At 37.4% G+C, this 56,438-nt stretch carries 71 protein-coding genes (1 of these 71 running past the window's edge); 56 read left to right on the top strand and 15 right to left on the bottom strand.

From position 1 onward, the window contains the following. From AC3IRK_RS15735 to AC3IRK_RS15905, 35 genes are all read left to right on the top strand, one after another. Positions 1-2,166, top strand: coding sequence for a type IA DNA topoisomerase (locus AC3IRK_RS15735; protein WP_489170772.1), 2,166 nt, complete (start codon positions 1-3; stop codon positions 2,164-2,166). Continuing rightward, positions 2,166-2,405 (top strand): hypothetical protein, encoded by a 240-nt coding sequence (locus tag AC3IRK_RS15740; protein ID WP_489170773.1) that lies wholly within the window; start codon positions 2,166-2,168, stop codon positions 2,403-2,405. Before AC3IRK_RS15735 ends, AC3IRK_RS15740 begins: the two co-directional genes overlap by 1 nt. A 71-nt stretch (positions 2,406-2,476) precedes the next feature. Beyond that, positions 2,477-4,258 (top strand): ArdC family protein, encoded by a 1,782-nt coding sequence (locus AC3IRK_RS15745; protein WP_489170774.1) that lies wholly within the window; start codon positions 2,477-2,479, stop codon positions 4,256-4,258. A 162-nt stretch (positions 4,259-4,420) separates the two neighbouring features. Further along, positions 4,421-5,524 carry a DUF262 domain-containing protein gene (locus tag AC3IRK_RS15750; RefSeq protein WP_489170775.1) on the top strand — a complete coding sequence of 368 codons (1,104 nt, stop codon included), beginning with the start codon at positions 4,421-4,423 and terminating at the stop codon, positions 5,522-5,524. 96 nt (positions 5,525-5,620) lie between these two features. Continuing rightward, entirely contained in the window at positions 5,621-6,121 is a 501-nt protein-coding gene (locus AC3IRK_RS15755; protein ID WP_489170776.1) for a hypothetical protein, read from the top strand. 16 nt (positions 6,122-6,137) lie between these two features. Then, positions 6,138-6,380, top strand: coding sequence for a hypothetical protein (locus AC3IRK_RS15760; protein ID WP_489170777.1), 243 nt, complete (start codon positions 6,138-6,140; stop codon positions 6,378-6,380). 30 nt (positions 6,381-6,410) lie between these two features. Then, positions 6,411-6,923, top strand: a complete 513-nt coding sequence (locus AC3IRK_RS15765; protein ID WP_489170778.1) for a hypothetical protein — start codon at positions 6,411-6,413, stop codon at positions 6,921-6,923. Then, entirely contained in the window at positions 6,920-7,432 is a 513-nt protein-coding gene (locus tag AC3IRK_RS15770; protein ID WP_489170779.1) for a hypothetical protein, read from the top strand. Before AC3IRK_RS15765 ends, AC3IRK_RS15770 begins: the two co-directional genes overlap by 4 nt. Positions 7,433-7,448: 16 nt before the next feature. Next, the gene (locus AC3IRK_RS15775; protein ID WP_489170780.1) at positions 7,449-7,682 is read left to right on the top strand and encodes a hypothetical protein; all 234 of its coding nucleotides are present in this window, start codon (positions 7,449-7,451) and stop codon (positions 7,680-7,682) included. Positions 7,683-8,048: 366 nt separating this feature from the next. Further along, a complete protein-coding gene (locus AC3IRK_RS15780; protein WP_489170781.1) occupies positions 8,049-8,849 on the top strand; it encodes a hypothetical protein in 801 nt (266 codons plus the stop codon). Between the two features lie 490 nt (positions 8,850-9,339). Continuing rightward, positions 9,340-10,077, top strand: coding sequence for a JAB domain-containing protein (locus AC3IRK_RS15785; protein ID WP_489170782.1), 738 nt, complete (start codon positions 9,340-9,342; stop codon positions 10,075-10,077). A 372-nt stretch (positions 10,078-10,449) separates the two neighbouring features. Further along, positions 10,450-10,998, top strand: a complete 549-nt coding sequence (locus tag AC3IRK_RS15790; protein ID WP_489170783.1) for a hypothetical protein — start codon at positions 10,450-10,452, stop codon at positions 10,996-10,998. Positions 10,999-11,619: 621 nt separating this feature from the next. Further along, on the top strand, positions 11,620-12,318 hold the full coding sequence (locus AC3IRK_RS15795; RefSeq protein WP_489170784.1) for a hypothetical protein: 699 nt from the start codon (positions 11,620-11,622) through the stop codon (positions 12,316-12,318). 1,077 nt (positions 12,319-13,395) lie between these two features. Then, complete coding sequence (locus tag AC3IRK_RS15800) at positions 13,396-13,662, top strand: hypothetical protein (RefSeq protein WP_489170785.1); 267 nt, start codon at positions 13,396-13,398, stop codon at positions 13,660-13,662. A 152-nt stretch (positions 13,663-13,814) separates the two neighbouring features. Continuing rightward, positions 13,815-14,291 (top strand): hypothetical protein, encoded by a 477-nt coding sequence (locus AC3IRK_RS15805; protein ID WP_489170786.1) that lies wholly within the window; start codon positions 13,815-13,817, stop codon positions 14,289-14,291. Positions 14,292-14,376: 85 nt separating this feature from the next. Beyond that, positions 14,377-14,916 (top strand): hypothetical protein, encoded by a 540-nt coding sequence (locus tag AC3IRK_RS15810; RefSeq protein WP_489170787.1) that lies wholly within the window; start codon positions 14,377-14,379, stop codon positions 14,914-14,916. Next, on the top strand, positions 14,876-15,202 hold the full coding sequence (locus tag AC3IRK_RS15815; RefSeq protein WP_489170788.1) for a single-stranded DNA-binding protein: 327 nt from the start codon (positions 14,876-14,878) through the stop codon (positions 15,200-15,202). The genes AC3IRK_RS15810 and AC3IRK_RS15815 overlap by 41 nt, the downstream gene beginning before the upstream one ends. 13 nt (positions 15,203-15,215) lie before the next feature. Beyond that, positions 15,216-15,551, top strand: a complete 336-nt coding sequence (locus AC3IRK_RS15820; protein WP_489170789.1) for a hypothetical protein — start codon at positions 15,216-15,218, stop codon at positions 15,549-15,551. Beyond that, complete coding sequence (locus AC3IRK_RS15825; protein WP_489170790.1) at positions 15,551-16,765, top strand: CpaE/TadZ family protein; 1,215 nt, start codon at positions 15,551-15,553, stop codon at positions 16,763-16,765. The genes AC3IRK_RS15820 and AC3IRK_RS15825 overlap by 1 nt, the downstream gene beginning before the upstream one ends. A gap of 284 nt (positions 16,766-17,049) precedes the next feature. Continuing rightward, the gene (locus AC3IRK_RS15830) at positions 17,050-17,265 is read left to right on the top strand and encodes a hypothetical protein (protein ID WP_489170791.1); all 216 of its coding nucleotides are present in this window, start codon (positions 17,050-17,052) and stop codon (positions 17,263-17,265) included. Between the two features lie 14 nt (positions 17,266-17,279). Continuing rightward, positions 17,280-18,326, top strand: a complete 1,047-nt coding sequence (locus AC3IRK_RS15835; RefSeq protein WP_489170792.1) for an SH3 domain-containing protein — start codon at positions 17,280-17,282, stop codon at positions 18,324-18,326. A gap of 122 nt (positions 18,327-18,448) precedes the next feature. Then, positions 18,449-18,625 (top strand): hypothetical protein, encoded by a 177-nt coding sequence (locus AC3IRK_RS15840; RefSeq protein WP_489170793.1) that lies wholly within the window; start codon positions 18,449-18,451, stop codon positions 18,623-18,625. 142 nt (positions 18,626-18,767) lie between these two features. After that, positions 18,768-21,167 (top strand): PspA/IM30 family protein, encoded by a 2,400-nt coding sequence (locus AC3IRK_RS15845; protein ID WP_489170809.1) that lies wholly within the window; start codon positions 18,768-18,770, stop codon positions 21,165-21,167. A gap of 15 nt (positions 21,168-21,182) precedes the next feature. Then, positions 21,183-21,602, top strand: a complete 420-nt coding sequence (locus AC3IRK_RS15850; protein ID WP_489170794.1) for a hypothetical protein — start codon at positions 21,183-21,185, stop codon at positions 21,600-21,602. A gap of 12 nt (positions 21,603-21,614) precedes the next feature. After that, positions 21,615-22,466: a Flp pilus assembly protein CpaB gene (gene cpaB, locus AC3IRK_RS15855; protein WP_489170795.1), complete on the top strand. Its 852-nt coding sequence runs from the start codon at positions 21,615-21,617 to the stop codon at positions 22,464-22,466. A gap of 2 nt (positions 22,467-22,468) precedes the next feature. Further along, on the top strand, positions 22,469-23,335 hold the full coding sequence (locus AC3IRK_RS15860) for a CpaE/TadZ family protein (protein WP_489170796.1): 867 nt from the start codon (positions 22,469-22,471) through the stop codon (positions 23,333-23,335). A gap of 15 nt (positions 23,336-23,350) precedes the next feature. Next, positions 23,351-24,769 (top strand): ATPase, T2SS/T4P/T4SS family, encoded by a 1,419-nt coding sequence (locus AC3IRK_RS15865; protein WP_489170797.1) that lies wholly within the window; start codon positions 23,351-23,353, stop codon positions 24,767-24,769. Continuing rightward, positions 24,766-25,734: a hypothetical protein gene (locus tag AC3IRK_RS15870; RefSeq protein WP_489170798.1), complete on the top strand. Its 969-nt coding sequence runs from the start codon at positions 24,766-24,768 to the stop codon at positions 25,732-25,734. Before AC3IRK_RS15865 ends, AC3IRK_RS15870 begins: the two co-directional genes overlap by 4 nt. A gap of 30 nt (positions 25,735-25,764) precedes the next feature. Continuing rightward, the gene (locus AC3IRK_RS15875) at positions 25,765-26,019 is read left to right on the top strand and encodes a hypothetical protein (protein WP_489170799.1); all 255 of its coding nucleotides are present in this window, start codon (positions 25,765-25,767) and stop codon (positions 26,017-26,019) included. Positions 26,020-26,035: 16 nt separating this feature from the next. Further along, positions 26,036-26,932, top strand: coding sequence for a hypothetical protein (locus tag AC3IRK_RS15880; RefSeq protein WP_489170800.1), 897 nt, complete (start codon positions 26,036-26,038; stop codon positions 26,930-26,932). Between the two features lie 25 nt (positions 26,933-26,957). Continuing rightward, positions 26,958-27,215, top strand: a complete 258-nt coding sequence (locus tag AC3IRK_RS15885; RefSeq protein ID WP_489170801.1) for a hypothetical protein — start codon at positions 26,958-26,960, stop codon at positions 27,213-27,215. Between the two features lie 85 nt (positions 27,216-27,300). Further along, complete coding sequence (locus AC3IRK_RS15890; RefSeq protein ID WP_489170802.1) at positions 27,301-27,690, top strand: DUF4320 family protein; 390 nt, start codon at positions 27,301-27,303, stop codon at positions 27,688-27,690. 97 nt (positions 27,691-27,787) lie between these two features. Continuing rightward, positions 27,788-28,285, top strand: a complete 498-nt coding sequence (locus tag AC3IRK_RS15895; RefSeq protein ID WP_489170803.1) for a hypothetical protein — start codon at positions 27,788-27,790, stop codon at positions 28,283-28,285. 15 nt (positions 28,286-28,300) lie between these two features. Then, positions 28,301-28,519: a hypothetical protein gene (locus AC3IRK_RS15900; RefSeq protein WP_489170804.1), complete on the top strand. Its 219-nt coding sequence runs from the start codon at positions 28,301-28,303 to the stop codon at positions 28,517-28,519. Further along, a complete protein-coding gene (locus AC3IRK_RS15905) occupies positions 28,516-29,007 on the top strand; it encodes a hypothetical protein (protein WP_489170805.1) in 492 nt (163 codons plus the stop codon). The genes AC3IRK_RS15900 and AC3IRK_RS15905 overlap by 4 nt, the downstream gene beginning before the upstream one ends. 40 nt (positions 29,008-29,047) lie before the next feature. On the opposite strand, the gene AC3IRK_RS15910 is transcribed toward AC3IRK_RS15905, so the two are convergent. Beyond that, positions 29,048-29,917: a S1 family peptidase gene (locus AC3IRK_RS15910; protein WP_489170806.1), complete on the bottom strand. Its 870-nt coding sequence runs from the start codon at positions 29,915-29,917 to the stop codon at positions 29,048-29,050. 651 nt (positions 29,918-30,568) lie between these two features. Here AC3IRK_RS15910 and AC3IRK_RS15915 point away from each other — a divergent pair. From AC3IRK_RS15915 to AC3IRK_RS15980, 14 genes are all read left to right on the top strand, one after another. Next, positions 30,569-31,129, top strand: a complete 561-nt coding sequence (locus tag AC3IRK_RS15915) for a hypothetical protein (protein ID WP_489170807.1) — start codon at positions 30,569-30,571, stop codon at positions 31,127-31,129. Positions 31,130-31,210: 81 nt separating this feature from the next. Next, positions 31,211-31,507 carry a hypothetical protein gene (locus AC3IRK_RS15920; RefSeq protein WP_489170808.1) on the top strand — a complete coding sequence of 99 codons (297 nt, stop codon included), beginning with the start codon at positions 31,211-31,213 and terminating at the stop codon, positions 31,505-31,507. Between the two features lie 68 nt (positions 31,508-31,575). Beyond that, complete coding sequence (locus AC3IRK_RS15925; RefSeq protein WP_489170737.1) at positions 31,576-32,181, top strand: hypothetical protein; 606 nt, start codon at positions 31,576-31,578, stop codon at positions 32,179-32,181. 143 nt (positions 32,182-32,324) lie between these two features. Further along, positions 32,325-32,621 (top strand): hypothetical protein, encoded by a 297-nt coding sequence (locus AC3IRK_RS15930; protein WP_489170738.1) that lies wholly within the window; start codon positions 32,325-32,327, stop codon positions 32,619-32,621. An 810-nt stretch (positions 32,622-33,431) separates the two neighbouring features. After that, positions 33,432-34,283, top strand: a complete 852-nt coding sequence (locus AC3IRK_RS15935; RefSeq protein ID WP_489170739.1) for a hypothetical protein — start codon at positions 33,432-33,434, stop codon at positions 34,281-34,283. Between the two features lie 19 nt (positions 34,284-34,302). Beyond that, on the top strand, positions 34,303-34,644 hold the full coding sequence (locus tag AC3IRK_RS15940) for a hypothetical protein (RefSeq protein WP_489170740.1): 342 nt from the start codon (positions 34,303-34,305) through the stop codon (positions 34,642-34,644). Next, positions 34,641-35,018 (top strand): hypothetical protein, encoded by a 378-nt coding sequence (locus AC3IRK_RS15945; RefSeq protein ID WP_489170741.1) that lies wholly within the window; start codon positions 34,641-34,643, stop codon positions 35,016-35,018. The genes AC3IRK_RS15940 and AC3IRK_RS15945 overlap by 4 nt, the downstream gene beginning before the upstream one ends. 39 nt (positions 35,019-35,057) lie before the next feature. Then, positions 35,058-35,423 (top strand): hypothetical protein, encoded by a 366-nt coding sequence (locus AC3IRK_RS15950; protein WP_489170742.1) that lies wholly within the window; start codon positions 35,058-35,060, stop codon positions 35,421-35,423. A 227-nt stretch (positions 35,424-35,650) separates the two neighbouring features. Next, entirely contained in the window at positions 35,651-36,049 is a 399-nt protein-coding gene (locus AC3IRK_RS15955) for a hypothetical protein (protein ID WP_489170743.1), read from the top strand. Between the two features lie 60 nt (positions 36,050-36,109). Beyond that, entirely contained in the window at positions 36,110-36,511 is a 402-nt protein-coding gene (locus AC3IRK_RS15960) for a hypothetical protein (RefSeq protein WP_489170744.1), read from the top strand. 73 nt (positions 36,512-36,584) lie between these two features. Then, positions 36,585-36,848: a hypothetical protein gene (locus AC3IRK_RS15965; protein WP_489170745.1), complete on the top strand. Its 264-nt coding sequence runs from the start codon at positions 36,585-36,587 to the stop codon at positions 36,846-36,848. A 53-nt stretch (positions 36,849-36,901) separates the two neighbouring features. Further along, positions 36,902-37,120 (top strand): hypothetical protein, encoded by a 219-nt coding sequence (locus tag AC3IRK_RS15970; RefSeq protein WP_489170746.1) that lies wholly within the window; start codon positions 36,902-36,904, stop codon positions 37,118-37,120. 243 nt (positions 37,121-37,363) lie between these two features. After that, positions 37,364-37,951: a recombinase family protein gene (locus AC3IRK_RS15975; protein WP_489170747.1), complete on the top strand. Its 588-nt coding sequence runs from the start codon at positions 37,364-37,366 to the stop codon at positions 37,949-37,951. After that, positions 37,951-38,622: a hypothetical protein gene (locus AC3IRK_RS15980; protein ID WP_489170748.1), complete on the top strand. Its 672-nt coding sequence runs from the start codon at positions 37,951-37,953 to the stop codon at positions 38,620-38,622. The genes AC3IRK_RS15975 and AC3IRK_RS15980 overlap by 1 nt, the downstream gene beginning before the upstream one ends. A gap of 45 nt (positions 38,623-38,667) precedes the next feature. Here the strand turns inward: AC3IRK_RS15980 and AC3IRK_RS15985 are convergent, their stop codons facing one another. Continuing rightward, positions 38,668-39,105, bottom strand: coding sequence for a hypothetical protein (locus AC3IRK_RS15985; protein ID WP_489170749.1), 438 nt, complete (start codon positions 39,103-39,105; stop codon positions 38,668-38,670). A 164-nt stretch (positions 39,106-39,269) separates the two neighbouring features. On the opposite strand from AC3IRK_RS15985, the gene AC3IRK_RS15990 reads away from it, so the two are divergent. The 6 genes from AC3IRK_RS15990 (at position 39,270) to AC3IRK_RS16015 (ending at position 44,579) form a co-directional block, all read left to right on the top strand. Next, complete coding sequence (locus tag AC3IRK_RS15990) at positions 39,270-39,779, top strand: hypothetical protein (RefSeq protein WP_489170750.1); 510 nt, start codon at positions 39,270-39,272, stop codon at positions 39,777-39,779. 511 nt (positions 39,780-40,290) lie between these two features. Beyond that, positions 40,291-41,814 (top strand): primase C-terminal domain-containing protein, encoded by a 1,524-nt coding sequence (locus AC3IRK_RS15995; protein ID WP_489170751.1) that lies wholly within the window; start codon positions 40,291-40,293, stop codon positions 41,812-41,814. Between the two features lie 415 nt (positions 41,815-42,229). After that, on the top strand, positions 42,230-42,685 hold the full coding sequence (locus tag AC3IRK_RS16000) for a hypothetical protein (RefSeq protein ID WP_489170752.1): 456 nt from the start codon (positions 42,230-42,232) through the stop codon (positions 42,683-42,685). A 79-nt stretch (positions 42,686-42,764) separates the two neighbouring features. After that, positions 42,765-43,208: a DUF5348 domain-containing protein gene (locus AC3IRK_RS16005; RefSeq protein ID WP_489170753.1), complete on the top strand. Its 444-nt coding sequence runs from the start codon at positions 42,765-42,767 to the stop codon at positions 43,206-43,208. A gap of 13 nt (positions 43,209-43,221) precedes the next feature. Beyond that, on the top strand, positions 43,222-43,629 hold the full coding sequence (locus AC3IRK_RS16010) for a hypothetical protein (RefSeq protein ID WP_489170754.1): 408 nt from the start codon (positions 43,222-43,224) through the stop codon (positions 43,627-43,629). A gap of 599 nt (positions 43,630-44,228) precedes the next feature. Then, positions 44,229-44,579 (top strand): hypothetical protein, encoded by a 351-nt coding sequence (locus AC3IRK_RS16015; RefSeq protein WP_489170755.1) that lies wholly within the window; start codon positions 44,229-44,231, stop codon positions 44,577-44,579. A 58-nt stretch (positions 44,580-44,637) separates the two neighbouring features. Here AC3IRK_RS16015 and AC3IRK_RS16020 read toward each other — a convergent pair whose 3' ends face one another. The 11 genes from AC3IRK_RS16020 to AC3IRK_RS16070 form a co-directional block, all read right to left on the bottom strand. Continuing rightward, entirely contained in the window at positions 44,638-44,907 is a 270-nt protein-coding gene (locus AC3IRK_RS16020; protein WP_489170756.1) for an AbrB/MazE/SpoVT family DNA-binding domain-containing protein, read from the bottom strand. A 13-nt stretch (positions 44,908-44,920) separates the two neighbouring features. Next, entirely contained in the window at positions 44,921-46,387 is a 1,467-nt protein-coding gene (locus AC3IRK_RS16025) for a hypothetical protein (RefSeq protein WP_489170757.1), read from the bottom strand. Positions 46,388-46,408: 21 nt separating this feature from the next. After that, positions 46,409-47,428 carry a conjugal transfer protein TrbL family protein gene (locus tag AC3IRK_RS16030; RefSeq protein ID WP_489170810.1) on the bottom strand — a complete coding sequence of 340 codons (1,020 nt, stop codon included), beginning with the start codon at positions 47,426-47,428 and terminating at the stop codon, positions 46,409-46,411. A 22-nt stretch (positions 47,429-47,450) separates the two neighbouring features. Further along, positions 47,451-47,672, bottom strand: coding sequence for a hypothetical protein (locus tag AC3IRK_RS16035; RefSeq protein ID WP_489170758.1), 222 nt, complete (start codon positions 47,670-47,672; stop codon positions 47,451-47,453). Beyond that, positions 47,669-48,223 (bottom strand): hypothetical protein, encoded by a 555-nt coding sequence (locus tag AC3IRK_RS16040; protein WP_489170759.1) that lies wholly within the window; start codon positions 48,221-48,223, stop codon positions 47,669-47,671. The genes AC3IRK_RS16035 and AC3IRK_RS16040 overlap by 4 nt, the downstream gene beginning before the upstream one ends. Further along, positions 48,220-49,284, bottom strand: coding sequence for a peptidoglycan DD-metalloendopeptidase family protein (locus AC3IRK_RS16045; protein WP_489170760.1), 1,065 nt, complete (start codon positions 49,282-49,284; stop codon positions 48,220-48,222). Before AC3IRK_RS16045 ends, AC3IRK_RS16040 begins: the two co-directional genes overlap by 4 nt. 17 nt (positions 49,285-49,301) lie before the next feature. Further along, complete coding sequence (locus AC3IRK_RS16050) at positions 49,302-51,206, bottom strand: VirB4 family type IV secretion system protein (protein WP_489170761.1); 1,905 nt, start codon at positions 51,204-51,206, stop codon at positions 49,302-49,304. Positions 51,207-51,219: 13 nt separating this feature from the next. Further along, positions 51,220-52,278, bottom strand: coding sequence for a hypothetical protein (locus AC3IRK_RS16055; RefSeq protein WP_489170762.1), 1,059 nt, complete (start codon positions 52,276-52,278; stop codon positions 51,220-51,222). Between the two features lie 22 nt (positions 52,279-52,300). Further along, entirely contained in the window at positions 52,301-52,534 is a 234-nt protein-coding gene (locus AC3IRK_RS16060; RefSeq protein ID WP_489170763.1) for a TrbC/VirB2 family protein, read from the bottom strand. 222 nt (positions 52,535-52,756) lie between these two features. Beyond that, positions 52,757-53,533: a hypothetical protein gene (locus tag AC3IRK_RS16065; protein ID WP_489170764.1), complete on the bottom strand. Its 777-nt coding sequence runs from the start codon at positions 53,531-53,533 to the stop codon at positions 52,757-52,759. Between the two features lie 69 nt (positions 53,534-53,602). Next, positions 53,603-54,760, bottom strand: a complete 1,158-nt coding sequence (locus AC3IRK_RS16070; RefSeq protein WP_489170765.1) for a ParM/StbA family protein — start codon at positions 54,758-54,760, stop codon at positions 53,603-53,605. A 544-nt stretch (positions 54,761-55,304) separates the two neighbouring features. Between AC3IRK_RS16070 and AC3IRK_RS16075 the strand changes: the two genes are divergently transcribed. Continuing rightward, a complete protein-coding gene (locus AC3IRK_RS16075) occupies positions 55,305-56,075 on the top strand; it encodes a hypothetical protein (protein WP_489170766.1) in 771 nt (256 codons plus the stop codon). A 46-nt stretch (positions 56,076-56,121) separates the two neighbouring features. Here the strand turns inward: AC3IRK_RS16075 and AC3IRK_RS16080 are convergent, their stop codons facing one another. After that, entirely contained in the window at positions 56,122-56,394 is a 273-nt protein-coding gene (locus AC3IRK_RS16080) for a hypothetical protein (protein ID WP_489170767.1), read from the bottom strand. Continuing rightward, positions 56,391-56,438: the end of a hypothetical protein gene (locus tag AC3IRK_RS16085; protein WP_489170768.1), read on the bottom strand. 216 nt of this gene lie beyond the right edge of the window; only the last 48 of its 264 coding nucleotides appear in the window; its start codon lies off the right edge, out of view — the gene reads right to left on this strand; its stop codon occupies positions 56,391-56,393. The genes AC3IRK_RS16080 and AC3IRK_RS16085 overlap by 4 nt, the downstream gene beginning before the upstream one ends.

Consider the following 56,438-nt stretch of genomic DNA (forward strand, 5'->3'; position numbering starts at 1 on the left):
ATGGGAAAACCATTGATTTTAGCAGAAAAGCCAAAACAAGCGATGAAATATGCAGAAGCTATCGGATCTTTCACACGCAAACAAGGGTATATCGAGTTTCGATCAAACACATTTTTTCCGAATGGAGCGTATCTTAGTTGGGGAATCGGTCATTTAGTGGAACTGGTTGAACCTTCTCGATACCAAAAAGAATGGGGAGATTGGAACAAAGAAGCTCTAGCTTCTTTTCCAATCAGTCCAAAAGAATTTAAGTTCGAGGTGGCGAAGGGGAAAGAAGAACAGTTCGGAGTTATCGAGACGCTGCTACGTGAAGTGGATGAAGTCATTATCGCAACGGACTGTGATCGTGAGGGAGAAAATATTGCTTGGAGCATCTTGAAGCAAGCTAATGCGACGAATAAAACAATGAAACGATTATGGATTAATTCGTTAGAAGAAGATGCAGTAAGAGAAGGGTTCAAGAATCTTCGTGATGGAAATGACTACTATCCGATGTATCTTGAAGCACAGACGAGACAGTTTTCGGATTGGCTTGTGGGAATGAACTTGACGAAATTGTATACGATATTTTTAAAAGAAAAAGGGATGCAAGGAACGTTTTCGGTAGGCAGAGTTCAGACACCCACTCTTTACATGGTTTATGAACAAGAAGAGAAGATCCGTCAATTTGTATCAAAACCATTTTTTGAACTAAACGGATTAGCCGAACATACCAATGGCAACTTCCAAATGAAAACGTCGGTAAAATCGGACTCGAAAGAGGAAATCGAAAAAATAATCAAAAGTAAAAATTTAGCGAAAGTTGACACGACCATTACGAAACTTGAAGAAAAGCAAGAAAAAGAATCAGCACCGAAATTGTACACGATGTCAGGTATTCAAGTGAAAGCAAACAAGTTATGGAAGTACAGTCCACAACGAACATTAGAAATCGTGCAAGGATTATACGAGAAGAAACTTCTCACCTATCCGAGAACAGATACACCGTACATTACTGAAAACGAATTTTCCTATCTCTTGGCTAATTTAGAGCATTATGAAGACTTGCTAGGTCAAAGCCTTCCAATAGCCTTTAAAGAGCCTAGAAAGGGCTATGTAGACGCAAGCAAGGTACAAGAACACTACGCTATTGTTCCAACAAAAGAAAAGGCAACAAAAAAGACGCTCGATTCCTTAACGAAGGACGAGCAAAATATATATATAGAGGTAATCAAGAATACCGTAAGTATGTTCTGTAAGGATGCGATTTATGCCAAAACTAATATTGAAATCCATGTAGATGACATAGTTTTTAAAACGTCAGGAAAAGTCGAAGTGGATGAAGGTTGGAAAGTCTTGTTTGCTAAGGATGATACAAAAAAGAAGAGTAAAGAAACCGTCCTACCATTGATGAAACAAGGTGATCCAGTCATTTTGAAAGGAGTGATGAAAGAGGGGAAAACAACACCACCTAAACGATTTACAGAGGGTGATTTAATTCCGTTGATGAAAAATGCAGGTAATCAAGAAGAGGATGAAGATAAAGCCATTTTGAAAGAGACGGAGGGAATCGGTACAGAAGCAACGAGGTCGAATATCATTGAAACATTGAAGAAGAAAGAATATATCAATGTTGATAAAAACTTAGTCTATTGCACACCGAAAGGAGAAATTCTTTCGAAGGTTGTTACAGGCACACTCTTAGCCAGTCCGAAAATGACGGCAGGGTGGGAGAGAGTCTTAAAAAAGATTGGAAAAGGCGAACCAAAACAAACCATGTTTTTATCTAAGATCAATGAGTTCATCGAGCATATGATTGTGGAAGTTCCCAAACTGGTTAGCGAATCGGATGTTTCTTCTTTTGTTGTTAAGCAGCAGGAGGTCGATTCTGTTTCCAAATGTCCGAACTGTCAGGGTGGACTTATTCGAGAACATAAAGCGTTCTACGGATGCTCTAATTTTAAGAATGGGTGTAAACAAACTTTCCCTAAAATTCAAGGGCATAAAAAAGTCAGTCCGACACAAATGAAAAAAATTCTTGAAAAAGGTGAAAGCGACTTAATTAAAGGATTCGCGAATAAGGATAAAACAAAGACTTTTGATGCCAAACTCTTGATGAAACGAGCAAGTGAAAGTGAACCATTCAGACTGCATTATAAATTCCAAGAAAAGAAGGCGAAAAAATAATGATTCGACACTATGAAGAAAACGAAGCAATTGAAAATGTGGAAACGGATTTCGATAAGATTGAAAACATCCAGTTCGAAGGGATGGAGGTTCGTATCTTTGATGAGCGTGATAAGCCGGAAGGTTCAATTACTTTTGAAGCAATTCAATATGTATACGGTGAGCTTGAGGACTATGAATTAATCGGACTATATCGGGATTCCAAAGGGAAATTAGAACGGCTTTACCTTTCGAAATAAGTTTGACCGACCGACTTTAGAAAGTCGGAACGATCAAAACGGCAGCACGAAGAATATTAGGAGGTAGTTACATGGCGACTAAAACGAAACCGAAGAATGTAAACCAATTGACGATAGATGATGCGAACAAAATGTTAGAAGAAAATATCACGAAACTCTTTGAAGAACGAGCGAATAACGTCAACTATCAAGAGTTTTTGAAGATCATGAGTAAAGTTCCGAACTATTCGTCTCGTAATCTACTATTGATTGCAAATCAAAAGCCGGGCGCACAAATGATTATGGGCTATAAGGAATGGCAAAAGTTAGGTCGGAATGTCGTCAAGGGGGAAACAGGGCTGAAAATCCTCGCTCCAGTCACGAAGAAATTTAATGAAGAGGAACATAGTAAACAGACTGGTGAACCGATTAAAAAGCCGAATGGTGAGAGCCAAACAAAAGAGGTACAACGCATCGTCGGTTTCCGAGCCGTTTCCGTTTTCGATATTAGTCAGACTGATGGTAAGCCAATCGTCACACCTCAATCCGTCGTCAGTCGTTCATTGCAGGATAGCGATGAAATTTCAAAGTTGTACCATGATTTCAAGAAATATTTAAACGACAATCGTCTACCTGTTCAAGAAGAACTTATGACTGGCCATGCAGAAGGGGCAGGAGGTTACTACTCACGTAACGACCATCGGATTGCGATTGGGATAGATACGAATGAAAATGATTCGATGAAATTCCGAGTCCTTGTTCACGAATATGCTCATGCAAAATTACATCATGTCGATTCTCCAATGGCTACACTATCGAAAAATCATAAAGAAGCACAAGCCGAATCTGTCACTTATGTGGTCAACAATTATTTTGGTCAAGATACAGGCGATATTTCAGAAGGTTACATCTTAGAATGGTCAAAAGATCCAAAGTTGGCGTTGCAAGCGATTAAAGAAATTCAAGAAGTGGCTGCTGAAATGATCGAAGAGATCAATACACTTCAACGAGATAAAATTCAAGAAGCAAGTAAGAACTTAAAATCAGAATATGAAGAAACGAAATCTTATCTGATGGATGAAATCGGACTGAAAAAAGAAACGTTAGAAAATCCCGTCTCTTATAAATCCGAGTCTCAAACATCGTTGCAACTCATTAATAAAGAACATGGCTATGTCATGAGTGGAACGTTGGAATATGGAGAAAAGAGTGAGTCATGGTATATCCGAACCAACCGGAACATGATAGAGCCGTTGAGTGAACTTCATAAGGAAAACGGGAAATTAGCAATATTGAATGTTGAACAGGAGCAAGGGCAGTTAAGAAGCTATCAATCATTTGATAGAATTGAAAGCACATATGAAGTTGCTCAAGTCAAAGAAGGAATTTTTGTTGTTCAATCATCGGCAGGGAAAGACGTACAAACCGAGCAACCGAAGGTCATTTCAAAAGAATTTGACGACTCCTCAAAAGCAGAAGAATTTGTTCGTCGATCCAGCATGGCTCAAGCCTTGCATGAGAGTACGATTTATTCTCAAATGATGAAGAAGAGTGAATTAAAGCGTGAACTAGAGTCCACGCTTTCGGAAGTGAACTCCGAAGTGAATAAACAGGTGGCGAGTTATATCGGGCATCACTCACAGAAAAATGTTACTTTGAGCGTTGATGCAGGAATCAAGATTGGGTGGACGGTTTTGAGAAATCCAAGCCTGAAAACGATTGATGACCTTCAAGATGAAGCCGAGAAAAAAGGTCATGTGTTATCAGGGAAGAAATTAAAAGAAAGTTTAAATGAAATGGAAGTCAAGGATCTTCAAACGAAGGAATCTCCGGTCAAGAAAAATACCGGAAATGAATTGACGCATGAAAGATGATTAAAGGGAAGGGGAAACCCTTCTTTTTTTGTTGTATATTTATATCATTTTTATTTATTTATTTGTGTTTATTGTTGTTTTATTCAAATCAAAATGATATAATAATTATAGAAAGTTAATTGATACGTCACTTGTATTCATACGATAAAGGAGAGATTACTTATGTTAGAAATGAAAAATAACGCATGGTCAATCAAACAATTAAAAAAGATGGCAGAGAAGGGAACAGTCCGGTTCGATCATCCGATTCAACGGGCAGGCGGACAATGGGATTTGCTTCAACAATCATACTTAATCCATTCGGCAGGATGCAGTTATCCGATTCCTCCGGTCTATGCAGAATCTCAAATTGAAGAAGTTGAAGGTCAAGAAGAAAAAGTACCTGTCCGTTATATTTTAGACGGGAAACAACGTTTGACCACACTGTTCTCTTTCATCAATGACGAATGGAAATTACATGCAATGACACCTGAAATTGTAGTCGAATATCAGGAACATGAAGTCGAAGGAAAAGTATTTAGTGAATTGAGTGAGGATGTTCGAGATATGATTTTATCCCGAATGGTTACTATCTATACGATTGATGGGGCTATCGCTAAGGAAGAAGAAATTGAAGACCTGTTCTTCCGAATGAACAACGGAAAGGCATTGACGCAACAACAAAAATCAAAAGCTAAAATGGGTATTGGTTGGGCTAAGAAATTTGATGAATTAGCAGCACATCCACTAGTAACCGAATTTGCAGCCTTCTCGAAAACTCAAATCAGTGGTGATAAACACGTTACTGCAATTCAACAAGCCATGATGATGATGGACGAATCTTTCGACTACAAAAATGTCAGTGAGAAAGTCATTGCTGAATACGGTACGACATTTAAAGATGACAAAGACAATAAAGAATTTTTGTTCGAACGAGTAAAGGATGGAATCGAATATCTTTTCAAGGCTGTCGAAGAGAAAGAAAAAGTGCTCTTGAAAAAGGTTCACTTCCCGATGGTGGTCATTTCAGCAATTGAAGCCATTGATAAGCACATGACAGTGTATGAGTTCCGTCAATGGATGACACGATTCAAAGCAGAATTTGCGAAGAAAGAGGAAGTTCCAGTCGGTCATGTATCACTCGCTACGAACTATGTTGAATACACTGGAAAAGGTACGACTGATCGCTTTAAAGCAGACGGCCGGATGAAAGAAATGCTTCGTCATCTGAACGCATACCTTCTCCATTATCAAGAGAATGCTCCCGAAGACGACATGATTCTCTAAATTTTTTTAGAGCAAATGATAAAAGAATGCAAAGGAGGGTGTAGCCCTCCTTTTAAAATATCCTCAAAAAATCAAGGGATTGAAGGAGTGGTTGAATTGTATAAACAATTAAAGGTCATGGTTAAAAGAGTCATTCTGTTAAGCGTCTTTGTACTTTTGTATTATGGTTTTTCAACAATCTTAGAACTACAAGATGAAAAAAAACCTGAAATCCAACAAAAAGTATCGGAATATCAAAGCATACTTGAAGATGATATAGTCGATGAAAAAGAAGCAAAATTTGTTGTAAAACAGTTTGACAATAATCGAAGAGGAAATGTTTTGGAAAATGTTACAAATGAAGAAAGAATTTATTGGTACATTGAAGAAATGTCAAATGCAGAAAAGATAACACCATTACAAAAGGAATCATACTTATCCAGTGTAAAACGTTATGAACATGACGAAATGAAAAATTTGAAATGGATCAAGTTTGCTACTTTTTTCTCTTATATTGCTCTTAATATAGTAATAATTATATTCATATTTTTAAGACGAGAAATTCGAAAATCAGAAGAAATGAAAAGGCAGCATAACGATTTACCAGTAGAACAATAAAAGGGGAAAACGTGCCATGAATGAATTGAAGGAATTTATTAAGAAAAAGGACAAGCTGACAGTCAAGTATTACGTCGTTCTAATGGTGATGATTACTATTTTTGGTATGCTACTTTTAGTTTCAGAAGATTACATGCGAGGCACAATGTTAACTGTTACTAGAATTGTATTGATAATCGTAACCCTGACTATTTACTTTATCCAAACAGCTAAATACCGTAACAAGATCGAAGCATTGGAAGACAAGTACAATCTTTAATAAATTAGATTTTTGAAAGAGGGAATCACTATGAATAAATACTGGATTTTACTTCTGACTATTGTACTTTGTACTGTCGGCTTGAACGTATATTTAACGGGAATAATCGAAAGTCCTGAAAGTGATTATCAAAAATCGGTAAGTGAACTTAAAGAACAAGGTATGAACTTCAAAAAAATAATGGATGATAAGATAGTAAATAAGGAAGAAGCAAGGATGGTTACACTATTCGAAAGAGAAGCATGGGAAACGGATTTTACGGAATATCTTCATGACTTAGACGAAACAGATAATCAGGTGACGGAATTAGGTCTGCAAACGTATCGTCAAGATGTTGACCGTTATGTTGAGGATGCAATCGTAACGATGAAATTTACACTGTTGGTCAACTATATCGTAAATGCTTTGCCATTTATCTTGTTGAATCTAACATCTGTCGGTTTAATGTTCTTTGTTGTTCAATCATGGATAGAAAAAAAGAAAAGTGAATCGAGAAAAAAAAATACCAACTTAATTAAAATGGAAGGGAGAATGAGAGAGTGAACCACTTATATCTCTTTGGATTGTTACATGAAACGGGTAAAGAGAAAAATGAGGTATTCATGAATACCGAAAAGGAATTGTTGAAAATTGATACACTTTCTTTGCACTGGATGAAGCACTTGCCAAACTTTTTAAGTCTTGCCGAATATGGATGTTTCAAAAGTAAAGACAAAGACAAAGAAGAAATACCAAACCGGATAACCCGCGATTTATTGATGTTTTCGGATATGCCGATCCATGAAGTGAAATGGATCAGCACATCGGAGCATAGTAAAGTAAAGGAATCCATCGTGCAATTAAATGAGTTAAGTCTACGGATCAATCAATTGATCCGAGACTTAGAATATTGGTTCAATGAGGAAGGTTTTGACTTGAAAAACCCATCCGTCCAAAAAATCATTCATAACGTTCACAGGGGTATTTACAACGGATTTGAGCGACCGATTGAGAAGACGGTCGAGCAAGAGATCGCTTTATTAAAACCAAGTAATTTAATAGGGAACAAGTGAAGGAGAACAAAACAAGTTGAATGAATATTTGAAAACAAAAAGAGCGTTGACTATAATTTATTATGTAAGAGTATTGGCTTGTATTGGTTTTGGTGCAATTGTTTTTGTACAGATAGGTGAAACGATGGAAAACATTGCACTGGTGGCTTGTCGGATTGTTGTTACAGTAGTGACACTTTTCCTTTATTTCATTCAACACTTTATTTACCGAATGAAATTAGATGAACTAGAATTTGAAGGCGAAAAGTGATGTCAGTAAGTCTAAATAGTACAAGAAATTGAATTGATTAAAATAAGGCAGCAGTCCGCTTCATAGTGGCTGCTGTTTTTGCGTTCGGGGATCTCGTTCCGATTTCCTCAACTGTAACTCGCTATTCGTTCATGCAAGAGCCATTCAAAAAAAGACGTATGCCAGTCCTGTTTCTTTTCGGTCTGTCGCATTTCATTGCTCCTGTTGCCCGAAAAGAATCTGTCCTGTCCTACTCTAAAGCTTTTTTTGAAGTTTTCGCTACGCTCACTCTTGCATTTCCTCATTTACGCTCGTTTTGTTGTCGTCAATCGGAACAGTCCTTATGGGGCTTTTCGGATAATTGACCTTACAAGGAGATTGATTTCAATGAACCAACCAATCCAACAAAAAGACATTCAGGATTCACCATTACTACCGACGGGCTATGTGGTCGATGAAATTGCATACTGTTCCGGCTGTTACGATGAAACTCAAAAGGGGATAAGCGTTAGAATTTTTGAGTTTCAACCTTGGGATGAACAACCAACTTGCTATAAGTGTGGCGACTCGATTGAAGTGAAAGTGGTAAAACCTAAATTTGAAGTCCATCACCTCGACACTAAAAAAGTTCTTACTTTTTCTAATGAATGTGCCGTTGAAGAATACATGATGGAGTTGTCATGGGAAGTCAATGCGTGGAGTCCGATGTTTCAGGAATTTGTGACGGAAGATGGAGAATTTACGATGTTCGTCCATAGTGAATCATGGGATGATGAAGTGGACGAAGAAGGATACTGTTTCTATTCAGAAGAGGGAGAAAAAGCATGGGAAGCAAAAGGCTACGACTTGAGTGATGATGAAGAATTTTGGGATTTGTTCCAAAAAGAATTCAAAATCAAAGTCGTTCCAATCGTTGAAAAACATGGATTGTTTTTCAGTTACGATATGCCGATGGCTTTAGATTTGAAACACAAATTCATCACGCCACTGTTAGATAAATTGTTCATTCGTGCTGAAATGGACGGGGATTTAGTTCATGTGTTGACCGGTAGCGAATTAGAATACAATCAACAAGCCATTTTAAATCTCACTTCTTCGATTAATGACTTGTTTGACGTTGCTCTATCACCTGAATTTGTTTTAATAGATTCTCAAGTGATAAGTAACATTGTAGACGAGAGAGAGTGAAAAAAGGAGCAAGGACAAGAGTTAAGTACACTCTTGATCTTGCTCTTTTTTCTTTTACGAACGGTTGAATGAGTCTGTCAAAGACGAGACTCATTCTTTTATGAGAAGGACGATTCATCGAGAATCGTCTTAGAGCAAAGAAACTTTCTTCGTACTGGAGTACGAAAGAAAGTGGATTGAAAGAACAAGGAAACGGTAATCGCAATGTTCCGGTGGCCTGTTCCGATTTCCTCGACTTTAACTCACTATGAGATTTTTCAAGAGCCATTCAAAAAAAAGACGTACTACGGGAGTCACGTTTCTTCTCGAACCTGTCACACTTCGTTGTTCCCGTTGGTTCGATCCGAACCGTTTCCCTTCGTACTCTAAAGCTTTTTTTTGAAGTTTTCGCTATGCTCACTCTTGAAAAATCTCATTGCCGTTCGTTTCGTTTTCGTCAATCGGAACAGTCAATTTCGGCTTTCCGTCAATAATGAAGGGAATGGTGTAAATGTACTTAATCGAAAAGCAACAATACCGAGTATCAGTGGAATTTTTTGAGGTTGAATTTTCTTGTAACCTTCACTTTAAGCAGGAACAACAAGTGACACGCGAACGTCTCATAAATGAAGCGACAGACCGAATCAAAGAAAGCGTTTCGGACTATTGTGGGAAAGAAATTAATCTCGAATCATTTGAAATAGTCATTGAAGTAATTGAACATACAGGACTAGGATTTGAAATTGCAAAACCAATTCACTTCAATGAAATCTACGAGAAGTGGGGTTCGCAATCTACACTTAAAGTCATCCACCAAACAGTCCGAATCAGACAGGAAGTAGCAGATTTAAGATGCCACGTTCCTTCCATTGCGATTACATCGCCTGATGTAGCCGTCAACATCGTATCGCCACTGATTCGAGACGATGACAGAGAGTGCTTGTTGGTACTCATGATGAACACTAAAAATCATGTCATCGGCATCCACCAAACGTCAGTCGGTAGCCTTAATTCTTCCATCGTACACCCGAGGGAAGTCCTAAAATCTTGTATCCTAAATAATGCTAGTTCTGTAATGATTTTCCATCAACACCCAAGTGGCGACCTTCAAGAAAGCGCTCAAGATGTTGAAGTGACAGAGCGATTAAAAGAATGTTGCAAACTCATGGGAATCAGTTTCCTTGACCACATCATCCTTGCTTTCAATAATCCGAACTTTAATAGCTTGCGTCAGAAAGGATACGTTTAAGACGAGGTGATCCACCTTGTCTTTTTTCTTTACGCATGGTGAGGTTCGGCTCTTGAGTGCCGAACCTTTTAGATTGGAAGTGGTCGTTTCATCGAGAAACGACAAAAGAGGATGGTCTTTCATTCGTTTGTCACGAATCAAAGACCTGTATGAAAGAACGGGTACTCTTTTTCTAAAGAAAAAAAGTACCCGATAAAATCAAAAAGCAAAGTCAAAAGAGTCGTCTTCAAAATTCCGTTGACTGCATGAATAGACAAATGATATTTTGTAATTACATGAACTCGCCACGCCTCTTAACAATGCGGACTACGGTGAGTCTTTTTTTTGGATTTTTTCAAACTACCATCCATATGTCACAGAAAGAGAAGTGCTATGAAATTAACAGACGTACATCTTATTCCTGGTCATCTAGCTTTTTTGAAAAATTATCGACCAAATCAAACCTATCTATCACTAAGAACAGGATATGTTCAAATTCTTCAAACAAACGATTCCAATATTCTTTCGGTTCAAGATGTTGATAGTATCAAAAGTGCTTTTGAATTATTGAAAATAAATACTGCTCAACAAATCTGCATCTTGATCACATCCTCTTCCATGCAACTGATTTTATACGATGACATGAATGAAGTTTTAGCAGCACTACTTCCTAAAAAATATTCAACGATTCGACTTCGAAGATCCCAGCTAAACTTTTATTATGAATCTCAATCTAAAAATACAGGTGCATATCGTTTTCCATCGCTAATCTTTCGAGAAGAACAAGATAGTGAATTAAAAAAATATCGAGTACAGCAATTCGCGATTTTCGGAAATGTTCTCGTTTTTCCAAGTGATGAATACGATATATTCCATTTTTTAAAGCGACTAGAAATCGAGCATTTTCAGAAACGTTTTGTCAAAGTCATTCATCATGATTAAGTCCTTCCAAACGGGAGGGCTTTTTTTGTTGGAGAAAACGATTTATGGCTCATGGAGCAGTCTCTAAGGCTTTGACAAGCCAAGAGACTACAATCCACCGCAACGCCCCTGAAACGCCCGATAACGACAGCCTGACGAGGACAAGCACAACGATGAAACGTGTTGTGGCCAGATCCTCTACATATCAGAGATATGTCAGTCTGTACGTTCCTGTTCGCTTCTTAACGGGTCATTCGGAGCGTTCGAGATAAAATCCCTTCAAGACAAGTTCGTGGGCTTGCTAGAGCAAGCGAGGAAGCATCCGGTGAACCGGATGCGAAGGTCATTTTTTCCGTTTTTCCCTTCGGACGATACACCTCTTTGACCCCGAACGGATTCAAACAGGGTAAGCATCTGCTTCGCTTCTTTTCCCTGTTTTCATCTCGTCGGGGCGTTCCCCGTCAAGGGGCAGCAATTTTTTTCTGAACCGTCCATAAAAGGACATGGACGAGAAATAAATGGACTGCTGAAACCCTTGACGACTCTCTTGCAAAGGGTGTCTCGTTCTACGTGTCAAAACGGCAAAAATTCACCCTTTCGGGCAAGCTGTCCGAAGGGACGAAAAAAATGGAGGAAACCAAAATGAAAAAAACAAACATCCTACTCGTACCTTACTTAGAAATCGGTGAATACTTACTAAATCATTGTGGGGGAGACGAAACGAGCATCATCAGTCGTTCAGAAGACGTTATCGTGGCTTTGAAAGTTTCACCTGAATTAAGAGTTGAAGAATACCATTTTGAAGCCTATCTCGACGCTTACCGTTTCTTGAATGGATTCGATGTACAAGGTTACTACGACGGAGAAACAAATGAAGAAGTTTACAATGAAGATACATTCAATGCGTATGACGAACTGAACTTAGCCGTCATCAATCATAGTTCCGGTGTCTTTGAAATCATTGAGTTCGATGATTCTTACGAAACGTTGAAAACATTGTTCCCTGATACAACGTTCGCTTGTTTAGGTGGAATTGTCGGTGAACTTGATGTGTGGCACGATGATGAATTTTTGTTAAGAGGTCTCCATCGTTCAGAATTTTTCACAACGATTTTAAAAAGAGAAGACGTTTCACTCGTCACTAATCGAGACGTTACATTGTACGGAAATTTGTTGTTTGCTTCATCGGATAAAGAAGGAGAAACAATCGGGCTAAACGAAGAAGCCTTTGAAACTTTGTTCATGAGAATGGGAATGATGAACGTTACTAACCCGAATACAAAAGAATCTGTCGAAAGAGCATACTTCGTTTGTTACGGAAAACAGCCTTACTCAATTTGAGTAGGGTTGTTTTTTGGGGAAGATCGTCGTCATGGCAGCACTCGATTTTTTTAAACTGCTTACGCATTGAAACGACTCGTCACTGGAGTGAACGAGTCATTTTGATTAACAGGTCGTTTCATCGAGAAACGACTAAAAGAAGAAGGTTCGATTCTTGATAGAATCGAACCGATTAAATAGGACTCAACAAAATATTTTGTTGAGTCCTTAAAGAACTAAAACCATGAAAGATGAAATCCAAGATTGTTTCTTAAATGTCTTTCAGATACAATAAAAGGAGTTCTTCGTTTAAAATTTTTGATCGTTTTGACAACCTCAATTATTAAAACCGTTTACCACCTATTAACGGTTACAAAACATTCTTAGGAATGGCGAAGAACTTTATGATTATCCTGACAGCATCTTCTTTTATGAGAAGGTGCTTTTTTCGTGTTTAACCTATCACTTTTTTGAACAACCTAAAGGAACAGGATAGAACATAATAAAGAATAAAACGATTTATGGCTCATGGAGCAGTCTCTAAGGCTTTGACAAGCCAAGAGACTACAATCCACCGCAACGCCCCTGAAACGTCCGATAACGACAGCCTGACGAGGACAAGCACAACGATGGAACGTGTTGTGGCCTGATCCTCTACATATCAGAGATATGTCAGTCTGTACGTTCCTGTTCGCTTCTTAACGGAGCGTTCGGAGCGTTCGAGATAAACCCCTTTCGAGACAAGTTCGTGGGCTTGCTAGAGCAAGCGAGGAAGCATCCGGTGAACCGGATGCGAAGGTCATTTTTTCCGTTTTTCCCTTCGGACGATACACCTCTTTGACCCCGACGGGATTCAACCAGGGTAAGCATCTGCTTCGCTTCTTTTCCCTGTTTTCATCTCGTCGGGGCGTTCCCCGTCAAGGGGCAGCAATTTTTTTCTGAACCGTCCATAAAAGGACATGGACGAGAAATAAATGGACTGCTGAAACCCTTGACGACTCTCTTGCAAAGGGTGTCTCGTTCTACGTGTCAAAACGGCAAAAATTCACCCTTTCGGGCAAGCTGTCCGAAGGGACGAAAAAAATGGAGGTAAAACCCATGAAAGTCGAAACACCAATTTTATTAGCGAACAGAAGACTTTTAGCGAAAGTTAATCGTGAAAACCAAAAGGTCAATTACTTTATAAAAGCTGAAACATGGCGTACATGGAATAACCGGAATTGCGTTTTGATTAAAGAAGTTGAATTGAATGGTCGGGATGCGACGGTGAAGGTTCTTAGTCAAGAAGCCGATAAAATCATCGCTGACATTGAATCAGGCGTGATTAATGAAAACGATATTAGAGCACCATATCTTCACGATTGATGTAAGGACGGTCTTGAGACCGTCCATCATCAAAAGGTAGATCTTCATCTTACATAACGATAAAAACATGAAACGGGGAATTTCAAATGACAAAAACGTGTGCGTATTGTGGAACGGAAGTAACGTTCAAAACAAGTGGTGAAGGGTTCGACATGAAAACGGCAGCATCTTGTGATTTCTGCAAAATGGACTTGAATATCGAGACGGAAATTTTCGAAAACGGAAACCGGAATTTAAGAAGTGTACCTCCAGTCGTTGATTTATCTCAAATTCATGAATCAACCAAAGACTTGATGAAGTTATCTGTTTACGAATTACTTTCTTTATTAAAAGAAGTGAACAGAGAACGGACAGATATGTACGCCAATTTGACTCAAGCTAAGAAGTGGAAAGAAGAAACTTCGTCTGATGATCCGGTCACGCTTGAAACGCTCAACACTACTATTGAAACGGTAGTTGAGGAGTACGAGTATTTTTCACGTAAAAAATGGGTGATTGAAAATATCCTCATTTCGAGAATCAATCATATCCCTGCCCGAATTACAGATAAGTTCCTTCATGAATATTGGGAGAAGACATTAAAAACGAACCAACGCCTGAAACCGATGGGCTTCAAAAAAGCCGAATAATTTTTCATAAAATATAAAATAAAAATGTATATTTTATTTAATGTGTGGTATAATGAAGGTACAACAACGAATGGAGGACGTAAAAATGACGATGTTTAAGCGTATGAGTTTTGCAGAGATCAATGAAGAATTACAACAAGCGTCATTGTCTCGACCAAGCGACAAATTCCAAACATTCGATTTTGATTTTGAAAAGGCAGCGTCTTATCATTTTGAGGACGGGCAACTAATCGAAACGCATGAAGGAACAATGACACTCTTTAAAGAGTGGGGCGACACACAATCTTTTCCGATGACAAGAGAAACTTTCTATTCATTAGATCGTGTTCGATTACAACGGATGGAATCAGCCTATGCAGTTCTAAAAGAAGAAAGGTTCGAGGGAACGATTGGTAGAGCAAGCATACTGGATGTGGCGAAAGATGATTTCCGGTTAAGCATGAAGGATGTCAAAACATCATTCGAAAATGAATTGTTGGACTTAAAAGAGAAAGCGAAACCCGACTTTTCATTTACCTTCGACTATCTAACGTTTTTGAAAATGGCTACTTATATGAACTTGCAGGAAGGGGAAAAAAAGTACGATGTTGAATCGAAGTTTCCAATCCATACGTTGGAAGGGTAGACTAGCCGACGATCCTAAACTTGTGATGGGGCAAAGAGGGAAATTCGTTTTGAACTTCACTTTGTTTGTACCGACAAGTCAAGGGAAGGATGCTCCTGCATCTTGTGTAGCTTTTGATAAAGAAGCGAAAGAAATATTTGAAAATGGTCAAAAAGGCGGGCTTGTTGAAGTCGAAGCCGAATTTATTCAAATTACGAAGACCGATAAAGAGACTGGTAAAGTGAGTTACGAAAACAAGTTTCTTGTCTTAAAGGTACTAGGTGTCTTTGAAAAATCCATCAAGTAAAGGTGTGTCGAAGTTGTCAGATACTAATGAAATGATGAATCAAGTCGTTCGAAAAATGAGTTTCGAACAGATTCAGAAAGAAGTGAAACCGATTCAAGAAGAACTGAATAAAGTCATCGAAAGACATAAAGGCATTGGTGGAGGGAAATTAAGTACACAAGAAATCATCTTGAATACATTTTTCCCGAAGAATGAACCGATAGTACGAACCGAAGAAAAGGAAGTTGTTCATTTCAATAATCTCGAAGGATTCATCAATTCGATTCCTGATGATGCAAAGAAAAAGTTGTATGACGATACGATGGCATTGTTCTTAACCAAAATGTCCGAAAGTGAAGGAGAAAAATAATGAAGCTAGTCACGATTATCGGGAGTGAAACCATGTTCAATCTTCTTTCGAAGATGGTTGAAAAAAACAAAGAGTTACCCGATGCTTCAATTAAACGGGTTCAAAGCACGACGGAGTTAGAAGATGCAATTGAGTTTTTCAAAGGAGATATATACGTCCTTGATCCACAGTTGCCCGAAGGTTCAAATCTTCAAAAGGTATTAGAAGCCAATCAAGTGCCGTTCTTGCTCATTGGTGACGATGTAAAAGAAATCGTTCCGAAGCTAGTCGAACGGTTCGGTATTCCACCGGAAGAAATCGACATTAGCGAAGAAGTCGAAAACGAACGTATCATCTACCGTAATAAGATCATTGAAAAAGAAATCATCACGAAACAATATCAAAGTCTTCCTTCCAAAGTAATCATCGTCGGTTCACTTACGAAAGGTTCAGGCTCAACGATTCTAGCAACAAACTTAGCAAGGATGGTAGGAGAACGAAAAATTGACGTAGCGTATATGGAGCATCCATTGATTAAGCCGTATATGTATGACTATCTTCAAATTCATACAAGCGACCATGAATATACAGATGTGACAAGAGCCGTCAAAGTGAAAAACGCGAACTTGAAAGAAGAACCGTTCATCCAAGATAATGTTCGTTGGCACGTAATCGACGCAACAGAATATCCGATGAAAGACTTCGAATATCATCATCTGCTTATGGCTACTCATGCTATTGGGGCAAACGTCTTAATCGTCGATATTTCAGACCGGTGGGAAGATCCTGAAATCCAACAATTCATGCGTCATGCAGATTTAATCTTAATGGCTGCTGAACCGGATATTATAAAATATGAATATGCTCGACTCGAATATCGGGTTAGTCCAAGCGACAGTCACCCAACAAGAGAATATCGCATCATGAAGTATCTTGAAGAGAATCATATCAACAAGTACGAAATCGTTCTTATGAAATACTTCAAGGGCGTACACATGGAGACGATGAATCAAATCTTGCACAGACGACCGATTGCCATGTTGCCTTACATCGAATATCCAGTCATCATCAAAGCAATGCAAAACTTCAAACTTTTGTATGATTTTGATAATAGTTCAAAAGAATTACTGGAAGAGAATTTTTTGAGAATAATTAGTAGATTTATGCCAAATGATTTAGTACAATTGAAAACGGAACGAAAAGGATTGCTCTCAAAGCTAATCATGAAAAAGTAACTTACCTTGAGGTAAGTAAATTTTTTAGAATCGAGGTAATCATGAATACCGAATATTTGTTCTTAATCGTTTTTGCTATCTACATGACTTTAAATGTCATCGACGATTTGAAAACGCACACGACAAGGAACGCATATCACTATCCAATGGCAGCACTCCTGCTGATCGTTGCAAGCGTACAGGGAATGGTAATTAGCACGTTCCTCATTGGACTATACGCCCTTGTTTTCTTCATAATCTTTAGCAAAATTCCGATAGTAAAGTTCGGGGCAGGAGACACGAAGATGTTAGTCAACGTGTATATGTTCTTGAATTTGATTTCACCGTTCGATGCTACAACATTGTTTTTCGTCATTTCAATGGTGTACTTCATTGTCAGTTATGTCGTCGAAATCACACTAAGAATCAAGCGACGTAACTTGAAAGGCGAACAAGTTCATGCCGAAGCACCTTCTATTTTCATTGCTTTTGCCCTGTTAGTATCACTATTCATGATTTAAAAGGAGGAAATACCATGTCGAACAAAATGATTCAAGCTATCGCAAAATCAAAGTTCAGTAAGACACTGACAGCATCCCTCATGGCAGTATCAGTATTCGTTCCAGTTGCTTCAAGTGTTTCTGCTGATGAATCCCAAACAACATGTACGATGACGATTTATGCAAGTAAAAATACCGTCGATAACTTTGCTCATGCAACTGGTGAGTGTGGAAAAGAAATTGATGGTTACTATTCTCCGAATGCAAAGACTTTCCGTACAGCAGGGGCTTACACAGGTGAAGTAAAGAACGGTCAAAAAGAAGAAATTGGTTTAACGAGCGACAAGTACGCTTCGGCTATCATCACGTTCTATACGGTCAATGATCTTGAAGGTGAGACACCTGAAACAAAACCACCGACTACTTCTGAACCGACTGTACCTGCAACCAAACCTGCAACTTCGACATTCGTTGCATTTAAAGGAATTACGACGAAGACAACGACTGTATGGAGTGGCACAACTTCAAAAAGTAAAAAAGTCGGTACTTTAATCGGGTCACAAATTTTGACTCTCAAATCCGAAAAAGCGAATCGTTACTCAATCACGTATAAAGGCAAGAAACGTTGGGTTGATAAGGCAGCCGTCTCAACATTGGTTAATGAGTTCAAAGTACAGACAACAACTGACAAACTCAATGTTCGCACAGGCCCGTCTACAAAATACAAAGTCATCACTCAATTGAAAAAAGGATATAAAATGTACGCTTCTCAACCACCATATAAAGGTTGGTACATGGTTCAGTATGCTCCGACGAAATATGGTTACATTTCATCAAAGTATGCCAAAAAATATGTTGAGTTCAAAAAATTTAACGTGAAAACAAAAGATGTACTCAATGTCCGTACTGGTGGTTCTGTAAAAAATAAAGTCATCGGAAAGTTGAAAAAAGGTTCGACAGTAACGGTGATCGGTTCTAAAAACGGATGGTACACAATTTCGTACACAGCCAAAAAAGGATATAAAACAGGATATATTTCAGCGAAATACACAACTAAAGTTAGTTCGACAAAAAAAAAATAAGCGATAATTCTTCTGAAAATGCTAACGAAATAAAAACTCTCAACTCAAAAAATGACGAAGTTTTAAAAGTAAATGAGTCGGGAGAAGGTGATAAGAACCAAGACTCTACGGAAGAAAATGAAATGGTAATAGAAAAAAGAGAAAAAGAATTATCGGCAAAACAAAGTCAGGAAGAAAACAAAATGCTTTCCAGTGTGAAAGAACCAAAGAATAACTCAACAGTATGGATGTTTGCTGTTTTGTCATTTGGAATGGGAATCATAGCAACTGGATTGTGGTTTTTCTCAAGGAAGAGGTGATTAGGTGAGGAAGGTATTTATAATCCTCATGATTCTGTTAATCAGTATTTCAGAAGTTCCAAGTGTTCATGCTAACCCGTATTTAGCAAGTTCCACCGATAAAAGCCACTGGAATGACATGAGGGGAAACAACTTGTATCCGATGACTTCGGGTAGACGTTTAGCTTTTGATATTTATTCGGATAAATATACGAGTGATGGTTACGGAATTGTCACTGAAAACTTCGGTAAGGGAGATCAAAAATATCTCAAGTTTTTCGGATGGGCTGTTCTTTTTGGCAGACAAACGCATACGGCAACTAATCACGAGACATTTATCATCGTAAAAAAAACAAAAGGTGATAGTAATATCGGAACAACTAAAGTCTACACTACGAAAAACGGAAGTATGGATGCAACAGAAGATTTGGAATACAACAACCAGGGCGCAGGAGTATGGAATGAATGTTCATCAACTACTTTAAATAAAGATAACCTCACTTGTAATATGCGGTATGTTGATGTGAATTTCAGTTCGTATATTCCACTCAAAGATTTATTTCCTGATCCAACAGAAGATGCAACGTGGGATGTATACATCGCAAAACGAGTTGGTAGTTGGTATGTCTATACACCGTTAAAAACACCGTTCTCGTTTGCAGACCGAAAATACAATGGTGGAGAAATTTCGTTCAATTCAGGTATTCAGGATGGTGGCTACTTAGCGACAGAAGACTACCCAGTTATTCGTCGGAGTTATCCGAGACAGACTGCTAAGGACGCACCAAGCAAATATTTCACAACAGGTAAGTCTTACAAGATGATTGACAAAGATGAAGGTGATACAGCGATTTGGTACGGACTTCGAACACCCGAAGATGATAATGCAAAACGTTGGGGAAACAGCGTTTACTTCGGAGTTACTGGATCGAACGCCAATATACGATTTGATGCTCCTGAACCACCACCGGACATTCCTGATAAACCGGATGAACCGGATGGTACATGTAAAGCACCTGTACTACCGAAAGATCGCTATAAGTACGAACTTGACTTAATAGCCCAAACCATTGACGCAAAAGTGACGGATGCGAATAAAGCAACAACAACGAAGGTCACATATCGTCGTGCTAACTATTCAGCAAATCGTCAAAAAGCAAAAGATGCCATCCAAGCTGATATTGATAAACGTAAAACGCTTCGGACGCAGCAACAAACAAAATTGAAATCCGAACAAGCAGATTATGCTCAACAGGAAAAAGAATACGATGCTGCTGATAAAGCAGGAGATGAAGATAAGGCAAAAGCCGTTGTCGCTCGAATGAAAGTGACTCTTCAAAATATTGCTAACCTCGAATGTTCGATTGATACATTGACAGTCGAAATCAATCATTACGAAAAAGAAAAAGATTCAATCGAAGCAAAAGAAGTAGCAACAAAATCTATAACAACATCCACACAATTATTGTTTGGTGAAGACACGATTCTTTCTACAAAAAGCATCACTTTAGAAGAATCAGATAAAGTAACTCTTTCGTACACATGGACGCTAAAAGAAGACGGAGACGTATCGGGTATCATCAATCCCAACGGATCAACGTTTTCAGGAGTAGCAGAAAAATCCATGAAAAATAATACCATCACGACTGAAATCTTGACGACATCGAATGAGACTTCCCTTATGTGTTCACCTCTAGGTGAAACGTCATCACTCGATGGTGTCGTGAGAACAGTGAATGATAGAACAACTGGTGTAATGACTTATAGCGAAAAAGTTACAACACAAGTTCTTATGAGTGAAAAAGATAAAACTCGAAAAGCAGGTTATGGATTCGATTACGAACTGGAATCTGTATACGAAAACGAAGATCCTGAATCAACGGCAACGGGTGTGAAAACAGTACGTTCATATTTCCCTGTCCTTTCAAATTATCTACCATATGTCAAAGCAAGTCGGACTTATGGAACATTAGACTTGAGTGGATATGAGATTGGATTGTTACCGTATACGACGACGTTATGGAGTTTGCCAAATTCATATGTAGAAACGTTCAGTGGAAACATTTTCGACAGCATGACGACCGTACACAGTAAACGTAATCCGAATGACACACTCATATCGGGAGGAACTAAGTTCTACATCCCATTCAACTACCCGAACCAAACGTTGACGTTTGATACGGTAGGTCTCAATGCAGGAGTCAATCACTTGAACACTTGTGTTACAGCAGATGTAAAGGTGGAAGGTACAGCCTTGAATGACAAAGATAAAAAAGATGATTTCTATTCAAGATCCTTATCACCAAAAAATCCATTCCCCGCAGGAATCGGTTGGAACTTCAATACACCAAGTACACAATCACTTTTCGATACAAACTTAAAAAACTGGTATTCGAATTTCGGATATGACGGAAGAAATAAATATCCGTACCAATTTTCATACAAGTTGACGCAAGATACTATCCGAAAAATTCAACAGTACAATGCGACGCATCCAGTCATTAAAAAAGGGGAGTCGGTATTGGATTCGGTCAACGTACCATTCACGACGACTCGTGAGTAACAGGAGGGTAACGGAATGGGAAAGTTGATATTTAGTGGATTCATCGCCTTGTTTTTCATATTAGGCATCACATGGGTGTTTGCTTACGAGAAAGTTTCCATAGTCGATAATGACAACGAAATGGCGTTGGAGAACGCTACGAGGAACGCAGTCAACCAATCAGTCAATCTAGGTGTGTTGAGAACACAGGAGAAGGTCACAATTGATCCTCAGATGGCCAGAGATCTTCTGTTACGACAATATGCTGAATCAGTAGGTTTCTATGAAGGAGAGCGTACCTTAAACGTCTTTAAGAACCCTTCGGGTGGTACGCCCTTCCTAGCAACCGACGCATACGCAACGATTGAACCTACTGGAGCGTTGACGGAAGGTATTCATCAAGAGACTCGTTCTCGTACCGTACAAATCATCGAATCGAGAAATTTGACGAAATAAGGGAGAGACACAATGAAAAAGAAAAAGGCTATTAAAAAACAGGTGATTGCCATTGCAACAGTGGCAGCACTCATATTAGGAATCGTCAGTTACACGCAATATAAAATCAATGCCGAAGTTGATAAAGTACCTGTCATCTTCACGAATAAAGAAATCGCACCAAGAACGGAGATCAAAGAAAGTATGGTATCGGTTCGATACATTCCGAGTCAGGGTGTTCCGCCTAATGCCATTCGTAATCCAAAACAAGTTATTGGGAAGTGGACGGTTTCGGGATTTGGAGTTTCGAAAAACTCAATGATTTATAAAGAAAAAATTTCAAAAAAAGATGATTTACCGGACAGTTCAATTCTTAGTTTGAAAAAAGGAGAAGTTGCTTTTTCGCTCTTAGTGGATTTGGAAACGTCGTTAGGAAACAGTATCATCCCCAACTCGAACGTCGATCTTTACTTCCGTTCGAAAAAACAGGATGGAGCAAGTCAAGAAGGAATGGAAGTCATTTACGGCAAGTTGGCTTCTCAAATTCGCGTAGTAGCTGTTAAAGATGCTCAAGCAACAAACGTATTCCGAAATGAAGGTCTTGATAAAGAAGAGGATAAGGAAGAAACGACAAACGGGCAGCCACAACGAACGCTTGCTTCAATTTACATCTTCGCAGTACCGGAAGAAGTAAACGTGTTATTAAACAAAGCTAAATTAGTCGGTGACGTTGTTCCAGTAGCAACGAGTGAAGCCTACACACCAAGTAAAAAAGACGACCAGTTAAGCGAAAGTGAAGTCGTTCAATTCATTAATGGTGTTTACGATGATCTCGACAAAGAAGAAATCGAAGAAGCCGGAGCGACAGAGGAAGGGAAGGGTTAATCATGAAAACAACTGACAAAAAAATAATTAGTTTTTATTCCCCAACAGCCAATCAGGGATTAAAGACACTATCGTTAGCATATGCGAACCGGTTAGCCAATGAAAGGTATAGAGTTCTATACGTTGAACTTGACACAACGGCTCATGGATTCGCTCAAGCACTACAAATCGACACCGAAAATCAAAACATCCTTGAATATTTGAGTGCTTCATTAAGTGGTGATTTCAACTTTGATAATTTCATCATCACAAAAAAAATGTTGCTTGAAGAAAGCGATAAGAAAAGTCGAGAAATTTATCAGCAACTAGAAGATGATTTGGACTATCTGATTCTACCGATGAAACTTGAACCTGAACTCGTTCCTAACCTCGTGGAGACTGATTCTGAAAGCGTCGACGCTTTCGTTCTCGAATATGTAGATCGAATTGTTGATACGCTTCGTGACAGTATTTACGACCATGTAGTAATCAAGCTGCCGAACGATATTGACCATATATTCACTTATCAAACGATGACAAATAGTGACGTAATTTTATCGGTAATCAGTCCATCGGTAATTCGTTTATTGGAATTAAAGGAACGAAAAGATTTCTTATTCGAACACAATCCGTCCTTGAAAGATAAGTGGACGAACATCGTTAATCTTGCCAGTGACGAACTGACTAAAAAAGATTATGACGAAATGTTGGGGGATGCACATATCATCAACTTTGATCCTCAACGGTTACGTGATGAATGGGCTTTACGGACTGACTCAGACTACATTCGTGAACAGATGGAAGAAATCATCGACGGTAACGGTATTCGCATGACACTTAGCAAATACGTTGAACAAAAAGGACTTAGAAAAATGTTCTCAAGAAGTTGATGGAAGGGAGACTTGATGATGAAAAATATCATACCGAAGTATAGATCGCTTGAATCTCGTACCAAAAACAAAGTCAATATCAGTGACTTATTCTACCTGAACGTACAATCAAAAATTTCATCGACTAATTCGAACGCTGCTCTTTCTGAAAAGCTAATCGAGCAAGTCAAAGAAGCACTTCAAACTGAAACGGAACTCATTCGAAATTCTTTCGGGAATGAAAGACGGAGAGAACGATTAAGAGCGAGAATCCATGACATCGTATCGAAACCTGCATTCGTCGAAAGTCACAAAGCCGATTTAGGGAATCGACGACCCGTTGAGGTAACGAAGATCATTCTTGAAAAATTGGTTGGGCTTGATGTACTCGAAGATTTACGGAAAGACCCGAACATCACAGATATAAAAGTCATCAACTTTGATCACATCCGAGTTGACCATATTCACAAAGGGAAATACCGGACGGAATTATCGTTTGACAGCATGAAATCGTATAACGAATTGCTAAACCGTTTTGCTTTTGCTAGTAGCAAACCATTTTCACAAGGAACACCATCTTACGATGCCATGTTCCCTCAAATGCGTATCAACGTCGTCGGTTATGACTTAGCAAAAACACCTTCACTTCAATTACGAAGTGTTTCTAAAAAACTTCGAATTAGTCAAAAGAACATGATTGAAACAGGTTATCTGAATCAAGAAATGTACAACCTACTCAAACTGACATTCCCTACACATTCGCATTTGTTCAGTGGAGAAACAGGAACAGGGAAAACTGAATTATTCCGGTATTTGGCACGTTACACGAAGCCAAAAACAGATATTGTCATGATCGAAGATACACCGGAATCTTATCTCGATGAACTATACGACATGATTCAATACTCGATAACAATGTGGAAGAACAGAGAAGCAAAAGGGGATTCCAATTCAGACTTCGGGTACAGATACCATCTGAAAAATGCCATGCGTCAAAACTTTGATTACATCTTCATGCAAGAGTCTCGTGGTGCTGAAATGTTAGATATTTTGAAGGCGTTAAGTACAGGACATATCGTAAGTTCAACGATTCATGGTAAGTCGGCATTTGGGGCAATCAACCGAGCCATTGATTTATGTCAAGAAGCCCAAATGTTAACTAATGAGGTTTATGGTAAACGATTAGTCGGAGAAGATGGTTTCCGAATCGGAATCCATGTAGAACGTTTTGGTGAAAAACGAGTACGGAAAATTAATCAAATCGTTGAATATACGGACTACAAAGATGGAACAACCGTCGGTAACGTTTTATTCCAGTACGACGAAATCAAAGGAACTCACGTACAAAAAGATGCTATGTCTGAAAGGTTATGGAATGAACTTCTTTCCTACCATAAAGACTTGAGTGATATTGCAAAACTTGCACCTAAACAAAAGGCGTTGATGTCTGTATGATGACACTTTTTGAATCCATTATTGAAAGTCATTTGATGGACGCTTTAGTTTTATTAATCATCGGCCTGTTAGCCTACATCGTACTGATTCGCTACTTGAGTAAGGAAAAAAAGAATCAAAGGAAACGGATTTCATCTTTGCTAAAAGAACGAGAAGAAAAACCAACTATGAAAACTCGTTATCCGTTCTTGAGATATGCAGATCCATCCTATCTTAAACAAGAAGCGAAGCAATACGAGGTGGATTTTGATAAACGAATGTACCTGACACACTTCATCACTGGTACGACGATAGGAGCGATTTTATTCATCGTTTATCTCAAGCCGTTCATCTTTTTAATCCCACTTGCTTGTTTGGGTGGTGTGGTTGCAACACTCATAAAACTACATGCTATTAAGCGTGATTATATACAGCAAACGGACTTCAAAATCAGTGTCTATATGTCGTCTCTAACAAGTGCTTTTGGTACTTTCGGAAACTTACGACAATCTTTAGAAAATGTAATTCCGATGCTTGAAGATCCGATTCGTACAGATGTAGAAAGAGCATTTACCATCCTAGAGGATGGGAAAAGCGTGAGACAAGCGTTCCATCACATGAATGAAAAATATCCTCAAATGGTGGTTCAACTGTTTCATGAACAATTGGAAGTTCTGAATGAAAGTGGCACTTCTGACATTGCAAAGTTACGGACAGTGGCAAATCAAATGAAAGAAAAAGAAGTATTCAAGCGACAGTTGGCAACCGTTCACCGATCACAGTTTAAAGTATGGCGTTCATTCGCTTTAATGACGTACTCGTTACCGTTCGTATTCATTCTGATCTCTTACGATAACTACGTCACGATCATGGGAAACCCCATTGCGAGTGCGGTATTTGTAGCAGTAACGGCATACACGCTTTATATCTACAAACAGTTGGCTAAAATCGAAATTTACGATCCAACTGAACCATTGAACAACTAAAAAAACAACCAAAAGGGAGATACATGAATCATGAAAAACTTCATCGCAAAATTACAAGCAAAAGCAACAATCAAAGCACTCGACGCAAAAGAAGGAGTCGGAAACTTCGTCACTTCTGAAATTTCTGCTAAAGGAACAATGGAAGAAGGAGTCAACTCTTACGGTGCAGTCGTTTTAGGTGTCATCGTCATTGCAGCAGCCGTCGTCGCATATAAACTTGGCTTCGCTAACATCCTTGATTTCTTCCAAAAAGGAACAACGAAACGTCCGGCTGATTGGGTTTAAGAAAGGGTGAAACAGCTTGTCGCTACCGAACTTTGAAATGCCAACCTTAACGCAAGTGGTGTCGGTAGTGGCTCTCTTAATCATCGGAATCTTAGCTTATCGAGTCATCCTACTCATGAGCGAAGTAAAGTCTCGTAAACGGTTTGTCCTCAAGTCCTTCCTCAAGGAAGGACAAGAGGAACAGCCAAAGACTTATTCGTTGTTAGAGCGAGTCACTTCATTTGAAAAATATAGAACTCACGTTGAAACCAAACTCAACGAAGCAAAAATCAGTCAGTCCTTCACTAATTTTATGACTAAGCGAATTATCAATACTGTTTTATGTGTTGTTTACATGGCAGGAATGGGCTTCTTCTTAAATCTAAGTTTGTTTTATTACTTAGCTATTCCATTCGCCATTCTTGTTTTCTCGATTCCGATGAAACAGTTAAATAAGCGTAAGGATGCTTATTATAAACAACTTCGTTTGGAATTACCGATGTACCTTGCATCGTTCGGAGTGCTTTTGAAAGACCGGACACCGATAGATGCAGTCAGATCCAGTGTCGATTATGCAGGATATTACTTACGTCCTTATGTCGAAACACTCGTCACTGAAATCGAACTTTATCCCACAGATGGGCGACCATATCATAACTTTTCGAAAGGTGTACAAGTCCGAGAAGCACAAGAGTTTATGATTGCCTTTCAACAAATGATGAAAGTGACTTCTGTTAATGGTTCAGCCATTATTGACCATCAAATTGAAGTCATGAATCAAATGCAACAAGAGACGTTTAAAGAAGAATTGGAAGATCGAGCAGACTTGCTTGATAAGTTCATCATGTCTATGATGCTTCCTTTCATCGTCGTGATTATCAGTTTTTTAATCATTATGATGATGTCTCAATTCAGTTCCATCGTTACCCAATAAACCAACTAAAAGGGAGCAATTAATCATGTTAAAAGAAAAAATGGCAGCACTCACAGCAAAGATCGAAATGAAAAAAATGGACGTACAAGATCAAGTGAAAGACTTCGTTACTTCGGAAGTTTCTGCTAAAGGAACAATGGAAGAAGGAGTCAACTCTTACGGTGCTGTTGTATTAGGTGTCATCGTCATTGCACTTGCTGTTCTTGCTTACAAAGCAGGGTTCGCGAACATCTTAGATTTCTTCCAAGATGGAACTACGAAGCGTCCGGTTGATTGGCAGTAAGTATCAATAAGAAATGAATTTTAACGGTCAGAGTCTCTTGACTTTGACCGTTCTTTTTATAAGTTTTGGAAAGGGGAAATTGAAAATGAAGGGACAAATTGGTACGTTGTTTGGAATGTTGATTTTGATTCCGTTGATTGTTTTAGTACCCGAATTAATCGTCTACGGTGTACAGACACAAAAAGTCTCAACTATCGCTTCAAACATTACGAGAGAAGCAGAACGACAAGGAGGAGTACCACAAAGTGTTAAGGACTATGCTTACTCACAATTGGCAGACAACGGGTTAGATACAAAGGGTTATAAAGTCTCTTACAATCGTACTGGTGTTATCAATGCAGGAGAGAAAATTGAAGTGACAGTAAAAGGAACTTATGAATTTAGTATGTTCAATTTTTTAGGTACAGGATTAGGTACATCTAAACTCGATATAATCCAAAAAGAATCAGGTTATTCACAAGTATGGCAACGTTAAATGTGATTATTACATCTATCTTTTGTTGTGTTACACTCAATCTGAATATCATGGTGGTTTCGCCATGCTCTTAGAAAACAGATTGGAGTTTAGGATTATGTCTTATCCCAGTAAGTCGTATAAGGTTCATCCGATGTTCCGAGTGCTGTATAGCAGTATTTTTGAAGTGTTGAATCGAAATAAATCACCTTTTCTTGACTACTATTTGGATAAGGCAGTTGGAGAAAAAGAGCGTCAACGTTTGAGCCAATTTGATTATAATGACCTGATTATTGAAATGGTAAATCAAATGCAGGACGCTCTTTCTAAAACGAATTATGATGATTTTAGTCTGACCATTATTTTGGATAGGCGAACGGAAATGTTGAGAAAAGCGTACAAAAATACGCTAAACACACCAGAGAATCTTACACCAACCAATTTTAGAGTTCCACCTGCTACTATCCGACAAGTGACTGAAATGAAACATGAAACGTTAGGCAACGTAATTGAATTAGCGACACTTTACTATGCAATCCGACTTCCTGAACTTGATTTTGAACTTATGTTTGACGTGTATGTACGCTATTTGGAGTCGGGTAAACTCTTTATGTGAAAGGAGAATCACCTTATGTCAGAACGTGAAACCATCGACCCTTCTGAAATCAAAAATGCGAAGATTACAAATACTGATCCTCGATTTTTAGAAGCGTTGGCTAAACTCAAACGAGTGCAACTGTCCGAAAATCACATGGCAGTTAAAGAAACATTTGAAGTCGATGAAAACGGTACGATTTTGCTCGATCCGAATAATCCCACTCATAGAGAATGGATGGGCGAAGATGAATGAGTGATAAGAAGCATCCTGATGAATCAGAAGAAAATCTTTTTGCCGTCGGTGACGTTTACTACGCCAACGTTCGTTTTAAAGACTTAGAGGGCAATTACAGACCGCAGGGTGAAAAGTGGCGACCTGTCGTTGCCTTGTATGATTTTAACGAAAATGAAGTCGCTTTCTATATGATTACTTCGACCACCACAGGCTATTTAAGTGAACGATTCGGGTGTCAGATTCATGATTTAGAGTCTGCCGGCCTGACGAAGCCATCAATGGTGAGGTTAGGAGTCGGGTTCAGGTATGACCTGAACGAGCCGAATCCATTAGGAGGACGTAAAGGAGAGCTTTCAACGGATGATATGATCCGAATCGTTGATGCGTATGAACGAATCTCAAGGCAAGAAAGAATCCGTACTCAAGAGCAAATGAACAATGCTAAAACATACGAAAATCAAAAAGAGCAGCCACCACCCAAAAAAGATTTTGAGCAAGAACGATAAAACAGCCGATTGAGTAAACTCAATCGGCTGTTTTTTTGTTTTATTGATTCTGTCTTGATTGCAGAATTGAATTGATTTCATCTTGATAGGCTGCTCTAACAAGAGGGATAAAATCGTACAGACGATATGACTTAACAAAAACACCGAGGTTCGCATAAATCGAACCGTCAAGATTTCTTAATGGAGGAATTGACTTTTGAATACCGAGTAGTAAACAACTGTTTTGGTTAAAAACTTCTCCTGAACGAACTACTCTTGTTTCTTGTAGCTTCACTAATGGAGAGCCACTAGAGCCATGATAAGCCGGTATATTGACTAAGAAATCTTGTTGACCTTGATAATCATAAGCAATGTGGGAAGAAGTATCGCCAGTACGCATGATAGGTAAGTTGTTATGCTCATCCGAAAGTCCGGCAGGATAACCGATCATAACGACTTCTTCCAATGCTTTCAAGTCTTGAATGGCTTCTCTTGTAGGCACATCTTCAAAACTAAGTGCTCGCATAAACAAATTCATTCCTGCATCTGAAAAACTCTTGTAAATGTCAGAAATATCTATGATACATAAATCGACGTTAGGATCGGGATGATAGAAAACAAATCGGTTCAAATCCTCTTCACCCATGAAGAGGGAATGTTGAAAGTCAGAACGATGCCCTGATTCGTTCGATTCGTTCATAACAAATTCTAGTTCGATTGCGTCCTCGATCACATGACGGTTGGTGACAATCACTTTCAAATGATGTTCGATTTCATCAATTCCAAAGTCAAAGAAAAAACCAGTACCCTTGTTTTCTTTCTTTTGTTCTTCAATCACACCATTTTTTTTTGTGGTCGTAATCTTTTCTACCGTTGAAACTAATCGTGTTGTAGTGTGTTGCAAATTACCCGTAAATTCGCGAATCTCCAAGTTTTTCCCCTCCTTGTATCCAGTATGACTTATGAAAATACTCCCTGCAAATTTTATGGAAAAAGCCTTTTTATGGCTCATGGAGCAGTCTCTAAGGCTTTGACAAGCCCAAGAGACTGCAATCCACCGCAATGCCCCTGAAGCGCCCGATAACGACAGCCTGACGAGGACAGGCCCAACGATGGAGCATGTTGTGGCTCGATCCTCTACATATCAGAGATATGTCAGTCTGTACGTTCCTGTTCGCTTCTTAACGGGTCATTCGGAGCGTTCGAGATAAAACCCCCTTCAAGACAAGTTCATGGGCTTGCTGGAGCAAGCGAGGAAGCATCCGGTGAACCGGATGCGAAGGTCATTTTTTCCGTTTTTCCCTTCGGACGATACACCTCTTTGACCCCGAACGGATTCAACCAGGGTAAGCATCTGCTTCGCTTCTTTTCCCTGTTTTCATCTCGTCGGGGCGTTCCCCGTCAAGGGGCAGCAATTTTTTTCTGAACCGTCCATAAAAGGACATGGACGAGAAATAAATGGACTGCTGAAACCCTTGACGGCTCTCTTGCAAAGGGTGTCTCGTTCTACGTGTCAAAACGGCAAAAATTCACCCTTTCGGGCAAGCTGTCCGAAGGAACGAAAAAAATGGAGGAACAAAACATGAAACTTCAAGAACTTAAAAACATTTCAAAATCAAAATCAAGAAGCAGAAAAGACCAACTGAATGACATCCTTGCAATTAGTCGAATGGCAATGATTCACTCGACGGTTTACGGAGAATTTGAAATTGTCGAATACGAAGATCATCTTGTTTTTCATTTTTCTTCCGAACATTACGGCAATGTTCAAGAGACGTTCAAGACAAGAGAAGAACTGGAACGAATCAAACAAAATCTTCAAATGGCTTATTACGAAGTCGAAGACCTTACAAGTCAATACCGACATGAACAGACAATCACTGAAAAACTCATTACAAAAGCAAATCTGTTTTTCGAAGCAACTTCCGAAAATCAAAAATTGAACATTAAAGAAGTCGCTTTGAAAATCACTGAACTTGAACATACAGAACAATCATCACTCAATTACCTACTTGAAATTTACGCTCACTTAAATAAACAACTGTTACAGGTTTCCTTCACAGGGTTAATGGCTGCCACGAATAAAGTCGAATTGATTGAACGGTCACATCCACCTTTCCATTTCTATACGAAGTTTGCATGACTCAACAAAAATAGATGGAGCGATTTCTTGAGAAATCGTTCTCCATCTTTAAATTAAAATCACGAATCGGAGGAAATTAAAATGCCAACTAATCAAGAGAAACGATTTACTTTTAAACAAAGAGGAAGAGGAATCAGAAAGAACTTAACGACTTACTTTTCTGTTCGAATCTTACAAGGATTTGCTATAACAATTCTATTCTATTTCTTTATTAATACTTCTTCTGAAAGACAGATAGCCTTTAAGTATATTGTATGGACTTTACCTGTATGGGTTGTCATGGGAACGATGTTATTTGAATCAATTCGAGTGATAATCGAAGAACAAATAAGAATCAAAAGAGAAAAGAGTGCAAAGAAGAAAGAGACGATTTGGTAAAATCGTTTCTTTCTTCTACTACATGACTTCACTATAATTATCTTTAGATGGCTTATGGAGGGATGATTTTGGAAAATCAGATTTATGAACTAACTATTATTTCTTATGTGTTACTCATAGTGGGAATAATGTATACAACTTTTTCAAAAGTAAAGGACTATAAACGGTTCATGAAAAGGCTTGAAGAAACAGACTTAAAGGTGAGAAAGGCAGATCGAGAACTTTACATTTTAGGTTCGATGACTCTAATTTTAATCATGGTAGGATTCACTTATTTATACTGGACTAATGAAAATATCTTTCCACCATATCTACTTGTAGCAGGATTATGTTTCGTCATTCCTGATATGATGTTTACTCGATGGTTTTCCAAGTTACAACATAATTATGATGTAGTGGCTTCATGGATTACTCAAATTCAATACAAGATGAAATTCATTCATCATTATCAAGCAACCTTTCCTGAACAAGAAAAAGAGCGATTATTAGGTTTGGGACATGAATTTCTTCAAAAGGGTTATGAACCGAGTGGATTATGGAATAATTATTTATTGATGGGATTGATAGAACAAGTAAAGAACTATGAAAAGTCCGAATATCTGCATAATTTAAGCGTGGAACTAGCCTTATCCGAAAATGAAAAAAAGGACTTCATAGAGAATAAGAAGTATTAAGAGACGCAAAAAGCGTTTCTTTTTTTGTGTTTAATTATATAAAATAAAAATATTTATTAGTTCTTTTATGTCTTTTATTTATATACTTTTGATATTAAAAATGGTATAATTAAGTTAATTAATACGGGATGGGAGTGATTGGAATGGCAGGATTTAAAGTGGTTCGTGATGATTTTCATAGAGCGATGATGAAAGAGTCTTTAATCAATATTCCGATTTTAGAAGGACAAACACATGGTGATTATCAAGAAGGACAATATAAAGTCCGATTGCATGGTGGGGCAGAAGATCAACTCATGTTCGAAATCGTAATGGATAAAGATCCGTTTACTGCAAGTGAAAGAGACGTTTTCGAACCATTGGAAATTTTAGCGAAAACGTTTGATGTAAACGCTATGTATGCGTTGAATCCGACAAACGATAACTATGAATTGATGTGATGTGAGATGGAATTTATGAAGGACAGAAGATTTCAATTGGTCATTGGGAGTAGTGTTCTGATGTTGTTGCTGCTCTACGGTATACCGATGTTTACACGTTTTCGTCATAATCCCATCATGCTAATGATGGAACTGATTATGTTGAGTGGCATGATTTTCAGCATATTGGTGATCTCTTATGTTCTATCCAGTAGAGACCGATATAAAGCGAAGGGAGAGGAAGAATGATGTTAGAAATGCTTAGTAATTTCAGCATAGTTAAGATGTGGGGATATTCTGTACCACCGTTCGTATTTTTATTTGCACTAGGTTATGTGTTCCGGTTCTTTTGGAAAATTGCCTTTGCACTTGTAAAAATGATATTGCCTTTGCTTATTTTGACAACGTTCTTTTATTATATTTTTTCTTAGGAGGGATAATGAAGTATGAATAACAGAATTGAATTGTATGTGCTTCGTACAATCCATAATCTTTTCGTTTTGTTAAGTCAGTATTATCGGTATTTTTTAAAAGTGAAAGACTATAAAACAACGAACATGATTATTGTTATTTCGGCAGCCGCAAATGTTTTTTTGTCGTTAGAATTGACTGATTCAGATTCGAAGTTAGTGTTGATAATGGTTCATGTACTGATTCTTTTCTTTCTTTGTATGGTGAGTTTTAAGTTAGATCATGACAATAACGAAAATGAAGCACATGATTTAACAATCACTATTTTCACTACATTGTTTTTACCGAGCATAGTAATTTATGCTTATTCACTCGTTATGGAACTAATATAAAATCAAAATAAGAAAAGAGGATTTCTAAGTGAATGATGTGAATAAAAATCGAGAAGCATATTATAGTGAACAAAAAGAAAACGTAACTTTCTTACTTGGTTTTAGTGGAGTGATTCTTGCGATTGCGACGTTTCATTATGCTTTATATAAAATTAGAGCATCCGAATATTTCAAAGTCAGTTCAGACCTTTTAAATGAAACTATGCTTATAGACGGCATTAGAGCATTTGTTGAGTTAATCGTATTAATTTTAATGATGGCAAGTTTGTATATTTTTTCGACTCTAATTTTTAGAAGTCAATTATCGGGAAAGAAATTAAGCGAATACGAAGATAAAAAAATTGAAGCATTTGTCATAGTAATAGCGTCTGTAATATTTATAATTATGCTTCACTGTATCAATTCATCTTTTGAGTCAGGTTATCAGGGCGATCTTCCTGCTACTAAAAGAGCATTTATCCTTTTTAATAGACTATTGATAGTTCAAATATTTGTAATTACGATTAACTTTTTACTTACCTTGAGACATGATGGAGGAAAATCATATATAGCAGCTCCGGTTGCACAACAAATGCTCTATGTTTTGTTCGTGATTTTCTTCATAATTACACCTTACATTTATATGGATGTTCAAACTACTCTAACCGAAGAAATTGTTGTGACAGATGACGGTAAATTTATGTTGGTAGAGAAGGATTCAAGTTCCGTTCTATTAAGAGAAATGAAAGCTAAAAATCCGAAAGAAAATGAATACTATTTGACTGATAAATATGTAGTAAAAGATGCGAAAAACGTTGAGTTAAGGGTTCAACCTATAATGGAGACAATCAACTTTGAAAAAGAAGGCTATTTAAAATATGAAGTTGAAGGAAGAAATTAATAAAAGAATGAGGTAAACGATGGATTTTAAAGCAAGAATCACCTTAATTATTTCCATTATTGTTTTAGCAACGTGGCTATCCTTTAAAGGACAATTTTTCATGCCCCAGTGGTCAATGACGCTTATCTATTATTTTATGATCGCTTGTGTCGTGTACATGATTTCTTCGAAAAACAAAGAGCAAAATACCTTACGAATAATTCATACAAAAAATGATGAAGGAGAAACATTGTATGAAGTTGATGGAGAGTCCTTAACTGAAAAAGAAACAATTTTATGGATTGTTCAAAAAATGGATGTAGATGAAAAAGAAGCGAAAAGATTTTTAGACAAGACTTCGGAAAGGCAGGGAGAGCGATGAATACGTTAGTCAGAAATACGATATGTTCAATTTTAATGCTTGTAGCAATAGCGATGGCATTTAGTCACTCATACTTTAGCGAATTTTGGACGAGTCTGATTTATGCAACCATTTTAACCATAGGTGTTTATATGGTTTATGACGCAATAAGAGAAAATTATAAACGACGTATTAAATTCTTTAGAGACACGTTCAAAGTTAAAGTCACTCATAAAGAAGAAATGAACACATTTTCTTACTTTCTTTTGGATAAAGAAGTAACTAGAGAACAAATCTTAGAGTTAGTTCAACTAACATATGAACTATCTTCTCGAAAAGCTAATAAGTATGTTGTTCACTTTGAAAGCGAAAGTAGAAATCAAGATGAAAGATAAATTTTTTTTGAGAATGATATTAGAAGGGCAGGGCGAGAAGTGAGTAAATCAGTCAAATTTTTTTTAGGAATAATATATCTCATAGCGATAGTGATTGGACTTAACCACTCTTATATTGGTTTATTGGGTGCAACGTTGCTTTATCTTGGACTTGCGATGATCGGTGTTGTTTATATAGTCATTGAATCAAATTTTAGGAGAAGACTTAAATATTTAAGAGAAGCCTTGAATATTAGAGTAACTTATGAAGAGGACAACAATTTTGCTTACTCTTTTGCAAATATAAAATCTAATAGAGAAGAAATTTTAAAATTAATTCAAGATGAATTTAGTGAGTTATCATTTCGAAGAATAAATTATTTTGTTGAGTATTTAGAAAATGAAAGTTTGAAAAAGCGAAGCTAACAGCATCGCTTTTTTTATATCCACAAAACGTCCGTTTAAAGGAGTTGTAATAAATCAAAGAATGCAGATTTTTCATTTTTGGAAAAAACATAGGTATATCAACGTTTTCGTTAAATTAATAAAAGTTCGTAAACTCGTCCACTTATCAAAGTTCTTTTATGGTATAATAAATACGTTAAGGGAACTCTTTTTCTGTTTTATAAGATAAATCAACGGAGGTTTTTATAATGAAATATACATATACAGAATTTTGTGTAAATCAAACGATTAACGCATTGAAAAATATACAAGGTATTCATACAGGGCATGACTTAGGATTAAAGGTTAGTCAATATTTGGAGGAAAATCTTGTCATCGAAAATTGGATTGATAAGGCAGAGTCATGGAAAAAAGAAATTCAGTCCTACTATGAATTTGCAGAGGAAGAAATCGGCATTGAAATTGATCCTGCTGATGATATGAAAGGATTTATTGTTGAGTCGATAGCTTTTAGTGCGAAAATTCTATTTGGCTTATCTGATACAGCAAGAGCAGCATGGATGCAGCCAGTAAACATTAAAACAATTCAAGACGATTTAACTTTTGATTTCAAAGCAGTAAAGCAAATTATTTTTCATGAAATTTAAGAAGATGAAAGAGAGAGGATTATTGAACTAGCATATTATTTTGTGAAGGGGAAATGAGATATGAAATTTGAATATAGTATGAATCCTATTAGTAAAGAGTATTTTTTTCTCACTGATACAGAACGAGCTTTAATTCAAATAAGTGTAATGGAATGGCATATAAATGATTATGTTCAAAGATTGACGACACCGGAAATGACGCTTAAAGAAGTAGCAGAACATGTAATCCTAGTGGAGTCTATGACTGATGTTGAACTGATTGAAAACTTAGCAGACATGGAAGAATCAATAGGCGGAGGTCACTGGCAAAGTAGCGATCCTCAAGAAGGAAGTAGGATCTTAGCTATTCGTCCGGAAATTTATAATTTATTCAAAAGAGGGAGAACTAAAAATACAGAAGAATTCTTTGAAGAACAAAATTGGAATTACGAAGGGCAGTTCATCAAAAAAACCATTTTCTAAATTTGTATGAATAAAGTGTAAGAAATATTTATGCAACAATCAAAAGTATTAAATTTTTCGGGAGGTAAACACAATGGCATACGAGAAACCGAAGTGTGAATGTGGAAGTGAATTAAATGTATATACACAATCCTTACATGGGAATATCACAAAGATAAAAAAAAACGGAGATTTTCACCTGAAATCAGACAGTTATTATGAAAAACGCGATATGAATCCTCGTTTAAAATGTGCTGATTGTCCAAGAGAATACGAAATAGACTTTGATGATAAATGTAGGGTTATTCGTGGAGATGTGCATTGTATGGACGATATGGAAGGACAATTGATCCAGTAGTAGTTTGATTTTAGCTTGAGGTTAAAAAGTAAATTTTATAGGGAGATGATGAAATGAAGCGAAATAAGAAACCAATGTTCCAAGAAACAGTCGAAGTAGATTACATCAAATGCGTTTATTGTGGTCATGACTTTGATGGAAGGGATGCACTGAATTATTCGGTTGAATCGAAAATTGTTAAATGTCCTAAGTGTTCTAAAAGAAACGATGTCAGCCTGAATATTGAATTTGTCAGTGTTCCTTATGAAGAAGATGAGGAAGATGAGGATTAACCGATAAAAGTTTGATTTGAAAGGGTGTGAAACCATGATTACAGTGAAATTTGAGTGTGATGAATGTGGTCACAAAGAAGAAGATTGTTCTTTCTTTGTCGATGGAGGCTATCAGAGTATCCACGTAACGTGTAGTGAATGTGGAAAAGAGGAAGTTGAGTACCGATAATAAAAACCTTAATTTAAAACCAATTATGAAGTATGGTACGGTATTTTGCGACCATATTAAAGAGGTGAAACAAGATGGCAAGAATCGGTTATGCGCGAGTTTCGACGGTAGATCAATCCCTGGATCTTCAAATTGATGCACTAAGCGAAGCAGGGTGCGAGCGTGTGTTTCAAGAGAAAGTGAGTGGTAGGGCGAAAGTGAAGCGTCCTGAATTTGAAAAATGTTTAGAATATTTACGTCCTGATGATGTACTCGTTGTATGGAAATTAGACCGGCTAGGGAGAAACGTCAAGGAACTCATGAGATTGGCAGAGGATTTGGAGGATAGAGGAATCGGTCTTCAAATTCTAACGATGGATATAGACACGACAACGCCTACTGGACGCTTGTTGTTCACGATCCTAGCAGGATTAGCAAAGATGGAACACGACCTCTTAATAGAGCGTACACAGGCAGGATTAAAGGCTGCTAGAGCAAGAGGCCGAGTAGGTGGACGTAAACCAATTCCTCAAGAGACCCTAGACCGAGCGTTTATGATGTATGATTCTAATGTGTCGGTCAAAGATATTTGCAGTATCTTATCCATAGGGAAAACGGCATTTCATCGTCATAATCAAAAACGGTTAGAACAAAAACGAAACGAAAAAGAGGGGGAAAAATAATGAATAATGTATTTTCTGATAATCCTGATTTTAGAAAGAATGCTTTTTTGAATTGGCGTACTCGTAAGGGTGACGATCTTTCGAATATGATAGTCATTGCCGAGGGATATAAGGAAACAACAATGGCTATGCTAGATAGTCTTCTTGAAACGAATTATGACAATAGAGCAGACGCATGGATTTTCCCAATTTTGTTTAGTGCCAACCACAGTATGGAAGTGTATTTGAAAAATATTTGTTGGTCTCTAAATCGACTTTTGAAAAAAGATGAAACTCAAAAAGGAAACACATTCTTATTTAATCATGAACTAAATAAGCATTATAAAAAGATGATGGAATTAGAAAATGAATATCACCCAAATTCTAATAAACAAGAATTTAACGCTTTGAATCATCGACTAAATGAATACATCACTGAACTCTATTCAAAAACAAAAGACATTACTTTTCCTAGATATACGTCAGGAACAAGTTCTCCACAATTTTATGTAGAAGAGTTGGACAATGTAGTGATTGACTTGGAAAACTTGAAAGAAATCTACACAGAAATTTTTAAAAATCTCGATCAATTAGCTTATCATTTTATGGACTTGTTGGAGAAAGAGCAGGAACACAAACAACTCATGGACGAACAGGCTCATGAACTGGAAAGCGAGTTTCATGACCAGTAATTAAAATCCCTTCAAGACAAATAAAAACGCCTTCTAATCTTGAGATTAGAGGGCGTTCTTTTCTTCGTAGTAAATCGGTTCTACGGGTGCTGGACTTTTTTTGCGTTTAGGAGCAGCCATTCGAATAACGAAGATCAACAAGTCGATTGCGAAGACGAAAGGTAGGATGATGCTGTTAACGATGATGAGAGCTACCTTCGCTACCCAAAGGAAGATAGAGAAGAAGATCCCTTTCCGTAGTTTAGTAACGCTCAAGAACGTTGAAAGCAAGCCAAAGCCATATCCTAAGAAGTAGAAGGAGAGGGCAGTAATGCTTGATTCGGACAAGTGAAGGAATCCAAACAATTTAGCGTAGTAAGTGATAACCGGAAAATCAATGTTATCCGGTGTCATTTCTGCCATTCCTGATAACAGGTAATGCAAAATAGAACCGACGATGATCGGATAAATGACAAATCGTTTAATTGCACCAAAATATTTCATTACATACACCTCTTTCCATCTAGTTACTAGAATTAAATACATTTATTTCTTCTATTATAACATATATGGAGTTGTAAGTATTATTTTATTTTATTTTTCATATATTAATTCGATGGGGAATGTTATAATAGTAATAGTAATAGAAGTGTAAGGGGAGAAACTTTATGAATAATGCGTTGAAGTTGATTTATCAACGCTATCCAATCATCGAAAAGGCAATGGCAAATCCGCCGTTTTCTTTAGAAATGAACGATGAAGAGTTAGTGTTCTATCAACTAAGTATATTCTTTTCGAATCCAAATAGACATGATTTTTTATTATCGAGCGTCCAAAAAGATTTGGAAGATGAAGGTCTTGAATTTTTCCTCAAGGTATTAAAAGTATTTTATGAAGAAGTTACAGGGAAACTATATAACGCTAATATGTTTATTCCGATAGATCATGAAGCGATGGATGAAGAAATGTACTTCAAGGGCAATACTTTTGTACGACGGATTCAAGAAGAAATTCCAAATACAAAATTTGTACCAACTATGTTTTGGAGTTACCTAGCGAAAAAATCGACTCTTCCCCAACCTGACCTTATCATTGATTCCGTTAAGTTTTGGAAAGGCAGCACGATTTCTAAATTCATCGAAGAAGAGAAAAAGACACCAAAACGTAAGAAGAATTAAAAAAACGATTATTCTTATATATTATGGTAACGAAAAGTCCATCAATTCATTTACCTGATTTTTGAGGAAAATTTTCTCAAAGTGTTGTAAGATAGTCCTAGTCAGTTTCTGACAGCAAAGACTTAATAAGGCATATTGCCTATGACGTTGATAGTAGTTTGAACTAGTTTGTCTGAAAAAAGACAAAAAAAAGAGAAGTGGACCACTCCCGCCAGAGAATCCTCCACTTATCCCTTTCCAAACATATAGACACTTCTGTGTGCTTTTAATAATGAGTAACAAAAACTTTTGCAGAGTTTTTATCGCTCGCTTATTAATAAGTTACCACATTTCTATATGATTGCAAACATTTCTTACGAAAAAAAATTCTGTTTTCAAGCAGAATCGACATTTTTCGACAAAGAAAGGTTTATGGATAAGTACATTCTTTGGATCTTGTAGTCCTGCTCTTTTGCAGAATTACGAGATCCATTTTTGTTTCCAAAAATCATTTAGAAATGAGGTACAGATCATGTTCAACTTACATAAAAAGACACATAGATTAGCAGCCGAATTAGAACGCCAAGTCGTGAATTTCATCATCGGACAAGGACAAGGTTTGTACGAAGCATATGCAAACGATGTGCCTAAAAGCATCAAAGACAAATGTGATTATGTCTTAAAAACTCAAGGTGCTGTTCGAGTCGCATATAGCAAAGAAGCTATCGGAAATGAATCGCTTAATGGTCAGAACGTAGCACGTAGTCTTAACGGCATTTTACACTATCACGAAGCATCTTTTAACGGTGTAACTCACTGGACTCCGAATACATATTACAAAGCAGTAAAACCATCAGATATTGCAGACGAAAATCTCCGTCGTGTCCGTACTTATGGATTCGATATTGACCAAAAGACTTCTGTTCAACAAGTCTTGTTTGCCTTTGAAATGGCAGGAATACCATGCAAGCCATCATTGATTTTACAGACTCCAAAAGGTGTTCAATTCTTTGTGGTCTATGATGAAAATGAAGCGTGGTATGGTTCTGAAAAAGCAATCGCATACGGTAAAGCTATTGGTGAAGCAATTCGTACATTACTTGCAGAACAAGGGTTACAAATCGACATGAACAATGGTCTTTTTGGATGGTCTCGTTTTCCAAGAGAAGAAACAATTATGTACTTCGAAAAAGAAAATGCGTGGACGAAAGTTGAAGCAATTGAATGGTTTAGCGAACTAGGTGTTAAGCGTGGAAAATCATTCACGAATGGTAAATGGTTAGCGAGTGAAGCCGGACGTGCTTTATGGAATACGAACGAAAAGGGATCTCGTAACGAAGTTCTTTTCCAGTTAAGTGTCATGGCGAAGCAAGACGGTTACGACGTTGAGGACGCTCTTGAATTGCTTCTCAAGCGTAATCAAGAGACGGAACAACCTTTAGGTGTCCGTCGCTTGAATAAGACCGTTAAAAGTGCATTTAAGCGTGAATATTTTGTATCGGCCGACAAAGTTGAAATGTTATGTGGCGTTCGTCCGAAGTTGCGTGGTTTTTACAAACATAAAAAAACAAAAGAGGAACGGTCTTACGAAAAAACAGAAGAATTGGTTGATCGCACGATTGAACACCTTGAAAAAAGGTTGCCCGTTGGGGAGGGAGAAAGTCTGTCTATTAGTGCTTCTCAACTCGCGAAAGAATTAAATGAATCGAAAACACAAGTCAAAAGTGTGACTCGTGCTTTTAAGCAAGTTCCTAAATCGAAATTCATTATTCAAAAGAAACGTGATGCCAACGGAAACGTCGTTAAAGGGCGTACAGCAGGGTTTGTAATCTTCCGTACACAAGACTTCATCCAACTCCTTGCAGACGCTAAAAAGAGCATACAGAGCGCACCAACAAGCATGGTTTATCGTGTCGAAGCGACAAAAAACTTTAAAAACATACGTTCAGATTTAATGTGTCAATTGCCAATACACTTAGGAACCGTACCCCGACCTTTGGGAATCTCATACATGACCTATATTGATTTAATGAGCATTGAAAGGGGGGATTCTTGAACAACGATTTTAATATGTCAATTGCCAATACACTTAGGACACCGTACCCCGAACTTCGAACAGCTTATCTGATATGTGGTACATGAAATAATCATCTACACCTGACATGAGACGGATAATTAATGACAGCCGAGAAAGTGTATTTCGAGAGGGGATCGCTTGCTTGCAAGCATCCACTCGTAGAAATCAGCAAACGAAATGACGGCTTAAAAGCCGGAATAAGTGCGGTAGTTTATGGATTAGATCAAGAGAAAGGAAGTGCTTACGATGAAGGATTACTCTAGGGTTTTGCTTTTGGTTTTAGGTCTGTTTCTCTTGTCAGGATTGATATATATATGGCAAGACGCTAATGACTACACGACCTTAAAAAGTGAAAGCAATACCTATCATCTACAAGAGAAGGGAGTAAACAAAAATGAACGATATTCCTAATACTTTTAATCCTTTGGATATGCTGCATAAATTATCTGAACTTAGAGAGAACATTGATTTGAAACTGACAAGTACAGTGACTACTGATAAAGCACATGAAACAGAAACGATAGACAATAATGAAGAGTTCTTGTTTGAGGAAATTGAAGCTATCTTGATGCACTTAGATGATGTACGAAACGATATTCTGTACTTGGAAAGTCCTTATCTTACGGAAGGTACATTGCAAGGATCGAGTGTAAATAGAAAGATAAGTGTGAACGGACATTTGATTAAAGAAGACCAACCGTTAGAGATCCAAATGGACGGAGAAACTAACTGGTTGAAGACATGGATTGCTCATGATGGTTCGACGTATTATTTTACGTGTTTCGGACGTAAGGTAAACGCTTTGAATGTTAAATGTACGATTCGATTGAGAGAAGTTCATCAAAACTAACAAAGGGAATAGTGTAATATTTACAGAAGATAGTATCTAGGTAATAAATTACAAACGATTAAAAAGGAGGAAGTTTAATTTGACCAGTAAACAGTCAATAGACACATTCGTCGTTCTAAAAAAATTAAAAAAAGATATTCAAGAAGCGTTCCAATTATTAAAAGTGGATGCTGAAAACGAAGATTTTGAAAACATCCAATTCATAGATGTGGATGATATTCAGGATGAAAGTTTTATGAGACACAATGTTCAATCAATCCTAAATAATTTACATGAAATTCAACGAGATATTAGTTATTTAGAGAGACCAGTAACACATAAAGGTCTTATGGTGAAGCAATCGAACGGTCGATATTCTGTTGAGGATTATGAAATAACGTCAGGAACAATTTGCGAGATCATGGATGATGAAGAATGGATTTTAACACGTATTGAACACAGTGGGGATGACTATTACGCCATCGACTTAGGGAAAGGCAATAGCTTGTCAGAACGGCTTTGTCGCTTACGAAGAAAGGTGTGAAGGGAGAGATATTATGATGGCTTTAGAAACTAGTCGCTCGTTTGTATTCGGTTTTAAAATTAGAACGGTTTATCGAGTTCCTTACACATATCTTCGTGAAACGTCTAAGGTACAAGCAAATCGTAGAAATATTAGTTGGCAAACAATTTTTGAATTTGGTTGTGCTGCACTCGAAAGTTTGCATGAAAATGACTACAAGATCGTTCCACCAAATTATGAGGGAAATCGGAATTATAACAATTCAAACACGTTCACCGGTTCAGTCATTGACGACATGAAAAAGTGGGAATCAATTCTACATTTTAAGCAAGCAGAACTCATTGAATTTTTCGCATGGCTTTACTTCGAAGTTCATATGAGCGATAAAGAGAAGCGTTTTTTTAATATCGAGGATTTAGCATTTAAAATCTTTCAAGACTGAAAAACGAAAGAAATAGCGTTTTATGGCTCATGGAGCAGTCTCTAAGGCTTTGACAAGCCAAGAGACTACAATCCACCGCAACGCCCCTGAAACGCCCGATAACGACAGCCTGACGAGGACAGGCCCAACGGTGAAACGTGTTGTGGCTCGATCCTCTACATATCAGAGATATGTCAGTCTGTACGTTCCTGCTCGCTTCTTGACGGAGCGTTCGGAGCGTCAGATACATAAACCCCTTCAAGACAAGTTCGTGGGCTTGCTAGAGCAAGCGAGGAAGCATCCGGTGAACCGGATGCGAAGGTCATTTTTTCCGTTTTTCCCTTCGGACGATACACCTCTTTGACCCCGACGGGATTCAACCAGGGTAAGCATCTGCTTCGCTTCTTTTCCCTGTTTTCATCTCGTCGGGGCGTTCCCCGTCAAGGGGCAGCAATTTTTTTCTGAACCGTCCATAAAAGGACATGGACGAGAAATAAATGGACTGCTGAAACCCTTGACGGCTCTCTTGCAAAGGGTGTCTCGTGCTACGTGTCAAAACGGCAAAAATTCACCCTTTCGGGCAAGCTGTCCGAAGGAACGAAAAAAATGGAGGAACAATCATGAATAGTCTCGATACATACTTACTGGAACACGAAAGCATCATGGGAAAAGAAGCATACGAACTACTTTTTGAAATGAGTTATGTAACAATGCGTGATGAAGCGATGATGGCATTTGAACAAAAATTAAAAAATGTTTTTTGGGCGAATGACTCATTGATGCTTCTTCATAAAAGCAATCAAGACTTTATCATGGTGACTCATTCAGCACAAGAAGTTGGTAAGATCCAACGAACATTTTTTAAAAATCGCGTACCATGCAGCCATCAAACTTACGATAGTTTAGAAGACTGTATCAAAAGAGATGCGAATGATTGGTTAACAGAGTACAAAATCATGACTTCGATTTAATTGATAAAAATTGAATACAAAAAAAGAAAAGGCATTGTTTAGAAACAATTGCCTTTTCTTATTCCCGTTTTAGGTGTTCCAGTTGTTCTTGAATCATTTTCAGTCCTTCGTTGGAGATAAACGCTTCTCCGACCATTTGACCTTTTTGTGATAGCTTTCCAGTGACAACACAGACATTTTTCTCTTGATGTTTCTGAATCCTGATGTGTGTGGGGGCTAACGTAACCTCTACTTTATCCTTCGGTTTGAGATTAAAGGCATCCAAATATTCGGGTGGGATGGTTACTCTTCCTTCAGGTGATACGATTCTGATTTCCATTCGTTTCATAAAACCGTTCTCCTTAGTATTTATTAGACCCCTCAATCTGTTTAATCAAATCTGGATTGCCTACCTTTTGAGCAAATTTATTCGCATCGTCAAAACGATTTAATTGAATATAAGCATCAACGATCTGTCCTTCTTTTCGACCATTAATATCTACTTCATCCATCAATGATATAACTTTTTTATAATCATTTTCGAGATACGCAGTCTCAAAGTCGATATAAGGATTTTGCGTTTCCATCGTTTTAGCAATAGAAGGTAGTTCGTCCAATTCATCTTTTTTGATTAAATAAGTGATGACTTCGTTTGCAACATCTTGAATCGGTGCTTCATCTAAAAGAGCAGCCAACTGATTTTGAGAGTGATAAACTTCGATCACCATTGGTAAATCAGTGAAGGCTAAATCTCTTTTATTGACCGGAAGAAGTGTTTTATAGGCGTCTTCATAGTTTTGATTATAGGTTAGTCTATATGCGCGAACAATGGATTTTTGAATAGCTTGGGTATTGGAATCTTTAAAATATGTTGAAGTGGCTAATTTATTAGTTCCGATTGCAGGCGTATCCTCATTATTTTTAGAAGCATCTGAACTGAAAATTACTTGGTTTATTCCGAGTAATACTAAAGAAAGAATCATTACACCAATCATAATTTTTGTTTTATTATCTAATTTTGATTTCTTTTTGGACTTATTTGACGAAAAAGATTGAGCCTTTTTAGGTACTGGTTTAGTTCTTTTTTCTTTTTTCTTTTTAGGAGTATTTTCACTTTTTGGTGTCGATTCTTTTTTCTTAAAGATACTCTTTTTTGGACTTTCTTCTTCGACTATTTCTTCATTTTTTTCTTCTTCATCCTCGTAATCAAGTGCGAATGTATCGAGTAACATACGAAGATCCGTCAGACTGTTTAAAGAAAACATTTCTTGAACAAACTTGATGCTATTTTCATCTGTATCATAGATAAAATTGATTCGTTTCGGAAGTCCGTTCACTTCATTCAAAGTCGTTAAAGAAGTAACAATCAAATCCCTAACATGGTTGAACGTTGTTTCGTTATCTGTCTCAAATACTTTCACTTGATCCGTTTCAAAAAGCATTACTTTAATACTTTCTTCAATGTCGTCAACGGCAAAATTCATCCGATCCCAAACGATTTTCAATGATTCTTTTTCGACCTCAAGACCAATATCAATCAACGAATGGTAGTAATTCAATTTATCTTCAAAATGAATTTCACGTAATCGGTCAATGGATAGATAGTTTGATAAATCATAATTGATAAAGGTATAACGTCCACCGTTTTCAACACTGGATGGTTCGATTAGATATTTTCCTACTGGATGTTCATGAATAATTCGTTTGATGCTTCGATTAATTTCAGTAGGGTTTTCCGTATGATGTAATTCAGTGGAGAGACGGTATTTAACCATATCCCCACCGATTTCAAGATTACCGTACTTGTTAAATGTTTTCGTAATACCCATCGTGTGATGCTCCTTTATTTATCATTTTTTCATTACTAATCGTGAAGCACGACCGAGTGTTTTACCAACACCTGAACTACTTCCGAGATTGCCTAAGATGAATGGAATTGTGAGTGAGAAGAACGTCAAGACTAATACTATCGACATAGCCATAATCGGCTCCATTGAGTCAGGGAAACTACTGACGTAACCATTTTCTCCCGTCAAGGCTTGAATACACATGACATAAGCGATAGCTTGCAATGTGAACGTCACAACGTTGTTCACAACAAATTTCAACCAAACACTGAAATAATTGAATTCATCATTTAAAATCGTTGCGATTGCTAAGGGTCCGACCATGAACATGAACGCTAGTGACACGAAGCGATAAAGCATTGCTAATCCGAAAACAATGATACATAGGAAAACGAAAATTACGATGATAAATGAAAATTGTGGAGACCATAAGAATAGAGTCAATTTCAAGGCATCCTGACTTAATCCACCGTCCAAAATCCCGTTTAACATATCTGTTTGTGTCGAAAGAATTAAATCGAACATCGGTTTGTAGAGGGCTAACATCGACGCTCCTGCAAAGACACCGACCATCTTCTGATTCATGGCCTGCTGATAATCGTCAGGATCACCCATGCGACGCATAGCCATCACTAGGATGTGCCAAATCAAGAACATTGGTAAGAGTGACCATGCAAGGCTTGTGAGATACCCTTTGAATCGGGTTATTCCTTTATCCTTGATAATGTCGTCAGGGTCTTTGACGATGTATTTCATTAATCCGTAGGTAAAGTTAGTGGCTGCCAATCCCATTTGATAATAGGACGATACCGAGTAGCAAGTGAAACTGAACGTTCCACAATTGAAATCATTTGTTTTGCTGTCGTATTTTTTAACAATATCGTCAATGTAGTCTTCCGAAAGATAAGACGCATCATCGAATTTTTTCTTGTGTTTTTTGTAGAAATCGCCTTCTTTTGCAAAAGCAGACGTTGCATTGAACACTAAGAAAAAGATTAATAAGGTACTCAAAATCTTTTTCATATTCACTGATTACCCTCCCTTTTTATAAGAAAAAGAACAATACTGTACCGATAGCGAACCAAATCAAACCGATTTTCAGGATATGATCTTGTCGGAAACGTTTTATTTCTTTCGAAGATGGTTCTTCTTTAAAAGTAATTTCATAGTTCTCGATGAAGTTATTTGTCACTTTAGTTAGATATTTATCCTGCTGTTTATGAACGAAGGAATAGAACTGACTAAACGAACGAATGATTTTTTTCACTTCTTCACCTTCTCGTCTTTTAATCCGAGAGTATCGTTAAACCAACTTACTTCGTACCGATCCACTTTGTTTTTCTTCCAATCAATCTCCATAATCATAGTCACAATCCGTTTGTCGATGACTCCTTGTTCTTCACTATCGGCAGGACTATCGAAATCAATTTCGTACATGATTTTTGAATGGTAGTTGTCATTTTCATCAATTTCACTTTGAGTCATAAGAATGTTCGTTTCGTTAAGTGTCGTATCTAAATCGCTATGCTGACTATGTTCTTCGTCATAATCAGCAGTTTTCTTTAAAGCACTTTTGTAGTCACGTAATGCTTCACCAGTAAGCATCTTAGCGTGTTTTCCTTCTCCGCCATTAAAAGCTAATACAAATTCATTTGCTAGTTCATCATATACAGGGATGACTTTGTATTTTAGAGCCTTGTCTTTCCATTCAAGTGTCGAGGATTCGAAGGAAATTCGTTGGTCTCGTTCATGGAAAAAAGCGAGAGTCAATCCTAGCACTAAAAGAAAGATGCCTAGATAAGTGGTTAGCTTTTTCATTTTGTCTCCTTTTTGTTTTCGAAGTATGGATAAGGATCTATTCTAGTCGTTCCTCCACCAGTAAATACCTCAAAATGAAGGTGTGTTCCCGTACTGTTACCAGTCGTGCCACACATACCGATTTGTTTTCCTTTTTTAATGGACTGTCCGACTTTGACGATGGATTTTGTCATGTGAGCATACAGTGTCACTTTGTCACCATGTTGAATTTTGACATAGTTCCCATACAGACCATGCCATTGAGCGAGAATAACTTTTCCATCCAAAACACTGTATATAGGGTCATTTGCATAACACTTAAAGTCAATTCCCGTATGGAAGTCATAGGCACTGTTCCCTGCTCCTGTATTCGCTCCTGTCGGGTTAGGACGTACCCCGTATCGAGAAGTGATACTAAAAGGTGCTTTGACTGGACTGACAACTCCTGACTCAAATCCGACGCTTTCACACTTCATCGTCAGACCACCAAACTCAGTAACTCGTTTCGTGATGTTCGGAATCCAGTGAGCGTTCATATTATTTGGATCGTTCTCTACGCCTAGTGGAGCATATTTATTGCCAACCTGTTCGACTGTATATAAGCCTTGTGACATATAATTTTTATAAAGGTTGTGCGCCATGAAATCGAGTCCTTCTTCTAAACTAGAAAACACAAAAAATGACTTAGTAGAAGAGTTGTAAAGCCCACCAGGGTTATTTCGATCTACGACCATCTTAGATGAACCGTTCCCTGTCTCATGAAAAGCAATAGCACTCATTAAGACTGGATCAATCTTATTCTTCTTGGCAGCATCAACGAAGGCTTGAGCCTTCCCTGAAAATGCTCCAGCATTTTTGAAATTAGCATCGAAGACTTTCCGATTAAATTTTCCTTTTTCCTGACACATCGCAATCGCTCCACCGTCACCCGTTTCATTATCTTGTCTGTCCTTTTCACCAAACGATGAAAGTAACGTCAGAAAAGAAATTAAAGCCATTACAGCAAGGATTATTACAATCGCTTTGAGGGAGAATAGCCCGAAAATCGGAAGTTGGGGAGAACGTTTTTTATTGTCATCCATTGAAGTTCCCCCTTAGATTAGACGACGATCTCATGAAGTTTTTTCTTTTTGAACCACAAATCGGCTTCCATTGGTGTGAGCCGAACTGCCGTATGGATTTTCTTAGAACCGATAAAGAGGATGCCTTTTCCGGCTTGCGAGCGTTTATCGGCTTCTCGAACGGTTAGGATGCTTTTTTCTTTTTCCGAAAAACGGTGCGATAGTTCATTTTCTAAGAATGAAATTTCAATCTCCATCATAGGTAGGTACATTCTTTGAACAGCTTGGTTAATGACGGCTTCACCATAGTTTCGTTTGTCATCTTTTGCACTAAAGAAGTCCTTGATTGATTGAGTGGCACAAGATACACCGACGTTAAATGACCGTAGGACTTTCATCATGTAGTAAAGTTGCTGCATTGCGATTGGGATTTTAGGGTCAGCGATAACGTGTGCTTCATCAAAGACAACACGCATCGGTGATTTATCTCCATTGATGGCTTGATACGTGATGTGACTCATGATGTTGTAGTACAAGATCCGTTGGACGGTTTCGTTTTGTTGGAAAACAAGAGAGTCATAAGCGACTAAGTTACTATGAATATTTACATTGGTGTGACCATTAAAGACATTGCTGTATATGCCTGAAATGAAGACTTCAATTGCATGATGGAATGTACGAACATGAGCGTAAATATCAGGATTGTCTATTTTCGTCCGTTGCAGCACTTTCCCGAAATCCTCGAATGTCGGATAGTCATGTGATTCTAGTTTAGAGAAGTCCGTTTCACGACTGATTCCTTTATCTCTGTAAGTTTCTTCGATCAGGCCGGACAAAACGCTTTCTTCGATAGCTTGAAGTTCAGGGTACATTAGCTTAAACATAACGAGCAGTTGAGGTATCTTATCGTAAATGGGATTGATGGCACTTGATGATGGTTGGTCTTGCTTCACATCATCGTCAATAAGGTCTCCATAGGCTTGTTTCGGTAAATCAAAGGGATTGATACGACTTCCACCTTCTTGCATTGAGAAGCGAACCCATTGCCCTCCTAAGACTTCGAAAACAGAACCAAATTCACCCTTCGGATCATTGACTTGAATCTTCGTACCCATCATGTACTCTTTCATCATGTCAGCGAATAAAGAAGTCGATTTCCCGACACCTGAAACACCGATATAAAATTTATGCTTGTTCAGTAATTGTTCAGGGTCAACAAGGACGATGTTTTTAGTTTTCTCATTGATTCCGAAGAACATACCGGATTCTTGGAACATTTCATTCTCATGGAACGGGAAGAAGAATGATAAGGCTTGGGAGTTTACTAACCTAGAGGTTAGTTCAGCGACTTTAAGTTCGCCAATCGGCAAGAAGGATTGAAAAGCGTCCATTGCCCGTACATTGGGAGCGTATGCCGTTGCCGTACCACCAATGAGTGATTTGATTTTTTGAGTTAAGCGATCCAACTCTTTTAATGTAGGAGCGTTCAAATGGAACAGGACATGAAGGTTGAACATCATTTCTGAACCAGATGACAATTCTCGAATGACTCGCGACGCATCGTTCATCTGTACTTCTGCTTCGATTTTCGTCGCATCGTCTAGTCGTTCATCAACTTGTTTCAGTCGTGCTTGTTTAATCGCTTTTGATAGGTTTTGTCGAACTTCTGTACTCGACATTTTTTCGATGTGGTAGGAAATAGATACGTTGTCTGAAATCTCCGACCATTCTTGAATATCTTCTTGTGAAATAATCGTATTAAAGTCCATTAGCATCAAGGTACGAGTAAAGTTCGCACCTAATTGCACGTAGTTTTCTTTTTCTTCGATATAGTCAGGTGTTAAAGGTGAGAGTAAATTTGCATCGTATTCGTGGATACTGGATGCAAATTCTTCTTGCTCTTTTTTTGCGTTCTTTTTTGACAAGAAATCAAATAATCCCATGAATTACACTCCTTTATTGTATTGTTCCATCAAGTTGTTTTAGGATGCTTGTTGCCAATTGACGAGCCGTTTCTTCGTCCATCGTGACTTCTGAATAAGAGTCCGTTCGTTTGAGGATGTGTTGACCGACTGACACCGAACTATCAAAATCAACGCAAGTGTGAAGCAGCAGCGTTAATTCTTCGTTGTTCAATTGTTTTACTTGAAGCGTTGTTTGTTCAAAAATCATTCCGGAAAGTTTTGACATGAGCAACTTACTATTACCATCCAAAATCTCCAATGCTCTTTCACGATCTCCTTTGATGGGTTGTGAAAGAATCAAATAGTTTTTCCGAGTGACTAAATCTCTATTTTTTGAGATGTTATGAATTTCTTTTTGATAGCTTTTGGCTAACATTTCGACAGCTTGTGATGCGACTGGATTCAATTCATTGATCTTTGACATAGACTTAGCACGTTCATTGTTGAAATTGATTAAGTGTCGTTCTAAGTTGATTGGTTGAGCAATCTTGCAAATTTGAAGGCGAGTGTAGAAGTCACTAGAAGTTAAGAAAACTTTAAATGATTCTAAGCTACTTCTTTTTTCCTGCTTATTTGAGAGTGATAAGTTGACGCTTGAAGTTTCAAAAACTCGTACAAGGTTTTTTGAAGTCTCATAACAATCAGCAAACGTTCCTTTCACCCCTATGACACGACGAGCATCTTGAGTATCAGACATATCCATCGTTCCTTTCCGTTTTACAAATACCTTTTCACGCTTCTTAAATAGATACTTCCAAATGACACCGTACTGAATAAATGAAATTTCTTTTCTGACCTTATGTTTTGTTGTTTGAGCAATCACGACGACACCGGCAGGAACACAAAGTAGAACAGCTACGAAGTTATTCCATAAACCTAATTTCCAAAGACCGAATAAAAAAAGGGCGGTAATCAAGACAAATGGCGATGCAATAAATACATCGACAAATGCGATCCGCCCCACTAAATATTTACGAGAGTCGATGGGAACAGGTAAATGTACCTTGAGATCATCATGATATGGCTCATTCTTTTCAGAATATCGCCCCATGAAAATGCCCCTCTCTTTTAATTTATGCTACTCCTGCTTTGATCCAACCGACGATAACTTTAGCAAGTACGACAACAGCTACACCTGCTCCAGTCCAAAACAGCATTTTTTTGAAACGTGGTACGTTTTCTTCACTACCGTTCCAAACCATAAAACCGGCAACCATAAAACCTACAATAAGAACAGCAATAGCAAGGTTCGATACAGAACTAGTAGTTTTTGTAACGAATTTTGTGACATTTGTAAATGGATTCATGTTTTCAACCCCTTCCTTAAATCGCTATATGATACGGATTTATTGTATCACTATATGTATTTGAAATACATAAAAATTTGTATTTATTATACATATTGACCTGTATTTTAAATACATTAATTTTGTAGATTGAATACATTTCATTTGTATTTATAATACATATCTTTTGTATTTATAATACAGACTTAAACACAAAAAAAGACACTCAAGCTAATGAGTGTCTTAAAACGTGGAGAGATCCACTTTTTTCTTACTGATGCTGCTGCTCGTTTCTTCTTTTTCTTCTTTTATAGAAGGTGAAGAATTAGATTGTTTGGTTTCAGATGATGCGTCGGAACGTTCGGTAGAAGTTTCGACAGGTGAAGAAGTCGTTTCAACTAAAGGTGAAGAAGTAGAAATATCATTGTCTTTAATTTCTTTGTTTGATTGAATGTTAAAGTCCATTGACGGACTTGTTTTCAAAGCGCCAGTAGAAGAATTGGCAAGGTATAAGAAGGATGCCTGTTCTTCATTTAAGATTCCCTTTTCAACGAGTTTGTCAAAATGGAGACCGATGTATAGCCACTTACTGACCTGTAAATCTTCAATATCACGATAACCAAATCTATTAATAAAGAATCGAATAGCAAGTTTGATACTAATTCCTATATAAGACTGTACATCAATCCATTTATTGATTTCTTCAATTTCTTTTGCAGATCGTGTGTCATAACGAACGTAAAGATTTTCTCTTAACGTCATATCTCCGAAATCCTTGTTTTCAGGAATAGCAATTGCAGACTGGAATAGTTTATCGGAAATTGAAGGTTCGTATGAATTTTTCAATCCATCGTCGGAGATAAGATCGACCTGACCGAATCGAGCGATACAATAATGAATTAAGGATACTATATTTGTTTTTTTACTTTGTACGTGAAGCCACTGGTTAATTTCTTGGACTTCGGATTTGCTATTTTTGGGTGATTCGATATTGATAAAAATCTTAGTCCGAGTTTTCACCTTCAAACCCTTCCTTTCATGAATGAAAGTATTCCAAACCATCTTATAGATGATTTGGAATACTTTAAATTATTTCTTTTCGTATAACATTTTAGCGAGTGAGTATGTTCCCCGACTGTTCATTTGAGAAGCATATTCTTTAGGAATCCAAACTACTTTTGTATGATTGTCTCTTGCGAAATCAACCACTTCATTTTTTAAATGATCCTCGAATGTAATGCTGCCACCGCCATGAACAAATAGATAATCCACATTAGACGAAGCAAGTTTTTGATAAGCAGCTTTGATTGTTTCTAAGATTGCAACTGATTGATTATAAATTGCTTCTTCCATGAAACCTCGAACAATTTGACCTCGTTCGGAATCTTGTTTCAACCATTCTTGAAGTTGTTGTCGTGTGAAGTCGTTACCGATATTCATTGTAGTGTCTCGTAATAGGCTGATAGCGTCCATAGAAGCATGACCTACACCGAGACGACTTCCTGAACTTAAACCCTGTACAGGCGACAATCCATTAATTACAGTCAGTTCAGTTGTTCCGTCTCCAATGTCAGTATGCAATGAGATCGCTTCATCGAAATCAGAAGGAACTTTGTTTTCGTTATAGAGTTCATTGTAATGAGAAAGGATAGAAGGGTCTGATTCATAAAATGCCAACATAGCAGTTTTACCCTCTTCGGTTACTTTGCATTCCGAAACCTTAATAGAAGTTAAAATTTCCTCTTCGCCAACGTGGACGACGACAGTATGACGTTCCTTAAAACGTTCTTCAAGACGTTTCGCATTGGCTTGACTATATTCAGAAGACGGAATTGCAGTTGCCATTTTAATTTCAATGTTCATGTTTTCAGGAAGTTCTTTGTGTTGGTCATAATGCTCTTTAATCGCAGAAGCAGCTACCATAGATAATGATGTGATTAATGGAACATCGTGATTTGTTTTCCCACCAAGATCAAGGTTCATATTCGACTTCATTCCATGATGCAGCAATGCTCTATTTCCTACATAATAAAGACCGTTTTTCTTAATTGCCTTAGAAGAAATTGTAACTAAAAGATTATCCATTAAAGAAGACATTACCTGTTCTTCGGTTAGATCAGGAGCGTCCGGTGATCTAAGTAAGTACGAGATTACTGATGGTTGTCTTACTGATTTTTCTCCATCTTTTGTCTCAAAAAACAATTCTGTTTTTGCATTTCCAATATCAATACCGATTACTTTTTTCATTACTTTCACCTCATAAAGTTTATTTGTTTACCACCTGAATCTATCATAACATAGTCAATATCTAAAAACAACTATAAATAAATCATTTTGATATTTATTTTTGATTAAAATTACAAATCGAAAGAAATTCAAATCTTTAATGATGTTTTTATATATCATTTATATATATTTATAGAACGTCATTTTAAATTTATAATAGGAAGAAAGAAATTAGTCCATAAATCTAAATCTATAAATTCTTTTAAATAAATCATTATGAAATATTTTATAAACCAGATAGATATAATTGTTGCAGCATCATCATTTATTATAGATCCTGAATGAAATTCACTACATTTGTGAAAAATCTTTGGGTTTATTCATAGATATTTAGAAGATTATTCGTAGAAAATAGCGAGATTAAAGTACATAAAAATACAGTTTAATCCCTTTAATTCACGTCAATAAATGGCTCTATATCGCCATTTTTAATGAGTGAAATGGTATAATAAAGATAAGAAAATTCTTTAATTTTAGTCAAAAAAACAAAGGAGGAAATACGAAAATGCACAACCAAGATACGACGAAAGATGATATTTTAGAAGCGCTTTTTGAACTTTCTAAAATGGCAAAAGAGTTTATTGAGAATCATATTAAAGAGATTAAAGAAGAACGAGAAAAAGCAAGAATCCAAGCCGAAGCATTAGAAGCAATGAAACAATTGAATGGTGATAAGACAGAGGATTTATTGGGTGATCCACATCGGTTATTCAAGGCGGCCATGAAGCATATTGAACAAAATACGGATAACGAACAAATAAAAAACATGGCTAAACTCTTTCATGATAATCCTTTGGATGGCATAAAGTTAATTGACGAAGTTACTAATCATCAACGTCAAGAACAGGCATTTGAATTAAGCGAAGCGTCAAAAGAAATCATTGAAAATCTAAAAAAAGCACAGCAGTTAAATAATGAAAAAGTTACTCCTGATCCGCAGACAGAACAATTACTAAGTAATCTAATTGAACAAGAACAAGGCAAATTAGAGGTTGCTGCCACTTTCTTAAATCATGAAATTGATTTGAGTAAAAGTCCTATTAATTCGATTTCTAGTGATGATGTAAAAGAGATTGCAGAGATATTTAAAGGCTTTATGAACGGTCAAGAAATTGATGAAAGAACTCAAGATGAAGCAGTAGAACTAAAAGAAATTGTACCGGAAAAGAAAGAAGAAACGAAAGACAGAAGCCTTGATGAAATCATCCAAGATGCTATTGAAAAGACGAAAGATCAAGAGAAAAACCAACAAAGACAACAAGATATAGAGCGTTAATTGAAACCAAAAAAGAGTGATACATGGATCATAAATGACCCTAGTATCACTCTTTTTTTTTGTATTTATTAGGAAGGTTTTTCTTGATAAAAGGAGCGAACATTTCAAAGATTTCTTCACGTTCATTAATTTCTAAATGGTAAAGATCAAAATGTTTTTCGACTAGATAACCAGTCTCTACTAATCGTCGTGTTCTTTCTTTTCGCTTATCGTGTTTCTCGATAAAGTTCTGCTCTTTTAAAAGGTTATCACGCCTTTTAATTTTAGCATTTAATTCTTGCTTCAATTCATCAAGCGTTTTTTGTTTCTTCTTACTCATGATCCATTATGTTGCGTAGAATATGCAGGCGAATCCTCACTCTT

This window comes from Exiguobacterium sp. GL_137 (assembly GCF_057834585.1).

What these genes read in the sequence shown, in the direction of transcription:
- AC3IRK_RS15735 (WP_489170772.1), top strand. Translation starts at nt 1, where the DNA reads ATGGGAAAACCATTGATTTTAGCAGAAAAGCCAAAACAAGCGATGAAA.
- AC3IRK_RS15740 (WP_489170773.1), top strand. Translation starts at nt 2,166, where the DNA reads ATGATTCGACACTATGAAGAAAACGAAGCAATTGAAAATGTGGAAACG.
- AC3IRK_RS15745 (WP_489170774.1), top strand. Translation starts at nt 2,477, where the DNA reads ATGGCGACTAAAACGAAACCGAAGAATGTAAACCAATTGACGATAGAT.
- AC3IRK_RS15750 (WP_489170775.1), top strand. Translation starts at nt 4,421, where the DNA reads ATGTTAGAAATGAAAAATAACGCATGGTCAATCAAACAATTAAAAAAG.
- AC3IRK_RS15760 (WP_489170777.1), top strand. Translation starts at nt 6,138, where the DNA reads ATGAATGAATTGAAGGAATTTATTAAGAAAAAGGACAAGCTGACAGTC.
- AC3IRK_RS15765 (WP_489170778.1), top strand. Translation starts at nt 6,411, where the DNA reads ATGAATAAATACTGGATTTTACTTCTGACTATTGTACTTTGTACTGTC.
- AC3IRK_RS15780 (WP_489170781.1), top strand. Translation starts at nt 8,049, where the DNA reads ATGAACCAACCAATCCAACAAAAAGACATTCAGGATTCACCATTACTA.
- AC3IRK_RS15785 (WP_489170782.1), top strand. Translation starts at nt 9,340, where the DNA reads ATGTACTTAATCGAAAAGCAACAATACCGAGTATCAGTGGAATTTTTT.
- AC3IRK_RS15790 (WP_489170783.1), top strand. Translation starts at nt 10,450, where the DNA reads ATGAAATTAACAGACGTACATCTTATTCCTGGTCATCTAGCTTTTTTG.
- AC3IRK_RS15795 (WP_489170784.1), top strand. Translation starts at nt 11,620, where the DNA reads ATGAAAAAAACAAACATCCTACTCGTACCTTACTTAGAAATCGGTGAA.
- AC3IRK_RS15800 (WP_489170785.1), top strand. Translation starts at nt 13,396, where the DNA reads ATGAAAGTCGAAACACCAATTTTATTAGCGAACAGAAGACTTTTAGCG.
- AC3IRK_RS15805 (WP_489170786.1), top strand. Translation starts at nt 13,815, where the DNA reads ATGAAAACGGCAGCATCTTGTGATTTCTGCAAAATGGACTTGAATATC.
- AC3IRK_RS15810 (WP_489170787.1), top strand. Translation starts at nt 14,377, where the DNA reads ATGACGATGTTTAAGCGTATGAGTTTTGCAGAGATCAATGAAGAATTA.
- AC3IRK_RS15815 (WP_489170788.1), top strand. Translation starts at nt 14,876, where the DNA reads ATGTTGAATCGAAGTTTCCAATCCATACGTTGGAAGGGTAGACTAGCC.
- AC3IRK_RS15825 (WP_489170790.1), top strand. Translation starts at nt 15,551, where the DNA reads ATGAAGCTAGTCACGATTATCGGGAGTGAAACCATGTTCAATCTTCTT.
- AC3IRK_RS15830 (WP_489170791.1), top strand. Translation starts at nt 17,050, where the DNA reads ATGTTAGTCAACGTGTATATGTTCTTGAATTTGATTTCACCGTTCGAT.
- AC3IRK_RS15835 (WP_489170792.1), top strand. Translation starts at nt 17,280, where the DNA reads ATGTCGAACAAAATGATTCAAGCTATCGCAAAATCAAAGTTCAGTAAG.
- AC3IRK_RS15840 (WP_489170793.1), top strand. Translation starts at nt 18,449, where the DNA reads ATGGTAATAGAAAAAAGAGAAAAAGAATTATCGGCAAAACAAAGTCAG.
- AC3IRK_RS15845 (WP_489170809.1), top strand. Translation starts at nt 18,768, where the DNA reads ATGACTTCGGGTAGACGTTTAGCTTTTGATATTTATTCGGATAAATAT.
- AC3IRK_RS15850 (WP_489170794.1), top strand. Translation starts at nt 21,183, where the DNA reads ATGGGAAAGTTGATATTTAGTGGATTCATCGCCTTGTTTTTCATATTA.
- cpaB (WP_489170795.1), top strand. Translation starts at nt 21,615, where the DNA reads ATGAAAAAGAAAAAGGCTATTAAAAAACAGGTGATTGCCATTGCAACA.
- AC3IRK_RS15860 (WP_489170796.1), top strand. Translation starts at nt 22,469, where the DNA reads ATGAAAACAACTGACAAAAAAATAATTAGTTTTTATTCCCCAACAGCC.
- AC3IRK_RS15865 (WP_489170797.1), top strand. Translation starts at nt 23,351, where the DNA reads ATGATGAAAAATATCATACCGAAGTATAGATCGCTTGAATCTCGTACC.
- AC3IRK_RS15870 (WP_489170798.1), top strand. Translation starts at nt 24,766, where the DNA reads ATGATGACACTTTTTGAATCCATTATTGAAAGTCATTTGATGGACGCT.
- AC3IRK_RS15875 (WP_489170799.1), top strand. Translation starts at nt 25,765, where the DNA reads ATGAAAAACTTCATCGCAAAATTACAAGCAAAAGCAACAATCAAAGCA.
- AC3IRK_RS15885 (WP_489170801.1), top strand. Translation starts at nt 26,958, where the DNA reads ATGTTAAAAGAAAAAATGGCAGCACTCACAGCAAAGATCGAAATGAAA.
- AC3IRK_RS15890 (WP_489170802.1), top strand. Translation starts at nt 27,301, where the DNA reads ATGAAGGGACAAATTGGTACGTTGTTTGGAATGTTGATTTTGATTCCG.
- AC3IRK_RS15895 (WP_489170803.1), top strand. Translation starts at nt 27,788, where the DNA reads ATGTCTTATCCCAGTAAGTCGTATAAGGTTCATCCGATGTTCCGAGTG.
- AC3IRK_RS15900 (WP_489170804.1), top strand. Translation starts at nt 28,301, where the DNA reads ATGTCAGAACGTGAAACCATCGACCCTTCTGAAATCAAAAATGCGAAG.
- AC3IRK_RS15905 (WP_489170805.1), top strand. Translation starts at nt 28,516, where the DNA reads ATGAGTGATAAGAAGCATCCTGATGAATCAGAAGAAAATCTTTTTGCC.
- AC3IRK_RS15915 (WP_489170807.1), top strand. Translation starts at nt 30,569, where the DNA reads ATGAAACTTCAAGAACTTAAAAACATTTCAAAATCAAAATCAAGAAGC.
- AC3IRK_RS15920 (WP_489170808.1), top strand. Translation starts at nt 31,211, where the DNA reads ATGCCAACTAATCAAGAGAAACGATTTACTTTTAAACAAAGAGGAAGA.
- AC3IRK_RS15930 (WP_489170738.1), top strand. Translation starts at nt 32,325, where the DNA reads ATGGCAGGATTTAAAGTGGTTCGTGATGATTTTCATAGAGCGATGATG.
- AC3IRK_RS15940 (WP_489170740.1), top strand. Translation starts at nt 34,303, where the DNA reads ATGGATTTTAAAGCAAGAATCACCTTAATTATTTCCATTATTGTTTTA.
- AC3IRK_RS15945 (WP_489170741.1), top strand. Translation starts at nt 34,641, where the DNA reads ATGAATACGTTAGTCAGAAATACGATATGTTCAATTTTAATGCTTGTA.
- AC3IRK_RS15955 (WP_489170743.1), top strand. Translation starts at nt 35,651, where the DNA reads ATGAAATATACATATACAGAATTTTGTGTAAATCAAACGATTAACGCA.
- AC3IRK_RS15960 (WP_489170744.1), top strand. Translation starts at nt 36,110, where the DNA reads ATGAAATTTGAATATAGTATGAATCCTATTAGTAAAGAGTATTTTTTT.
- AC3IRK_RS15965 (WP_489170745.1), top strand. Translation starts at nt 36,585, where the DNA reads ATGGCATACGAGAAACCGAAGTGTGAATGTGGAAGTGAATTAAATGTA.
- AC3IRK_RS15970 (WP_489170746.1), top strand. Translation starts at nt 36,902, where the DNA reads ATGAAGCGAAATAAGAAACCAATGTTCCAAGAAACAGTCGAAGTAGAT.
- AC3IRK_RS15975 (WP_489170747.1), top strand. Translation starts at nt 37,364, where the DNA reads ATGGCAAGAATCGGTTATGCGCGAGTTTCGACGGTAGATCAATCCCTG.
- AC3IRK_RS15980 (WP_489170748.1), top strand. Translation starts at nt 37,951, where the DNA reads ATGAATAATGTATTTTCTGATAATCCTGATTTTAGAAAGAATGCTTTT.
- AC3IRK_RS15985 (WP_489170749.1), bottom strand. Translation starts at nt 39,105, where the DNA reads ATGAAATATTTTGGTGCAATTAAACGATTTGTCATTTATCCGATCATC.
- AC3IRK_RS15990 (WP_489170750.1), top strand. Translation starts at nt 39,270, where the DNA reads ATGAATAATGCGTTGAAGTTGATTTATCAACGCTATCCAATCATCGAA.
- AC3IRK_RS15995 (WP_489170751.1), top strand. Translation starts at nt 40,291, where the DNA reads ATGTTCAACTTACATAAAAAGACACATAGATTAGCAGCCGAATTAGAA.
- AC3IRK_RS16000 (WP_489170752.1), top strand. Translation starts at nt 42,230, where the DNA reads ATGAACGATATTCCTAATACTTTTAATCCTTTGGATATGCTGCATAAA.
- AC3IRK_RS16010 (WP_489170754.1), top strand. Translation starts at nt 43,222, where the DNA reads ATGATGGCTTTAGAAACTAGTCGCTCGTTTGTATTCGGTTTTAAAATT.
- AC3IRK_RS16015 (WP_489170755.1), top strand. Translation starts at nt 44,229, where the DNA reads ATGAATAGTCTCGATACATACTTACTGGAACACGAAAGCATCATGGGA.
- AC3IRK_RS16020 (WP_489170756.1), bottom strand. Translation starts at nt 44,907, where the DNA reads ATGAAACGAATGGAAATCAGAATCGTATCACCTGAAGGAAGAGTAACC.
- AC3IRK_RS16025 (WP_489170757.1), bottom strand. Translation starts at nt 46,387, where the DNA reads ATGGGTATTACGAAAACATTTAACAAGTACGGTAATCTTGAAATCGGT.
- AC3IRK_RS16030 (WP_489170810.1), bottom strand. Translation starts at nt 47,428, where the DNA reads ATGAAAAAGATTTTGAGTACCTTATTAATCTTTTTCTTAGTGTTCAAT.
- AC3IRK_RS16040 (WP_489170759.1), bottom strand. Translation starts at nt 48,223, where the DNA reads ATGAAAAAGCTAACCACTTATCTAGGCATCTTTCTTTTAGTGCTAGGA.
- AC3IRK_RS16045 (WP_489170760.1), bottom strand. Translation starts at nt 49,284, where the DNA reads ATGGATGACAATAAAAAACGTTCTCCCCAACTTCCGATTTTCGGGCTA.
- AC3IRK_RS16050 (WP_489170761.1), bottom strand. Translation starts at nt 51,206, where the DNA reads ATGGGATTATTTGATTTCTTGTCAAAAAAGAACGCAAAAAAAGAGCAA.
- AC3IRK_RS16055 (WP_489170762.1), bottom strand. Translation starts at nt 52,278, where the DNA reads ATGGGGCGATATTCTGAAAAGAATGAGCCATATCATGATGATCTCAAG.
- AC3IRK_RS16060 (WP_489170763.1), bottom strand. Translation starts at nt 52,534, where the DNA reads ATGAATCCATTTACAAATGTCACAAAATTCGTTACAAAAACTACTAGT.
- AC3IRK_RS16070 (WP_489170765.1), bottom strand. Translation starts at nt 54,760, where the DNA reads ATGAAAAAAGTAATCGGTATTGATATTGGAAATGCAAAAACAGAATTG.
- AC3IRK_RS16075 (WP_489170766.1), top strand. Translation starts at nt 55,305, where the DNA reads ATGCACAACCAAGATACGACGAAAGATGATATTTTAGAAGCGCTTTTT.
- AC3IRK_RS16080 (WP_489170767.1), bottom strand. Translation starts at nt 56,394, where the DNA reads ATGAGTAAGAAGAAACAAAAAACGCTTGATGAATTGAAGCAAGAATTA.